Origin of the sequence: Streptomyces sp. NPDC097640 (assembly GCF_040302705.1) — a bacterium.
Taxonomy (GTDB): Bacteria; Actinomycetota; Actinomycetes; order Streptomycetales; family Streptomycetaceae; genus Streptomyces.
This window is the reverse complement of sequence record NZ_JBEOSB010000010.1, coordinates 53,737-109,631: the sequence shown is the minus strand read 5'-3', so window position 1 is coordinate 109,631 and position 55,895 is coordinate 53,737. Positions and strand designations below refer to the sequence as shown.

Below are 55,895 nucleotides of genomic sequence, written 5' to 3'. Positions count from 1 at the left end.
ACATGTCATGACCGGATGGCGACGTTTCTCCCCCCGGCCGTGGCTCACGGCCGCGCTCTGCGCAGCCCTCGGGGCGGGGACGCTGACCGGCTGCGGCGTCCTGTCCGGATCGGACGCCAAGGGCCCCATCACGGTCATGACCTGGGCGCCCGAGAACACCAAGGCGACCAACATGCCCGGGATGCCCGCGATGGCGAAGGCGTACGCCCGCTGGGTCAACGACACCGGCGGCATCCACGGCCGCAAGCTGAAGGTCCTCACCTGCAACGAGCGCAACGACCCCTCCGAGGCCGCGCGCTGCGCCCGGCGCGCCGCCGACGAGAACGTCGTCGCGGTCGTCGGCTCGTACAGCCAGTTCGGCCGCTACTTCATCTCCGCCCTGGAGGGCTCGGGCATCCCCTATATCGGCGGATACGGGCTGACCCAGGAGGAGTTCGACAGCCCGTACTCCTACCCGGTCAACGGCGGCCAGGCCGCGCTGCTGGCCGGCAACGGACGGCAGCTTGCGTCCGTGTGCCGGCGCGTCTCCCTGGTCCGCCCCGACACCATCGCGGGCGACGAGCTGCCCGAACTCCTCGACGCGGGCCTCGCCGCCGGCAAGCGCCGCGCCGCCACCGACATACGCGCCCCCGAGGACGCCGGCGACTACACCCGGCAGGCGCGCGCCGCCCTGAACGGCGTGGGCGCCAATACCTCCCTGGGCAGCGCCACGCAGGGCGCCGAGCTGACCGGCTCCTGTGTGACCGCGGCGCTGGGCGAGCGCACCAGCACGTTCTTCGACTCCTTCCGGCGGCTCCAGGAGGACCACCCGAAGGTACGGATCGCGTCCGTGCTCGGCAGCGTCCGCCAGTCCCTCGTGGACAGCACCGGCGGCCGCAAGAGCCCGCTGGAGGGCGCGTACGCCACGGGCTGGTACCCGGCCGCGGACGACCCGCGCTGGGCGCCCATGAAGAAGGTCATCAAGGAATACGCCTTCGAAGACGCCCGCATCGACGCGGAGGACCCCGGCACCCAGACCACCTGGATCGCCTACACCGCGCTGCGGTCCGTCCTGGACTCGCTGAAGGCCGACGACATCAGCGCCCGCTCCATCCGGCGCACGCTGGACAACGGCCACACGGTCGGCACCGGCGGCCTGACGCCGGAGCTCCGCTGGGGCTACAAGGACATGCTGTCCATCCACGGCTACCCGCGCATCGTGAACGCGGACGTGACCTACCAGGTGGTGCGGGACGGACGGCTGGTCGCGGTCCGCAAGGGGTTCGTGGACGTCGCGCAGACGCTCCGCCGGTACACCCCGCTGAACTGACCCCCTCCGTCCCACGCCCCCGCGCCCTCGGCTCTCCGGCCGGGGCGCGGGACGGGGAAGGTCGGCTAAAGCTCCGTCGGCTGGTGCGACGTCAGCCCGTACTGCGTGGCGATCGGGTTCCACAGCTCGGACGCCTTCTTCTTCGCCTGGGTCGCCTCGCCGCTCGCCCGCTCGGCCCCGGCCACCTTCGGGGTCCTGCGGGCCTTGCCCTTGTGACAGCCCTTCTTGCCGCCGACCTGGTCGGCCCAGGCCGCGTACTGGTTGTCCGCCGTGGCGGAGGACTGCCACGCCTTGGTCAGGGAGGTCGTCAGCTCGGCGTGGTTGGGCAGCTTGTCGACGGAGATCTTGCCCAGCCGGGTCACCAGGCCGGTGCGCTGCCCGGCGGCGGTGCGCAGATTCGTGGCCGCGTCGGACAGGTTCTGGCAGGACTTGATGTCCTCCACGGCCTTGATCACCGCCGCGCGGCTGTTGTTGCTGTCCGCGAGCAGCGCGTCGAGCGCCTTGGCCTGCGTCTCGACGGGGTCCGCCGCCTTGGTCTGCTCGTCGGTCTTGGTGTCCGGCGTCTGGCTCTCGGCGGCCGAGTCCTTCTTGCCGCCCTTGTCGTCATCGCCTCCGGCGCTGAGCGCCGCCCCGGCGGCGAGGCCGGCGAGGGCGCAGCCCGCGACGACGATGCCGATGAGGGCCGCGGGCGTCATCTTCCGGCCGCCGCGCTTGCCCCGGCCGCCGCCGCCGTCGGCGGGGGCGGGTGCGGGGGGCTGCGGGGGGCCCTGGTCGCTGAACTGCGGCAGCTGCTGCGTCGAGTCCGCCGCCTCGGGCACGCCGTCGGCGCGGAACAGGCCGTCGAACTCCGACGGCGGCGGCCGGTCCCCCGGCATGCCGGGACGGATCGCGTACGGCGTGGGGCCGGACTGCGGCGGGCCGCCCGGCTGGGCGTGGTGGCCCTGCGGCTGCGGCGGCCCGGCGGCCGGGATCGGGCCGGGGAGGACCTGCGTCTCCTCGGCGGCGCCGGGGGCGGGCTGGCCCGGGGCGGGCTGGGGCTGCTGGCCCGGGGCGGCCTGCGGGGCGCCGTGGCGGGCGCGGCCCGGGCGGACCGCCCGCAGGAGCGTGGTGGACTCGTTGTCCGATTCGGGGTGCGCGGGCCGGTTCTCCGGCGGCAGCGGCGCACCCGCGGGGGCCTGGCCGGGGGCGGCCTGGGCGGGGGGAGCCGCGGGGGCGGGGGCCGCGCCCTCGGGGGGCAGCGGCATCGCGCCGGGCATCTGCCCGGAAACGGGCGGTATGTACTGCGTCGCGTCGGAGTCGGCCGCGGGCGGCCCGCCGAAGCCGGACTGCGGCGGCAGCATCTGGGTCGCGTCGGCGGCTCCGGCGAAGGGCTGCGCCTGTCTGTCCGGCGGCAGCGCCCCACCCTGCGGCTGCGGGGGCTGCATGGGCTGCTGCGGGTGCTGCGCGGGCTGCTGCGGGTGCTGGCCCTGCGGCCGCCCGGGCGCGTGCCAGCCCTGCTGATGCTGGGCGTACGGCTGCCCCTGGGCGGGCGGCGGCGCGCCCTGCGGAGGTCCGTACGCTCCCGGCGGCGGGCTCAGCGGCGCGTTCTGGAAGCCGTTCTGTGACGCGTCCTGCTGCCAGCCCTGCTGGGCGGGGGCCGCGGCGCCCCCCTGAGGCTGCGGCAGCGGCTGCGACGCCGGCGGGCCGGGCTGCCCGGCGCCCTGCGGCCCCCATGGCTGCCCCCAGGCCTGGCCGCCCGCCGGGGCCGCCTGATGCGGTTCATGGGCCCGCTGATCGCCCTGAGCGGGCAGCACGACCCCCTCGCGCACGGGCTGCGCGGGCTGGGCGGGCGGGACCGCAGGCAGCTGCGGCTCGTTCCCCTGTCCGCTCTGCGTCACCGGGACTCCTTGGTTTGCGAACGTACGGAATCAACGGCTCACGCTACCGGGTCCCCGGACGGCACGGTGCCCGGCGGACCCGCGGGACAACGAGACGCTCATCACCGCCTCAGGCCACCTGCACCTCCATCCGCGCCCCGAATTCCCGCACCACCGGCTCCTCCCGAAACGGCTCCAGCCGCTGCTGGAAGTCGTCCAGATACTCCATCCCCCGGTTGGAGCGCAGCGATCCGAGCAGCTCGACCGCCTGCGTCCCGGTGTGGCAGGCCTGTTCCACCTCGCGCTGCTGCACATGCGCCGTGGCCAGCAGCAACAGCCCGATCGCGCGCCGCCGCACCCGCCCCTCCGGGTGGCTCTCCAGGGCCTCCTCCGCGCGGCGCCTGGCGGGCTCGGCCTGGCCGAGGTCGCGATGGCAGTGGGCCAACTCGTCGGCGAGGTAGGCGTGGTCGAAGTGGCGGATCCACGGCGGCTCGTCGCCGGACTCGCCGCCGCTGCCCGCCGCCCGCTCCATGGCGTCCAGCGCACGGCCCGCGGCGACCTGGCAGGCGCGCGCGTCCCCGAGCAGCGCGTGGCCCCGGGCCTCGGCGGCCAGGAACAGCGATTCGGCGCGCGGCGGCACCTGTCCGCGCGCGCCCTCCTGCGCGGCCTTCGCCAACTGGGCGATCTCCCGCGGGTTTCCGAGCTGGGCGGCGAGGTGGCTCATGCTCGCGGCCAGCACATACCCGCCGTAACCGCGGTCCCCGGCGGCCTGCGCCAGGCGCAGCGCCTGGATGTAGTAACGCTGGGCGAGCCCCGACTGGCCGGTGTCGACCGCCATATAGCCGGCCAGCTCGGTCAGCCTGGCTACCGCGGCGAACAGTTCGCGCCCGACCGACTCGCGGTAGGAGCCCGCCAGCAGCCCGGAGACCACGCTGTTCAGGTAGTGGACGACGACGGGGCGCACATGCCCGCTCCCGTACCGGTGGTCCAGCTCGACGAGCGCGTCGGTGGTCGCCCGCACCGCGGCCACGTCGGACCTGCCGACCTTCGCCCCGGCCGTCCGCGCCACCTGGGAGTCCGTCCCGGTGATCAGCCAGTCGCGGCTGGGCTCGACCAGCGCCGAGGCGGCGACCGTCGAACCGCTCAAAAAGTCGCGGCGCCCGACGTCGCTCCGCCACAGCTCGCAGACCTGCTCTATCGCGCCGAGGACGGTGGGCGAGAACTGGAGCCCCACCCCCGAGGCGAGGTTCTTGCCGTTGGCCATGCCGATCTCGTCGATCGTGACCGTACGGCCGAGCTTGCGGCCGAGCGCCTCGGCGATGATGCCCGGAGCCCGGCCCCTCGGCTGCTGGCCGCGCAACCAGCGGGCGACCGAGGTCTTGTCATAGCGCAGATCGAGACCGTGCTCGGCGCCGCACATGTTGACCCTGCGCGCCAAGCCGGCGTTGGAGCACGCGGCTTCCTGGATGAGCGCTTGCAGCCGTTCGTTCGGCTGCCGCGCCACAAGCGGCCTAGCGGCCATGGATTTACCCCCAGTGACTGCTGTGCGTTTACGGCGGATGCCGTCCCTGTTGATCAGTGCCCCGCAGATATCGCGGATACGCCAGGCATGTGCGGAGAATGCAGGACTTGCCCGAATTGACCGCGATCGTGCGCGTACGGCGCCGACAGGAACCCGGAGGCCGCGCCCTGGAACACGGCACGGCCTACCGGACACTCGTACGCCCGTCACGCATGGTGGCTACCCGCTCACACAGCCGCGTCCCCATGCGCGCCCCCGGCCATGCACCCATGCGCCCCGCATGCCCGAATCGTGCGACCTACGGGCTCCCGCGGGCCCCCGGAGCGGGCCGGGGGGCGTAACCCTTGCCGGTCCCTCGAGTTGTGCTGGTCGTGGACGAGAGCATGCACGCGACAGGCGCACCAGGCGCACCAGACGTGACAGATGTGACAGGAGCACCACAGATCCCCCAGCAGCGCGGGGAACCGCTGCGGGACGCGGCCGTGCGCTACGCCGAGGAGCGGCACTGGGACGTGCTCCCCGGCGCCTGGCTCGAGCCCGTGAACGGAGCTGACCAGTGCTGGGAGCAATGCTGCTGCGGCGCGGCCGACTGCCCCTCCCCCGGCGCCCATCCGACCCGCGCCGACTGGGCGGACCAGGCGACCGGCAGCCCCGTCGTGGCGCGCCGCGCGTGGGCCAGGACGCCGCACGCCTCGATCCTGCTGCCCACCGGCCGCACCTTCGACGCCCTCGACGTGCCGGAGACGGCGGGCTGTCTGGCGCTGGCGCGGATGGAGCGCAGGGACGTCGAACTCGGCCCGGTCACCTCCACCCCGGAGCGCAGAATGCTCTTCTTCGTGCTGCCGGGCGCCGCCGCCAAGATCCCCCACCTGGTACGGAACCAGGGCTGGCCGCCCTCGTCGATCGACCTGGTCGCGCGCGGCGAGGGCGACTACGTGGTCGCGCCGCCCACCCGCGTGGGCCGGCACGGCGCGGTCCAGTGGGCGCGCCGGCCGACCGCCGCCAACCGCTGGCTCCCGGACGCCGAGGAGCTGGTCAGCGCCCTCGCCTACGCCTGCGGCCGCGACGGGCGCTGAGACGCGCCGCCGCGCGCCGGGTACCGGTCCCCCCGCGCACCATGCGCCTATCGTGGGCGGCGGACGGGGGCGTCGACCGGGCCCCCGCGCGTTGATAGAGGGGGACCGCGTGACGAAGGAGCCGGAGGAGCACGGGAAGGCGGCCATACCGGCCGTGCTCGTACGGGGGCTGTGGAAGCGCTACGGGGAGCAGGTCGCGGTCGCCGGGATCGATCTGGAGCTGCCCGCCGGGCGGTTCATCGGACTGGTCGGGCCCAACGGCGCGGGCAAGACGACCACCCTCTCGATGGTGACCGGGCTGCTGCGGCCCGACTCCGGCACGGTCGAGATCGGCGGGCACGACGTATGGCGCGACCCGGTCGCCGTGAAGGCCCGGATCGGGGTGCTGCCCGAGGGGCTGCGGCTGTTCGAGCGGCTGTCCGGCCGCGAACTCCTCGACTACACCGGGCGGCTGCGCGGACTGCCCGCCGACGAGGTCCACAAGCGCGCCACCCAGCTGCTGGACGTGCTCGACCTCGCGGGGGCGCAGCACAAGCTGGTCGTCGACTACTCGACGGGCATGCGCAAGAAGATCGGGCTGGCCGCCGCGCTCCTCCACAACCCGGAGGTCCTCTTCCTCGACGAGCCCTTCGAGGGCGTCGACCCGGTCTCCGCCCAGACCATCCGCGGGGTGCTGGAGCGCTACACCCGCTCCGGCGCCACCGTCGTCTTCTCCAGCCACGTCATGGAGCTGGTGGAGTCGCTGTGCGACTGGGTCGCGGTGCTGGCCGCCGGACGGATCCGGGCCCACGGCCCGCTGGACGAGGTGCGGGGCGCGGCGCCGTCGCTCCAGGACGCCTTCCTGGAGCTGGTCGGCGCCAGCGACCGGGCGACCGGGCACGACCTCGACTGGCTGGGCGGCGGCGCCCGATGACCGCCACCGGCCCGCTGACCGCCCTCTTCGTCCAGCTCAAGCTGTCCCTGCTGCGCAACGGACTGCGGCAGTCCGCGGGGCGCCGCGCCGCGTACATCGCCTCCGTCGTCCTCGTCCTCCTCTTCGCGGCGTTCCATCTGCTCGGCCTGATCCTGCTGCGCGGCAACGACCACGCCGCCGCGCTGGTCACCCTCCTCGCCACGGTCTTCGCCCTCGGCTGGGCCGTGATGCCGCTGTTCTTCCCCGGCGGCGACGAAACGCTGGACCCCACCCGGCTGGTGATGCTGCCGCTGCGGCCCCGCCCGCTGGTGGTCGCCCTCCTGGTGTCCTCGCTGGTCGGCGTCGGCCCGCTGTTCACCCTGACCCTCATGGTCGGCTCGGTGATCGCCGTGGCGCACGGCGCGGCGGCCGCGGCGGCGGGGGTGCTCGCCGTGGTGCTGGCGATGCTGCTGTGCGTGGCCCTGTCGCGCGCCGTCGCGACCGCCAACAACCGGCTGCTCACCAGCCGCCGAGGCCGCGATCTGGCGCTGCTCAGCGGCCTGTTCGTGGCGGTGGGCGCACAGCTGGTCAACATAGGGGTGGGGAAGCTGTCCGGCCAGGACGGGCTCGCCTCCCTGGAACCGCTCGCGGACGTGCTGCGCTGGGTGCCGCCTGCGGCCGCGATCGACGCCGTCCAGGGCGTCGGCGACGGCGCGTACGGGACGGCGGCCGCCCAGCTCGCCCTGTCCGCGGGCCTGCTGGTGCTGCTGCTGTGGTGGTGGCAGCGCGGCCTGACCCACCTGATGACCGCGCCCGACTCCTCGACCATCCAGGCCGCCGAGCCGGGCCGGAAGCGCCCCGACTCTGCCGCCGGGCGCCCCGCGCTCCAGCGCCTGCTGCCCGACGACCGCACCGGCACGGTCGTGCTGCGCACGCTGCGCTACGCGTGGCGCGACCCGAAGACCAAGTCGGCGTGGGTGACCTCGCTGGCCATCGGCCTGCTGCTGCCGGTCGTCACCAGCGTCCAGGGCGCGGGCAGCGTCTACTCCTCCTGCTGGGCCGCGGGGCTGCTCGGCATGCAGATGTACAACCAGTTCGGCCAGGACTCCTCGGCGTTCTGGATGGTCGCCCAGACGATCTCCACGCCGCGCGAGGCCTACCTGGAGCTGCGCGGGCGCGCGCTGGCCCTCTCGCTGATCGGGGTGCCGTACGTCACGCTGGTGGTGCTCGGCGCGGCCGCGCTGATGGACGACTGGGCGGCGGCCCCCGAGGCGCTCGGCCTCGCCCTGGCCCTGTTCGGTTCGCTGGTGGCGACCGGAGCCCTGGCCTCGGCTCTGTACCCGTACTCCATCCCGCAGGACAGCGGCTACAAGAACGTGGCGCCGGGCCAGGTGGGTCTCGCGTGGCGGTCCATCTTCGCCGGGATGTTCACCGGCGTCGCGCTCTGCGCGCCGCTGCTGGCGGTGACGATCTGGATGCACGAGTCGGGGGCGCACGACCGGCTGTGGCTGCTGCTGCCCCTGGGCACGGCGTACGGCGCCGGGGTCGCCCTGGGCGGCCTGCGGCTCGCCGCGCCGCGGACGGCGGCACGGCTGCCGGAGATCCTGGCGGCGGTCAGCAAGGGCTGAGCCGCCACCCCGCTCGGCACAAAGCCGAAGCCCGGCCGACGGAGCGCCGGCCGGGCGAGGGGTGGTTCAGCGGATCACCGGGTCTCGAGCAGCCCTGCCGCGAGGACGCTCTGGTAGTAGAGGCCGGCCGCCCGGCGGCACAGCGCGCGCTCGACGGCGGTGTGGTCGACGGGCCAGTCCCGGCTCTCGCAGATGGTGTTCAGGTCCTCGTGGAAGACGCGGTCGATGCGGTCCTTGTCGGAGTCTCCGTTCACGCTGTTGTGGAAGGACTCCTTGCCCAGCAGGGCCTTGGAGTTGCGGTACCCGAAGTCGTGCCGGTAGCAGGCGAATGTGAAGTTGAAGCCGCCGATGGAGTCGGGGGCGGGCGCGTTGCACCCGTTCGTGGACCAGTCGAACTCGTAGGGGTCGGGCGAGCCCGCCTGGTGTTCGTAGAGGGACGCGTACCAGGCGCGGCGGGCGTCCTCTCCCTCCTGCGTCAGGCTCTTGAGCCGGGCGAGCTTGTCGTCCGGGACCGTGGGGGCGGTCGGTGCGTGGAGGTCGGTCCACTGGTCGTCCGCACCGGTGCCGCTGTACATCTGGACGGATCGGTGGTCGGAGGCGAGGCGGTAGAGGCGGTCGCCGCTGGTGGTGAAGGCGGCGGCGGGCCCGCCGACGCGGTTCCACTCCTCGGGCCGGCCGTTGTACTTGTAGAGGTCACCGGTGTCGGGGTTGGTGGCGTACAGGGTGTTGCTGCTGAAGATCTCGCCGGCGGGGCCGCCGACCTTGTTCCACTGGCCGTCCCCGGCGTTGTACTCGAAGACGCCGGAGCGGTCGGGGTCCAGTTTGTAGACGTTGTTGTCGGTGACGGCGAAGGTGGCGCCCGAGCCGCCGGTGCCGGCCCACTGGCCGTCCTCGTACTTGTTGAGTTCGCCGGTGGCCGGGTCGGTCGCGTACAGGGCGGCGGCGGGGCCGGTGTAGAGGTCCTTGGCGGGGCCGCCGACCTTGGTCCACGTGTCGCCCTGGCCGGTGTACTCCCACACGCCGGTGCCGTCGGGGCCGATGCCGTACAGGTGCTCGCTGGTGGCGGCGAAGTCGGCGCCGGCGCCGCCGATGCGGGACCACTGCTCGGGCTCGCCGTTGTACTTGTTGAGGTCGCCGGTGGCCGGGTCGGTGGCGTAGACGGCGTCGGCGCTCGCGTAGAGGTCCTTCGCGGGGCCGCCCACCTTCTGCCAGTTGACCGTGTCGGAGGACCACTCGTAGACCGCGGAGTGGTCCTCGGCCAGGGCGTAGACGCTGTCCTCGGCCGAGACGATCCGGCCCATCGCGACGGGCTCACCCGGTGCGGGCTGCTGGGTTTCGGCGTATGCGGGAATACCGATCACGAGAGTGGCCGCGCCGAGCAGGAACAGAGACTTCTTGGCGGTGGACAGCTGTCGCGCTGTGGAGTGCGTCAGTCCGCGTATACGCATGGGTAGAGTCCCTTCAGCATTGATGTGATTGCCGGGCACCGGTCCGTTCGCGGGGATCCGGTGCGATGACATCGACGCTGCGGGCCGGGCTGTTTTCCATCAAGATCGTTCATCTTCGGTGCAGGTCGGCGGCGGACATCGGGGGATTGTCCGCGGACAAAGGGGGGTTCATGGGCAGGACTGGCCGGCCATTCGAAGGGCTGAGGGGCGAGTCGGAGCACATCAACGCGTTGGCGGGAATGCTGTGCCGGCTGACGGAAGGCCTGACGCTGCGCGAGCTGGCCGAGCGCTATCCGCAAGGCGGCGGAAAGACGTTGTGGGGGCAGTACCGCTCCGGTGAACGGGCGGTGCCCGCCCACATCCTGCATGAGGTGATCAACCGCCAGGTACCCGACGCCCGCACCCGGCAGCAGCGGCACGAAGAGGCCAAGCGCCTCTACGAACTGGCCGCGCAGAAGCAGCAGCGGAAGCCCCCGGTATCGAAGACACAGCAGGCCGTGGAGGAGGCCGCACAGGCGCAGCGGCAGGCCGAGACGGACCTGGCGGAGGCGGAAGAGCACATCCGGAGCCTGGTCGAAGTCATCCACCGGCTCGAGCGTGGGAAGACGCAGGACCCGACAGGGGCTGCGCATGCCGGGGAGGAACTCCGCCAGGCCAGAGAGAGCCTGACGATCGCCGAAGAGGCCAAGTCCGACGCGTTACAGGCCCGGAGCGCGGCCCTGGAGGACCAGGAGAAGTACCTCCACTCGGAGGCCGGACCGCGCGCTCCCCAACAGGCGTCGTCCGGGGCGGACCGCCCACCGGCCGGCGTCGGCTCCCCGGCGACCAGCGGGACCGGCGACGGCCGGGACCGCCGGGACCGCCGGGACCGGTTCCGGCGCTGGCGCACCCCCGCCCAGTGGGGCGCGCTCGCGGCGCTGCTGGCCGGCATGTGGTTCGTCACCGACAGCCAGAACGCCACGACGTCAGGCGCGGCACCCACCACGTCCGCCACGCCGACGGTCACGAGCCCCCACAGCCCGACGCCAGGGCCCTCGGCCCGGTCCTCCGATCCGTTCGCGGGTCCGTCCGGCGGCACAAGCCGGCCCGCATCCACGGCGACCCCGTCGAAGCCGCAGACACCGTCGGCGCCGTCGGCCACCCCATCGCCCGGCAAGAAGCCGCGCGCCCGCGCGGACGCACCGCCGCTGCCGAAGGGCCTGTTCCGCCTGACCAATGCCGGCAGCCACCTGTGCCTGTCCGTGCCCCCGGAGAACACCACCCCATCGGCAGGCCTCATCCAGACCGGCTGTGGCGCGAGCCCCGAGCAGTTCTGGAAACTCAGCGTGGAGCACTCCGGTTCGGCCGGAACCACGTACTCGATCCGCAATCAGCACAGCGATCTGTGCCTGTCGGTCGATGCGGCAAGCAAGGAGAACGACGCCATCATCACGCACTATCTGTGCGGTGACGACGAGCAGGATCTGTTCCCGGATCAGCTCTGGAGCTTCCGCTACGACACTTCCCGTCACGCATGGAAGCTGATCAGCCGTAACAGCGGCAAGTGCGTCGCCCTGCCCACCGCGAGCGGGGACGAGGAACAAGTGCTGCAAGAAGAGTGCGGCGGCGACAGCTGGACACTCTGGCGCACCTGAGGGACCGGACCGCCGCTAATCGAGGTACTTGCTGTAGACCCAGCCCTTCGTGCCGGCCGGAATTCCCGAGCTGGTCCGCTTGGTGATCTTTCCGTACGACCAGCTCTTCTTGAAGTCGTGGACGCCGCCCGTCCGGCAGAAGTAGCGGAAGGAATCCCCCCGGTAAAGCGTCCCGATCACTCGATAACGCTTTCCGGGCCCTGTCCGGAATGTTGCGCCACTCGTACGGACCTTGAAATTCACATCGGGTGAATCGAACCGGCACGCCGACGCGCCCACCGCGGACGCCGTCGGCGCCACGGCAATCGAGCCCCCCAGCAGCAACGACGCCGTCAACGTGACTACGGAAGCCCGGTATTTGGCCTGCACGCGATCACACCCCCCGTGATCAGGAACGTTTTCGTCATCGCGCAGACGAGAATAGCACCGGACATTTGCCACTACGCGAGGTCAGGACGTCCGGGCGTGGTAGTCCAGCAGACGGGTGAGCAACTGCACGAACTGGTCGCGTTCGGCCGGACTCAGCGGCGCGAGCAGTTCGTCGTGAAGTTCGTCCAGGACCTTGTCGAGGCGGCGCAGCTGACGGCGGCCCTGGGCGGAGATCGTGATGATGTTGCGGCGCTGGTCGTCGGGGTCCGGCGCGCGCTCGACGAGGTGACGCTCGGCCAGTTCGTTCAGCACGCCGACCATGTCACTGCGGTAGATGCCGGTGCGTCTGCTCAGCGTCGCCTGGCTGTCGGGCCCGTGATCCTCCAGCGAGGCGAGCACGGCGTAGTGCCACTTGCGGGCGTCGGCCTGGGCCAGCCCTTCGTTGACCAGCCGGTCCGACCGCGTGGACAGCTGCGACAACAGCCGGCTCGCCCGTCGCCGCAGTCGGTCGGGCGTCTTGAGCGCGCCGTCGTCGGGCATGTCCGTGGCTTCGGCTCTGGTCATGGCGCCAATTCTACCCATTGCGTTAGTCCGACTAGCGATGTACGTTCGCTTGCGCCGACATCGCTAGTGTGACTAACGGTGGTCGGCGAACCCCTGGAAGGAAGATCCGCCATTCCCACCACGACACTCCGGATTCCCACCCCTGACGGCCAGGCCGACGCTTTCGCCGCCTTCCCCGACGGCGGCGATCGGCACCCTGGGGTGCTGCTGTACACGGACGCCTTCGGCCTACGGCCCGAGCTGGAGCGGAAGGCCCGCGAACTGGCCGGGCACGGCTACTACGTGCTCGCCCCCAACTTCTACTACCGGCACGGCCCGGCACCGGTGGTGGAACTTCCCGAGTACATCGGAGAAGAGGTCAGGCCCGCGGTCATCGCCCGGCTGATGCCCCTGCTCAAGGCACACACCACCACCGAACGCGTCCTGCGCGACGCCGACGCCTACCTCAGGTTCCTCACGGCCCAGCCCGAGGTCAGGCCAGGACCGGTGGCCGTGACCGGCTACTGCATCGGCACCCTCCTGGCGCTGCGCACCGCGGCGGCCCATCCCGACCAGGTGGCCGCCGTCGCCGGATTCCACCCCGGCTTCGTGGTCACCGACGCACCCGACAGCCCGCACCGCCTCATCCCCGAGCTCACCGCCGAAGTCCATCTCGGCCTCGCCGAAGGCGACCTGTCGCCCGCGATCATCAGCGAGCTCAACCAGGCCCTGGATGCCGCGGGCCTCGGCCACACCTGCGAGATCTACCCCGGCACCGTCCACGGCTTCACCATGTCCGATACCGACGCCTTCAGCGCCTCCGGACTGAAGCGCCACTGGGACCGCCTGCTCCCCCTCCTCGACCGGGCGACGCGGCCGCGGGAGTGAGCGGCGACCCGACCATGAATCCAATTCAAGTACCGGTACAGTATGGCCGGTATAGTTATTGGTTGCATGAGAAGGACGCCGCGTGATCGAGATCCTGAGCCCCAGCCGACTGATCCGAGCAAAAGACACAGGCGCCGTGGTCGCCGACATCCTCCAGACACTGAAGAGCCGCAGCGCGATCGGCACGAACCTGCTGGACATCGACCAGTGGGCCAAGGCCATGATCGCCGAGGCCGGAGCGCTGTCCTGCTACGTCGACTACGCGCCTTCCTTCGGGCGCGGACCGTTCGGCCACTACATCTGCACGGCCGTCAATGACGCCGTGCTCCACGGACGGCCGTACGACTACACGCTCGCCGACGGCGATCTGCTGACACTCGACCTCGCCGTCTCCAAGAGCGGAGTCGCCGCGGACGCCGCCATCAGCTTCATCGTGGGCGACACCAAGCCCCCGGAGAGCGTCGCGATGATCAGCGCGACCGAACGCGCGCTGGCCGCGGGGATCGCCGCCGCCGGACCCGGGGCCCGCATCGGCGACATCTCCCACACCATCGGCACGGTCCTCAGCGAGGCGGGGTACCCGATCAACACCGAGTTCGGAGGTCATGGCATCGGATCGACGATGCACCAGGACCCGCACGTCCCGAACACCGGACGGCCCGGCCGCGGCTACACACTGCGCCCCGGACTGCTGCTGGCACTGGAGCCGTGGATCATGGCGGACACCGCCCAGCTCGTCACCGATGCCGACGGGTGGACGCTCCGCAGCGCGACAGGCTGCCGGACGGCACACAGCGAGCACACGATCGCCATCACCGACGACGGAGCCGAGATCCTCACCCTGCCGGGTTCCTGACGACGCATCGCCAGGCCCTTCGCCGGCGACAAGCCCTCGGCCCGCAGCCCGCCCGACTACAGCACCAAGATCCAGTTAGAACCTCTCACAGAACCCGTTGACGTCCCGCGCTCCCTCGCGTTATAACTTCTAACGAACGCAAGAGCATCCAGCGAAGCGCGAAACGCAGTGGAGGTCGTCATGAACGCCGGAGGACTCGTCGAGGTCGTTCTGCCGGGCACGGTCGAGCCGGAGGGGCTGGAGATCCGGCACGGAGCCGTCCCCACCCCGGGTCCGGGACAGGTCGTGATCCTGATGGAGGCGACCGGAGTCTCGTTCGCCGAGCAGCAGATGCGCCGCGGCCGGTACTACGACCAGCCGGCGTTCCCCTTCGTCCCCGGCTACGACCTGGTCGGCACGGTGCTGACGACCGGCGAGGGCGTCGAGCCGGGGCTGGCCGGCACCCGGGTGGCCGCGCTGGTCAAGGTCGGCGGCTGGGCCAGCCATGTGGTCGTCGACGCGGCGGACGTGGTGGAGGTCCCCGACGGGATCGGCGCGGCCGAGGCGGAGACCCTGGTCGTCAACGGCATCACCGCCTGGCAGATGCTCCACCGCAAGGCGCGCGTCCGCGCGGGGCAGACCGTCGTGGTGCACGGTGCCAACGGCGGCGTCGGCTCCGTCCTGGTCCAGCTCGCCCACGCCGCCGGCGTGAAGGTGATCGGCACGGCGTCCGCCCGCCACCACGACGCCCTGCGGGAGCAGGGGGTCGCCCCCGTCGACTACCGCGCCGGGGACGTCGCCGCGCGGATCCGCGAACTCGCCCCCGGCGGGGTGGACGCCGTCTTCGACCACGTCGGCGGCCGGGGCATCGTCGACTCCTGGCGCCTCCTCGCCCCCGGCGGCACGCTCGTCTCCTACGGCAGCGCCTCCACCCGGGACGACCAGGGGTCCAAGCAGTGGCCCGTCTTCAAGCTCCTCGGCCGGGTGTGGCTGTGGAACGCCCTGCCCAACCGCCGCCGGGCCTACTTCTTCAACGTCTGGGCCGGGCGGGCCCTGGCCAAGAACGGGTTCCGGGACCGGCTGCGCGCCGATCTCACCCAGGTCTTCGCGGCCTTCCAGCGCGGTGACGTCACCGCGCAGATCGCCGCCCAACTGCCGCTCACCCGCGCCGCGGACGCGATGCGGCTGGCCGAATCCGGCACCGTCGCCGGAAAGGTCGTCCTGACCCCGTAGGCCCGGTCCGACGCCCGCCGCCACCCCCACCCGACAACTGAAGGGAACACCCATGTCCAGCAACGGCCCATCGGCCTCACCCGCCCGGCAGTCCCGGCCCCGGACCGGCGTCCGCGCCGCCGCCCTCACGCTCTCGCTCGCCGTCGCCGGCGTCCTCGGGGCCGCCGTCCCGCCCGCCCAGGCAGCCCCGGCCGCCCAGGGCCATCACGGCGGTGCCTCGCAGTGCCGCGGGCAGGGCGTCGACCCCACGGCCCGCATCCGCTATCAGTCCGACGTCGTGATCGACGCGCCGCTGAGCACCGTCTTCAAGCTCCAGACGGACGTGGAGCGCTGGCCGGCCTGGCAGCCCCCCGTCCTCACCATGAAGCGCCTCGACCCCGGCCCCCTGCGGAAGGGTTCGCAGTTCCGGTGGACCACCCCGGCACCCGCCACCCCGTCAACCCCCGCCACCACCCTGGACATCACCTCCACCGTCCAACAACTCCAGCGCGGCCACTGCATTCTGTGGCGCGGGCCCGCGATCGGTGAGGGGCTGCGCATCGACGAGGGCGTCCACCTGTGGACCTTCACGAAGGTCAAGGGCGGCGTCCGCGTCCACACCGAGGAGACCTGGACCGGCGCCCAGGTCGAATCGGATGTCCCCACCGCGACCGCGGCCCTCGGCGCGGGCCTCGAAGCCTGGCTGCGCGATCTGAAGACCACCGCGGAAGCCCGCGCCCCGCGAGCCTGAAATGACAAGCCGGTCAGCCGAACGAGGCCGTCAATCAGGCTTCCGCGACAGTCCGTCCCGGCATCGGCTCCGCGAGCGCCGCCCGCCACGCCGGCGCGCCGAAGGGACCGCCGAAGTACTGCGTCTCGTGCACTACATGATGGTCGGCGAACTCCATGATGCTCACCGAGTACGAAGGCGCGCCGTCGTAGGTGATGACGCATTCGCTCACCCATACGTGAGCATGGCCGGTGATCCGCTGCACGGTGAAGTGCCGGTCGGCCGGGTGCCCGCCACGTTGCGCCGCAATCGTCTCGCGGCCCCGGAAACGCTCGCCCGACTGTGGGTAGTCCAGGATCGCGTCCGCAGCGTAAACGGCATGTTCGGCTTCGATATCCCCGCGTTCCGACGCCCGCCAATGCTCCTCGATCGCGGCCCTGATCCGGGACTCAGCATCCATGGCACCGCCCTTCCGTGGCAGCGACAAGCCTAGACACCCTTTGACCGCATCCGATCCGATCCGCCCGGAATGTCTCCGGCTTACGCGGGCAGCACCGAGGCAAGGAAGGGCTCCACGGCCCGGCGCCAGCCCTCCGGCTGGTCGTAATGGACCAGATGGCCCGCCTCCGTCACCTCCGCGTACTGACCCCGCGGCAGGACGCGCACCATCTCCTGCGCCTCCGCCCGGCCCAACTCGCCGTCCGGGCCCCGCACCACGAGGGTCGGGCACTCCACGAGCGCCAGCTCCTCCCAATGGGCGTCATGGGCCCAGGTCGCGCGGGCCTTGAGCATCTGGCGGCGGGAGAAGACCGGCCGCCAGCCGTCCGAACGCTCGGTCATGATCTCGGCGAAGAAGTCGCCCCGCGGGGCGCTCGGCCGCTCTAGCCTCGGATCGTCCTCGCCGAACCACTTGCGCACATCGGCGAGGGTCGCGAACGGCAGCGGCCAGGACGCGAACCACTCGGCCCACTCCGCCTGCGAGGCGGCGCCGAGCGCGGAGGCCCGCATGTCGCAGATCACCAGGGCCCGGACCAGATCGGGGCGGCGGGCGGCCAGCTGCCAGGCGGTGAGCGCGCCCATGGAATGGCCGATCAGGGTGACGGGGGCCAGGCCCAGCTGCTCGACCGCGGCCTCGGCGTCGGCCACATAGGTGCCCCGGTCGAACGGGCCGTCGGCGGGCTTCTCACTGCGGCCGTGGCCGCGCTGGTCGAGGGCGACGGCCCGATGGCGGGCGGCCAGCCAGCGCGCGGTGTGCGCCCAGTGCGCCGCGCGGCCCATCAGGCCATGGAGCAGAAGAACGCCCGGCCCGCGCGACGCCCGCGCGCTGCCGCCCGCCTTGGGCGGCTCGGTGAACTCCCAGGCGGCGAGCCGCACGCCGCCGGCTCCCGTCACGTCGATGCGCCGCACCATGTGCTCCGACACCCCCATTCCTCCCTCGACCGGCCCCAGGATATCGAACCTTTATTCGAACACGCCGTCACGAGCCGACAACACCCCTCGTTCGAGTGACCGCGCCAGGGGATTGATCGTCCGCACCGAGGGGAGACAGCTAGCGGGAGGCGGACTACTCGGGGAAGGGAGTCCGCGGGGGCCGACCCTGAGAGCTCGGGGCTCCGGGTCGCCAAGGCCTCCGGCCGCGCGGGCCGCGTCACAGCGGACCGCGGGGCCGGGGGCCCAGAGGGGGGACATGGGGAGGCAGGGCCCCGGCGGCTCAAGGCGCCGGGGCCCTCGCTGTCCCTACTGTCCTCGCCGTCCTCGCTGCCCTTGCCGTCCAAGGAGCCCCCTCCCCCCAACCCGGGAAGGCGGACGAGCAGACCTCGCACGCCCCGCCCCGGATCCCCAGCACACCTCGGCGCACGAGCGCGCCCGTGCATATATGCCTCCGCGACAGAGTCGCACGCGATGGGCCCGGGCGCTCGGTTTCCACCGATTCCGATGTCAGAAAAACCTCAGAAAAAGCCACCGTCGCAGGTCACGACCGTCGAATCGGCCGAACCGGTCGATTCGGTCAGTGCGTCGCCGGAGTTACGCAGGCGAAAGCGGTACCAGCGGTGCTCCAGGGATCGGTGTTGCAGGGATCGGTGTCACAGAGGCGGGCGGTGCTCAGCGCTTGGCGACGAACACATGGGACGCGATCTCCGCGTCCAGCTCGGCGGCCTCACCGCTGCTGCCCACCAGCACACCGCCCGGCGACTCCGTGACGCTCACCACCGAGCCCGGCTGCACACCCGCCCGGCGCAGCGTGTACATCAGCTGGGCGTCGGTCTGGATCGGCTCGCCGATCCGGCGCACCACCACCGTCTTGCCCTCCGTGCCCGGCTCCAGCTCGCGCAGGCTCACCATGCTCTCGTCGAGGAACGGGTCGGCCTCCGCCTTCTCGCCCAGCTCCTCCAGGCCCGGGATCGGGTTCCCGTACGGCGACTCCGTGGGGTGGCGCAGCAACTCCAGCACCCGCCGCTCCACCGCCTCGCTCATCACATGCTCCCAGCGGCACGCCTCGGCGTGCACCTGCTCCCACTCCAGCCCGATCACGTCGACCAGCAGACACTCGGCGAGCCGGTGCTTGCGCATCACGCGGGTCGCCAGCCGGCGACCCTCCTCCGTGAACTCCAGATGACGGTCGCCCGCGACCGTCACCAAGCCGTCCCGCTCCATGCGCGCCACGGTCTGGCTGACCGTCGGGCCGCTTTGGTCGAGCCGCTCCGCGATCCGGGCGCGCATCGGGACCACACCCTCCTCCTCCAGCTCGAGGATGGTGCGGAGATACATCTCCGTAGTGTCGATCAGTCCGGACATGCGTGCCCCTCGAATGTGTCGTGCGGTGGCCCTGACCCCAATTCTGACGCATCCCGCCGACAACGGGGCCTAGTCCGACGCCGCCGTACCCGTCGGTGCGATCGGGTCCTGATCCGGAACAGAGCCGGTGCGGAGCCAGTATTGACAGCTCCCTGACCGACGGCCCAACGTGATCCGCGCCACTCGGCACCCGACACGGCACAGGATCCGACGGAAAGGTTCACCCCAGAATGAGCGAGAGCAAGCAGGCCGGGCAGTACTTCGACGCCGCCATCGGCCTGCTGCGGCGGGTACGCGACGAGGAGGCCGGGAACATCGGCGCGGCGGGCGCCCTGATCGCCGAGACGGTCGTCGCGGGCGGCCGCCTCTTCGCCTTCGGCGCGGGCCACTCCTCGCTGCCCGCCCAGGACGTCGTCTACCGCGCGGGCGGCCTGGCCCTGATGAACCTGCTCCCCGTCCCCGGGATGGTCGGCGTGGACGTGATGCCCGCCACGCTCGGCAGCGCGCTGGAGCGCGTCGACGGGCTCGCCGGCGTCGTCCTGGACAACAGCCCGGTGCGCGCGGGCGACGTGCTCTTCGTCATCTCGCTGTCCGGGCGCAACCCGCTGCCCGTCGAGATGGCCATGCACGCGCGCGCCCTCGGCCTCAAGGTGATCGGCGTGACCTCCGTCGCGTACACCACCGCCACCACCTCGAGGCACAGCTCCGGAAGCTTCCTGAAGGACCACTGCGACGTGGTCCTCGACAGCAAGATCGCGGTCGGCGACGCCGAGCTGAGCGCCGACGGCGTCGGGGCGCCCTTCGGCCCCGCCTCCACCGTCGTCACCTCCGCGCTGATGCAGGCCGTGATGGCCACGGCGGCGGGCGAGCTCGCCGAGCGCGGCATCGACCCGCCGATGCTGCGCTCCGGCAACGTGGACGGGGGCCACGACTGGAACCGGCAGATCATGGCCGACTACGGCGACCGGATCTTCTACCAGCGCTAGGGGTGTCCGACGGATCTTTTCCCCTACCCGCCCCTTCCCTCAACTGGGGCTCCGCCCCAGACCCCGGGATCCAGGGGCGGGGCCCCACGCGGCGGAGCCGCACATAGACAGGGGCTCGCCTAGCCCAGCTGCTGGGCCAGGTCCAACGCGGCGGCGACGCGGGCCGAGACGTCCTCCGCGTATCCGGCGTCCGCCCGGTCGAAGGGGCGGCGGCCGGAGCCGCGCAGAAAGGTGACCACGCCCAGGGTGCGGCCACGGCTGCGCAGCACCGCGCACAGGCCGTGGACCGTGCCGTCGGGCCACTTGCGGGCCGTCGCCCACCCGGTGGCGACCGCCTCCTCCACGCGGTTCGCGCTGACCCGCACCGACCCGCAGCGCTCCGCCGCCAGCAGCGCCGGGTGGCTCTCCGCGTAGGCCACCGGAATGCCCCCCTGGACGATCGCCGGGCACGGGCCCGGGGCGCCGCTGCCCGGCGTCGCCGCCGCCCGCACCAGCCGGACCCGGCCCGGCCCGTCATCCGGTCCGTCGGCCCGCGGCCCGCCCAGGACCAGGTCGATCAGGGCGTGGTCGGCGAAGCCCGCGAGCGCGAAGTCCAGATGGACGGTGGCCGCCTCGGACGGGTCCTCGCACTCGGCCGCCGCCCGCGCCGCCCGCTGGAGCTGGTTGCCGCGGAAGCGCAGCCTTGAGCCGTCCAGCTCGTGCCGCTTGAGCTCGGTCACGTCCTGGAAGATCCACGCCACGCCGAGCGGCACCGGCTCCTCCGCCAGCGGCGAGGCCAGCCGCAGAAAGCCGCTGCGCCAGCAGCGCCGGGCGGGGGCGCCGCCCTCTCCGGCGACGCCCCCGCCCGTCAGACCCCGTACGCCCCCCAAGCCGCGACCGCCCTCGCCGGACTCCCGCAGGCTCACCCACAGCTCCGTGGGCGCCGGTGGCGCGCCCTCCGCCAGGACGTGCTGGAGCGCGCACTCCAGCTCCTCCAGGCCCTGGTCCAGCAGCTCCCCGAGCGGGCGCCCCAGCGCCGCCGTACGACCGGTGCGCAGCGCGCGCGCCGCGTTCCTGTTCACGACCGCGGGGCGCAGATCGGCGTCGACCAGGACCACGTTCCACGACGCGTCGTCCAGCAGCGCCTCGCTGAGCGCTATCGACCGCTCCAGATCGATCTGCGTGTGCACCTCGCTGAACGCGCAGTACACCCCGCCCGGCCGCCCGTCCGCCCGCGGCACCGCCGAGGACTGGGTGCGCACCAGGACCCGGCCGCCGTCCTTGGTCAGCAGCGCGAACTCGTTCACCTGGCGCCCCGGGGCTTCGATCGCCGCCATCAGCCGCGCCTCCACCTCGTGCGCGTCCGCCGCCCGCACCGCCCACCCCGCGAGCCCCTTGCGGCCCACCGCCTCCCGCGCCGACCAGCCCAGGATGCGCTCGGCCTCGCGGTTCCAGTGGGTGACGGTGCCCTGGGCGTCGAAGGCGCACAGGGCGGCGTCCATGCCGTCCAGCAGCGCGGCGAGCAGCCCCGAGTCGTCTCCCGGGTCGGCGCCGCTGCGCGGCGGCCGGACCTCGGCGGCCCGCGGCGGCGTCGGAGCGGACGGCACGGCACGAGCCGGCTGTGCGGGCTCGGAACGTCGCGAAGCGCTCACCGGACACCCCCTGGTGGACCGCGTGCGGTGGTGCACGCCGTGACATTCAACTCGAACGTGACACGCGCCACACCTGATTCCGCGAAATCGTTGCGTCCCGGAAATTCACTTGTGGCGTGGCGAAGCGGTTCCTAGGGTGTGGAGCACACGAGAAGGGAGGTGGTTCGGCAGATGTATCAAATCCGGACGCGTGAGGTGACTGCGGGCTAGCGGTCCGTTGTCGCGCTCAGCGCATTCGCCGGACCGGCGCACGAAGCATGTGCGCAGCCGGCCAATCCCAAGCAGTCACCCGACCCGTGGGTCGCCGGTACGTCCGACCGGCTCCCCTTGCGCCTCGCGGCGCGGGGGAAGACCCACGGGTCGTCTGCGTTCTCCCCTTCTCCTGCTCTGCTCCTGTCTCCTGCTCAAAGGCCCGCCTACGGGCTCAGCCGCTCGACCCGCCAGCCCTCCCCGCCCGGGCCCGGCACATACCGCAGCCGGTCGTGCAGCCGGTTCTCCCGCCCCTGCCAGAACTCCACCGCGTCCGGCACCACCCGGAAGCCGCCCCACTCCGGCGGCACCGGCACCTGCTCCCCCGGCGGATAGCGGTCCGCCAGCTCCCCGTACGCCCGGTCCAGCTCCTCCCGCGAGCCGACCACCGAGGACTGCGCGCTCGCCCACGCCCCCAGCTGCGACCCGTGCGGGCGGGTCCTGAAGTACGCCGCCGTCTCGTCCCGGCCGGTCCGCCGCGCCGTGCCCGTGATCACGACCTGGCGGGCGATCGGATGCCAGGGGAAGAGCAGCGACACATACGGGTTCTCGGTGAGCTCACGGCCCTTGCGCGAGTTGTAGTTGGTGTAGAAGACGAACCCGCGCGCGTCGAAGCTCTTCATCAGCACCGTGCGCGAGCTGGGCCGCCCGGCGGCGTCCGCCGTCGAGACCACCATCGCGTTGGGCTCGAACAGACCGCTCCCCACGGCCTGCTCGAACCACCGCGTGAACTGCTCGTACGGGTCGGCCGCGAGATCGCTCTCGACGATGCCCTCCGCGCGGTAGTGCTCGCGCATGGCGGCCGGGTCGTAGGTGCGCGCGGCCGGCCGCGCCGAGAATTGCGGGTCAACGTGAGGCACGCGCATATCTTGCAACATCAACACCGCGCCTCGGGTACTGCCCCGAACGGGCGATTCCCCTCCCCCTTCCGACCGCGCCGTAACCCTTTCCGCGCGGGCGGGGGCGTGTGCCGCTTCTCACGCTTCCCCGGGGGTACCTCAGACACCAGACTGTGGCTGGTCACGTGCCCGCCGGGCGGTACGCGCCCGGCACGGCCGGATGAGACCCGCCCGCACGGGGCATCACCGGGGTGTCCGGTACGGACCGCGAGCCGCGCGCGGCCGTGGAGCCGTCCCGGCGCCGAGCGCCCCACGACGTCCCGGATCACCCGGTAGCCGGGCGCCCGAGTTCCGCCGTACCGTCCGAGTCCCACCCCCGTCCCCGCCGAGCCCCCGTCGAACCCCCGCCGAATCCCCGCCGAATCCCCGCCGAGTCCCCGCCGAATTTCGCCCCACCCGCCGCTCGTCCACCGTCGACCACATCACGAGGAGCCGCCTGATGTCCGACTTCGTACCCGGACTCGAAGGAGTCGTCGCGTTCGAGACGGAGATCGCCGAACCCGACAAGGCGGGCGGCGCGCTCCGCTACCGAGGCGTCGACATCGAGGACCTCGTGGGCCATGTCTCCTTCGGGAACGTATGGGGCCTGCTGGTCGACGGCGCGTTCAACCCCGGGCTGCCCGCCGCCGAGCCGTTCCCCATCCCCGTCCACTCCGGCGACATCCGCGTCGACGTGCAGTCCGCGCTGGCCATGCTGGCGCCCGTCTGGGGCCTCAAGCCGCTCCTCGACATCGACGGGGCGCAGGCCCGCGAGGACCTCGCCCGCGCCGCCGTGATGGCGCTGTCGTACGTCGCCCAGTCCGCCCGCGGCCAGGGCCTCCCCATGGTCCCGCAGCGGGAGATCGACAAGGCGGAGACCGTCGTGGAGCGCTTCATGCGGCGCTGGCGCGGCGAGCCCGACCCCAAGCACATCGCCGCCGTCGACGCCTACTGGACCTCGGCCGCCGAGCACGGCATGAACGCCTCCACGTTCACCGCCCGCGTCATCGCCTCCACCGGCGCCGACGTCGCCGCCGCGCTCTCCGGGGCGGTCGGCGCCATGTCCGGCCCACTGCACGGCGGCGCGCCCTCCCGGGTGCTCCACATGATCGAGGAGATCGAGCGCACCGGCGACGCCACCGCCTACGTCAAGCAGGCCCTCGACCGCGGCGAGCGGCTCATGGGCTTCGGGCACCGCGTCTACCGTGCCGAGGACCCGCGCGCCCGCGTGCTGCGGCGCACCGCCAAGGAGCTGGGCGCGCCGCGCTTCGAGGTCGCCGAGGCTCTGGAGCGGGCGGCCCTCGACGAGCTGCACAACCGGCGGCCGGACCGGGTGCTGGCCACCAACGTCGAGTTCTGGGCGGCCATCGTCCTGGACTTCGCGGAGGTCCCGGCGCACATGTTCACCTCCATGTTCACCTGCGCCCGCACCGCCGGGTGGAGCGCGCACATCCTGGAGCAGAAGCGCACCGGCCGCCTCGTCCGCCCCTCCGCCCACTACATCGGCCCCGGCCCGCGCAGCCCGCACGACATCGAGGGCTACACAGCCCCCTCCCGCTGACCGCCGCGCAGGACGTCCTCGAGGATCCGCGCCCACTGCGCCACCACCCGGTCGCGGCGGGCGCGGTCGTCGGTGAGCAGGTTGGCGAGGCCGAGGCCGCGGGCCATGTCCAGGAAGCCCTGCACGGACTCCCGCACGCCCGGCACCGTCTCGTCGACGCCCAGCGCCTCCACCGCCATCCTGTGCGTCTCCCGGCCGATCCGCGCCTCCAGAGCCGCCACACGCGCGCCCAGCTGCTCCTCGTACGAGGCCACCACCCACAGCTGGAGCGCGGCCCGGAACAGCGGGCCCGTGTACAGGTCCGCCAGGGCCTCGACCACGGCCGCGATCGACTCGCGCCCGCCCTCGCGCTCACCCTCGCGCCCGTCCTCGCGCGAGAACAGCGTGCGCAGGGCGGCCGAGCGCTCCTCGGCGACATGCTGCACCGCGGCCGTGAACAGGTCCTCGCGGGTCGGGAAGTGATGCTGGGCCGCGCCCCGCGACACCCCCGCCCGCTCGGCCACCACCGCCACCGTGGACCTGGCCCAGCCGTGCTCGGCCAGACAGGCCACGGCCGCCTCCAGCAGCCGCTGCCGCGTCGCGCGGCTGCGGTCCTGCTTGGGGTCGCGCAGCGCGGCGCGCGGGGCGCTCACCGCGCCTCCCCGCCGCCGGGCACCACGCCCGCGTCCTCCCGCGTCAGCTCCGACACCCACACCGGATCCCGCCGCTCCAGAAACGCCGCCATGCCCTCGCGGGCCTCGGCCGACGCGAACAGCGCCGCGGACCGCTCCGCCAGCCGCTCCGACTCCCGCTCGAAGACCCCCAGCACCTCCGCCGTGACCAGCCGCTTGGACTCGGCGAGCCCCTGCGGTGACCCGCGCCGCAGCCCGTCGAGCACCGGCGCCAGCAGCTCGTCCACGTCCGCTCCCGGGTCTCCCAGCGTCACCAGGCCGATCCGCGCCGCCTCCGCCGCGTCGAACCGCTCCCCCGTCAGGAAGTAGCGGGCCGCCGCGCGCGGGTCCAGCCGGGGCAGCAGCGGTATGGAGATCATCGCGGCCGCGAGCCCCAGCCGGGCCTCGGTGAACGCGAAGCTCGCGCCCCCGCCCGCCGCCGCGATGTCGCACGCGCCCAGCAGCCCCAGACCGCCCGCCCTGACATGCCCGGTCACCCGCGCCACCACCGGCTTCGGCAGCTCCACCATCGACCGCAGCAGCGCGACCAGATCCAGCGCCGCCGACGCCGAGGGCGGCTCGCTCAGATCCGCGCCCGCGCAGAACGTGTTGCCGGTGTGCGTCAGCAGCACCGCCCGCGTGCCCGCGTCCCGCCCGGCCGCCGCCAGCGCCTCGCCCAGCTCGGCGACCAGCCGGGCGGAGAGCGCGTTGCGGTTGCGCGGCGAATCGAGGGTCAGCGTGGTGACACCGCGCGCGTACGCGCGCCGTACGAGAGCGTCCGTCATGAGGCCGTCGTACTCCCTTCCCTGGCGCGCAGCTCACGCCTGAGGATCTTGCCGGTGGCCGAGCGCGGCACGGCGCCCGTGAACTCCACGCGCCGCACCTTCTTGTACGGGGCCACCCGCCCGGCAACGTACGCGATCACCTCGTCCGCCGACAGCGCGACCCCGGGCCGCGCCACCACATACGCCGTGGGGATCTCGTTGCCGTCCGCGTCGCGGACCCCGACCACCGCCGCGTCCACGATCCCCTCGTGCGTCAGCAGCACGGCCTCCAGCTCGGCGGGGGCCACCTGATAGCCCTTGTACTTGATCAACTCCTTGACGCGGTCCACCACGAACAGCCAGCCGTCCGCGTCCACATGCCCCACATCGCCGGTGCGCAGCCAGCCCTCCGCGTCGACCATCGCCTCCGACTCCGCCGCCCGGCCCAGATACCCCTTCATCACCTGCGGCCCCCGGATCAGGATCTCGCCGTCCTCCCCGACCCCCAAATCCCACCACGCCCCCGCCGTCTCCACGATGCGCATCTCGGTGCCCGGCATCAGCCTGCCGACCGTCCCCGGCGGCACGTCCCGCGCAGCGCGCGGCACCACATGGCAGCCCGGCGACAGCTCCGTCATCCCGAACGCCTGAAGCAGCGGCGGAATCCCCAGCCGCCGCGCACACGCCTCCGCCAGACCCGCGTCCAACGGCGCCGCCGCGCTCATCACATACCGCAGCGACGACAGGTCGTGCCCGCTGACCGCCGGATGCTTGGCGAGCGCCAGTACGATCGGCGGCGCCACATACAGGCCGGTCACCCGGTGCTCCTCGATCGCTGCGAGAAACCGCTCCAGATCGAAGCGCGGCAGCACGATCACCGTCGCGCCGTCCCGCAGCGGCGCGTTCACCAGCGCCGTCAGCCCATAGATATGGAAGAACGGCAGCACCGCCAGAATCCGGTCCTCCGGCCCCGTCGGCACCAGCGGGCGCAGCTGCGCCAGATTCGTGGCCAGATTGCGGTGCGTCAGCATCACCCCCTTCGGGGTGCCCGTCGTCCCCGACGAGTACGGCAGCACCGCGATGTCCTCGCCCGGGTCGATCTCCACCACCGGCTCCGGCGCCGTGCACTCCAGCATCTCCGGAACCGACCGGTGACCGTCGACGGCGTCGCACACGAACACCTCGCGCACCCCGCCCGCCCGCTCCCCGGCCCGCCGCGCCACGCCCAGCAGCGCCGACGTGGTGACGATCCACTCCGCCTTCGCGTCCCGCAGCTGCTCCGCGAACTCGTCCGCCGTCGCCAGCGGGTGCACCGTCGTCACCGCCGCGCCCGCGCGCGTCGCGCCGTACAACACCACCGGATACAGCACCGAGTTCGGGCTGTGCAGCGCCACCACGTCGCCCTTGCGCACCCCCGTCTCCGCCAGCGCCGCCGCGAACCGCCGCGTGGCGCGGTCCAGCTCCGCGTAGCTCAGCGCCGTGCCGTCCACCCCGTCCACCAGCGCGGGCCGGTCGCCGAACTCGGCGCTCGCCCGCGCCAGCACGGCCTCGTGGATGGGCAGGTCCAAGAGCGGGACATCCGGGTACTCACTGCGCCACGCCATCGCGGATCCCTCCGTAGGTCCTGGTCGGTCCGTCAGTACGACTTGGGCAGCCCCAGCGTCTGGTGCGAGACGAAGTTGAGGATCATCTCCCGGCTGACCGGCGCGATCCGCGCCACCCGCGCGGCCGTGATCAGCTTCGCCAGCCCGTACTCCGTCGTCAGGCCGTTGCCGCCCAGCGTGTGCACCGCCTGGTCGACCGCCTTCACCGCCGCCTCCGCCGCCGCGTACTTCGCCATGTTCGCCGCCTCCCCCGCGCCCGCGTCGTCCCCCGCGTCGTAGAGGTGGGCCGCCTTGGCCATCATCAACCGCGCCAGCTCCAGTTCGATATGGGCCTGCGCGAGCGGATGCGCCACTGCCTGGTGCGCGCCGATCGGCTCCTTCCACACCTGGCGGACGCGCGCGTACTCCACGGCCTTCGCCAACGCGTGCCGACCCATCCCCAGCGCGAACGCCGCCGTCATGATCCGCTCCGGGTTCAGCCCCGCGAACAGCTGGAGCAGCCCCGCGTCCTCGTCCCCCACCAGCGCCTCCGCCGGCAGCTCCACCTCGTCCAGCACCACCTCGAACTGCTTCTCCGCCGCCGCGACCTCCATCGGGATGTGGTGGTACGAGAAGCCGGGCGCCCCGCGCTCCACGATGAACAGGCACGGCTTGAGCTTCCCCGTGCGCGCGTCCTCCGTGCGGCCCACGATCAGCGTCGCGTCCGAGATATCCACGCCCGAGATGAACACCTTCCGGCCGGTCAGCAGCCAACCGCCGCCGGGGGCGCGGCGGGCGGTGGTCGTGATGCGGTGCGAGTTGGATCCGGCGTCCGGCTCCGTGATGCCGAACGCCATCCGCTTGCTGCCGTCCGCGATCCCCGGCAGCCAGGCGCGCTTCTGCTCCTCCGTGCCGAAGCGCGCGATCACCGTGCCGCAGATCGCGGGCGAGACCACGAGCATCAGCAGCGGGCAGCCGGCCGCGCCCAGCTCCTCCAGCACGATGGACAGCTCGGCGATGCCGCCGCCTCCGCCGCCGTACTCCTCGGGCAGGTTCACGCCGAGATAGCCGAGCTTGCCGGCCTCGGCCCAGAGGGCGTCGGGGTCCGTCTTCTCGCTGCTGCGGCGCTTGGCGAAGTTCGCGATGGCGGAGCGGAGGGCGGTGCGTTCGGGGCCGTCTATCAGGGGGCTGTTGTCGGGTTTCATGTGCGGCTCCTCCCGGGTGCGGGCTACTGGTCGCGGTGCTCTGTACGGGGCGGGGCCGGGGCCTCCGGGGCTGTCACCCTGGACCGCATATTTACGGCGCCGCGGCAGCCGATATGCGGCTCCGCCGCGTGGCCGGAAGCGCGGGGTGGGCCGGAACTTGGCGCCACAAATATGCGTAAGCGTCCAGGGCACCACCCCTGCACCCCCGTCCCCTCACGTCTCGTCCCCCTCCGCCACCACCGCCAATACCGCCCCGACCTCGACCTGCCGGCCCGGGGTGGCGTGCAGCGCGGAGAGCACACCGGCGGCGGGCGCCGTGACCCGGTGTTCCATCTTCATGGCCTCCAGCCACAGAATCGGCTCCCCCGCCTCGACCCGGTCGCCGACCGCCACCTCGGCGAGGCGGACGACCGTGCCCGGCATGGGGGCCAGCAGCGAGCCCGGTTCGGTACGGGCCGTGGGGTCGGGGAAGCGGGGCAGGGCGGTGAAGGCGTGGGAGCCGAGGGGTGAGTCGACGTAGACGTCCTCGCCATACGTGTCCACGTTGAATGTTCGGCGTACGCCATCGATCTCCAACACGACCTGATGTGTGTCGACTTCGAGGAGTCGGGTGTTCGGGTGGTCGTCCGCGATCAGGCCGTCGCGGGTCAGGCGGTAGCGGACCTCGCGCTCGGTGCCGTCAGGCTCGGACCGGTAGCTCTTGATCTGCGGCTGCGACGGTACGTTGCGCCACCCGCCGAGCCGCCCGGCCACGGTCGCCGGCCGCCGCGCCGCGTCGGCCAGGGCGGCGGCGAGTGCGGCGAGGGGGGCGGTGTCGTCGTCGGTGGCGGTGAGTTCCCCGAGGTGCCGTTCGAGGAAGCCCGTGTCCATGCGGGCGTCCCCGAACGCGGGATGGCGCAGCGCCCGTACGAGCAACTCCCGGTTGGTGACGGGCCCGTGCAGCCGGGCCCGTTCCAGGGCGTGAGCGAGGCGGCGCAGGGCCTCGGCTCGGGTGGGCGCCCAGGCGATGACCTTGGCGAGCATCGGGTCGTAGTGGATGGTGATCTCGCCGCCGTCGGACAGTCCCGAGTCGACCCGCAGCCAGTCCTGGCCGGGGCCGACGTCCACCGGCGGGGAGCCGCCGACGAGACGGGAGGGGGCGGGGGTGCAGGGGTGGTGCCCTGGACGCTTACGCATATTTGTGGCGCCAAGTTCCGGGTTCCCCGCGGTTCCGGGCACCGGCGCCGTAAATATGCGGTCCAGGGTGACAGCCCCGGAGGCCCCGTCCCCGAACCCGCCACGAACACCCTGCGCACCCCCCACCGGGCCGGCCGCGAACGACAGCCGGTGCATCACCCCCGTCCCCGGGCGCCACCCCCGCGCCGGGTCCTCCGCGTACAGCCGGGCCTCCACCGCGTGGCCGTGGGGCGGGGGTGGCTCCGCGAGCAGGGGTTCGCCCTCCGCGACCCGTAGTTGCAGCGCCACCAGGTCCACCCCGTACACGTACTCCGTCACCGGGTGCTCCACCTGGAGCCGCGTGTTCATCTCCAGGAAGTACGGCCGCCCGTCCCGCCCCACCAGGAACTCCACCGTCCCCGCCCCCCGGTACCCGATCGCCCGCGCCGCGCCGACCGACGCCTCGTCGAGGGCGTGGCGCAGTTCGTCGGTGAGCCCGGGGGCCGGGGCCTCCTCGATGACCTTCTGGTGGCGGCGCTGGAGGGAGCAGTCGCGGGTGCCGAGCGCCCACACCGTGCCGTGCGCGTCGGCGAGGATCTGCACCTCGACATGGCGGGCGCCCTCGACGTACGGCTCCAGGAAGACCTCCGCGTCGCCGAAGGCGGACAGCGCCTCCGCGCGGGCGGAGGTCAGCTCGGCCGGGAGGGCCGCGAGGTCGTGGACCACGCGCATGCCGCGCCCGCCGCCGCCGGCCGCCGCCTTGACGAGGAGGGGGAGGTCGTCGGGCGTGGCGCGGTCGGGGTCGACGGGGGCGAGGAGGGGGACACCGGCGGCGCGCATGAGGTCTTTGGCACGGGTCTTGGAGGCCATGGCCTCGATCGCCTCGGCCGGGGGCCCGATCCACAGCAGGCCCGCGTCGGTGACGGCGCGGGCGAAGTCGGCGTTCTCGGAGAGGAATCCGTAGCCGGGGTGGACGGCGTCGGCCCCGGCCGCGAGGGCGGCTTTGACGATGAGGTCGGCGCGCAGATACGTGTCGGCGGGGGCGGCGCCGGGGAGCCGTACGGCCGCGTCGGCCTCGCGGGTGTGGGGCGCGGCGGCGTCGGGGTCGGAGTGGACGGCGACGGTGGCGATGCCGAGTTCGCGGCAGGTGCGGAAGATCCGGCGGGCGATTTCCGCGCGGTTGGCGACGAGGAGGGATCGGATCACGGGTTTCCTCACATCCGGAAGACGCCGAAGCCGCCGCGCGCGCCCTCGACGGGGGCGGTGTGGATCGCGGAGAGGCACAGGCCGAGGACGGTGCGGGTGTCGCGGGGGTCGATGACGCCGTCGTCGTACAGCCGCCCGGAGAGGAACAGGGGGAGCGACTCGGACTCGATCTGCTGTTCCACCATGGCGCGGAGCGCGGCGTCGGCGTCCTCGTCGTACGGCTGCCCCTTGGCGGCGGCGGACTGGCGGGCGACGATCGACAGGACGCCGGCGAGCTGCTGGGGTCCCATGACGGCGGACTTGGCGCTGGGCCAGGCGAAGAGGAAGCGGGGGTCGTAGGCGCGGCCGCACATGCCGTAGTGGCCGGCGCCGTAGGAGGCGCCGATGAGGACGGAGAGGTGGGGGACGCGGGAGTTGGAGACGGCGTTGATCATCATCGCGCCGTGTTTGATGATCCCGCCCTGCTCGTACTCGCGGCCGACCATGTAGCCGGTGGTGTTGTGGAGGAAGAGGAGCGGGATGTCGCGCTGGTTGGCGAGCTGGATGAACTGCGCGGCCTTCTGGGACTCGGCGGAGAACAGGACGCCCTGGGCGTTGGCGAGGATGCCGATCGGATAGCCGTGGAGGGTGGCCCAGCCGGTGGCGAGGCTGGGGCCGTAGCGGGGCTTGAACTCGTCGAAGTCGGAGGCGTCGACGGTGCGGGCGATGACCTCGCGGGGGTCGAAGGGGATTTTGAGGTCGCCGGGGACGATGCCAAGGAGTTCGTCGGGGTGGTGTTTCGGGGGTTCGGCGGGGCCCGGGTCGGGGTGCGCCTTGCGCCAGTTGAGGCGGGCGACGACGCGGCGGGCCTGGCGGATGGCGTCGGGCTCGTCGAGGGCGAGGTAGTCGGCGAGGCCGGAGGTGCGGGCGTGCATCTCGGCGCCGCCGAGGGATTCGTCGTCGCTCTCCTCGCCGGTGGCCATCTTGACCAGGGGCGGGCCGCCGAGAAAGACCTTGGACCGCTCCTTGACCATGATCACGTGGTCGGACATCCCGGGGATGTACGCGCCTCCGGCGGTGGAGTTGCCGAAGACGACGGCGATGGTGGGGATGCCATCGGCGGACAGGCGGGTGAGGTCGCGGAACATCGCGCCGCCGGGGATGAAGATCTCTTTCTGGCTGGGGAGGTCGGCGCCGCCGGACTCGACGAGGCTGATGACGGGGAGGCGGTTGGCGCGGGCGATCTCGTGGGCGCGCAGGGACTTCTTGAGGGTCCAGGGGTTGCTGGCCCCGCCGCGCACGGTCGGGTCGTTGGCGCTGATCAGGCACTCGACGCCCTCGATGATGCCGATGCCGGTGACGACGGAGGCGCCGACGGGATAGTCGCTCCCCCAGGCGGCGAGCGGCGAGAGTTCGAGGAACGGGGTGTCGGGGTCGAGGAGCAGCTCGATGCGCTCGCGGGCGAGGAGCTTGCCGCGCTTGCGGTGGCGGGCGACGTACTTCTCGCCGCCTCCGGCGAGGGCTTTCGCGTGCTCGGCTTCGAGTTCGGCGAGCTTGGTGAGCATGGCCTCGCGGTGGGCCGCGTAGTCGGCGCCGTGCGGATCGAGGGCGGAGGCGAGGACGGTCACAGCAGTTCCTCCGGTATGTCGAGGTGACGCGAGCGCAGCCACTCGCCGACGGCCTTGGCCTGCGGATCGAACCGGGCCTGGGCGGCGACGCCCTCGCCGAGGAGGCCGTCCACGACGAAGTTGAGGGCGCGCAGGGCGGGGAGCGTGTGGCGGGTGACGGGCAGGCCGTCGGTCTCGGGGAGCAGCGCGCGGAAGCGGTCGGGGGTGAGGGTGTGGGCCAGCCAGCGCCAGGCGTCGTCGGTGCGGGCCCAGACGCCGACGTTGGCCGCTCCGCCCTTGTCGCCGCTGCGGGCCCCGGCGACCAGGCCGAGCGGGGCGCGCCGGGTGGGGCCCGGCGGGAGCGGGGGCGGCAGGGGCGGTTCGGGGACGGGGGCGAGGGGGGTGGTGGTGGCGGGTGCGGGGATGGGCGTGCTGGTGCCGTCGGGGAGTACGGCGGTGTGCGGGACGTCGGTGGTGGGGGTGTGCGCCGCTTCGAAGACGCCGTACGGGGAGCCCTTGCCGGGCGGGGCGGTGACATGGAAGCCGGGGTATCCGGCGAGCGCCAGCTCGACGGCGGCGCCGCTGACCGCTCGGCCGATCTTCTCCGGGTCCGGGTCGCGGACGGTGAGGCGGAGCAGGGCGCTGGCGGCCTCTTCGGTGTCGGCGTCGGCGTGGTCGGTACGGGCGAGGGTCCAGCGCACCTCCGCGGGGCGGCGCCTGGCCAGGGCCGCCTCCATCTGGTCGCGTACGAGGGCGGCTTTGGGCTGGATATCGAGGCCGGTGAGCACGAACACGACCTCGTTGCGCCAGCCGCCGAGGCGGGTGAGGCCGACCTTGAGCGTCGGCGGGGGCGGCTCGCCCTTCACGCCGTGGACCCGCACCCGGTCCGGGCCGTCCTGGGTGAGCCGTACGGTGTCGAGGCGGGCGGTGACGTCGGGACCGGGGTAGCGGGCACCGGCCGTCTCGTAGAGGAGCTGGGCGGTGACGGTGCCGACGGTCACCGCGCCGCCGGTGCCCGGGTGTTTGGTGATCACGCAGGAGCCGTCGGGGTGGATCTCGGCGAGCGGGAAGCCGGGGCGGCGTATGTCGTGCTCGGTGAAGAAGGCGTAGTTGCCCCCGGTGGCCTGGGCGCCGCACTCCAGGATGTGCCCGGCGACCACGGCCCCGGCGAGCGCGTCCCAGTCGTCCGCGCGCCAGCCGAAGTGCGCGGCGGCGGGCCCGGTGACGAGGGCGGCGTCGGTGACCCGCCCGGTGACGACGATGTCGGCGCCGGAGCGGAGGGCGGCGGTGATTCCGGCGCCGCCGAGGTAGGCGTTGGCGGTGAGGGTGTGGGCCGGCCAGTCGTGGGTGGTGCGGAGGTCGTCACCGGTGATGTGGGCGACGCGGGCGGCGAGGCCTTGTCGGGCGGCGGAGGCGCGTATCGCGTCGGCGAGCCCGGCCGCGTTGAGCCCGCCCGCGTTGCTGACGATCCGTACGCCGCGCTCCTTGACGAGCGCGAGGGTGTCGTCGAGTTGGCGGAGGAAGGTGGTGGCGTAGCCGCGCGCCGGGTCCTTCTGGCGCTCCCGGCCAAGGATGAGCATGGTCAGCTCGGCGAGGTAGTCGCCGGTCAGCACGTCGAGGGGGCCGCCGGTGAGCATCTCGCGCATGGCGTCGAAGCGGTCGCCGTAGAAGCCGGAGCAGTTGCCGATGCGGAGGGGCGCGGGCGTCGGAGTTGGGGTCGGGGTCGGGGTCATGCGGGGCCCTCGGCCGTACGGCCTGGGTGGCGGTCCTCGGCGGAGGGCGCCTGGCCGCGGGCCTCGACGGACGGCGCCCGGCCCGGAGCCCGGCCCTCACCGTGGCCGCCCCGCCCCGGAGCCCGGCCCTTGCCGGGCGGGCCCGCGAAGGCCTGGGCGATGTCCAGCCACCGGTCCGCGTCCGCCCCCTCCGCCCGTACCGCCACATCCGCACGACGCGCGCGCTGGGTGACCAGCAGGCAGAAGTCCAGCGCGGGCCCGGTCACCCGCTGGGGCGCGTTCTCGGGCCCGTACGTCCACAGCTCACCGTCCGGGGCGCGCAGTTCGACCCGGAACTCCTCGGCGGGCGGCTCAAGACCCCGCACCGCGTACGCGAAGCCCCGCGCCCGCACGCCGATCCGGGCCACATGCCGCAGCCGGGCGGTGGGCGCGCGGCGCACGCCCAGCGCGTCGGCGACGTCCTGCCCGTGGGCCCAGGTCTCCATCAGCCGGGCGGTGGCCATGGACGCGACGCTCATCGACGGCCCGTACCACGGCACCCGCGCCCCGGCGGGCTGCCCGGCCAGTACCCGCCGCAGCCGCTCCCGCCCCTCCCGCCAGCGCCGCAGCAACTCCGCGGGCGGCAGCGCCGCGCCGAGCTCGGCGGCCTCGTCCACGAACGTGTCCGGCTCGGCGGCGGCCTTCCGCACCTCGGCCGCGAACCCCGCCGGGTCCGTGGCCGCCTGCGCCGCCCGCTCGTCGGTCCAGGCGAGATGGGCGATCTGATGCGCGACCGTCCAGCCCGCGGCGGGCGTCGGCGCGGCCCACGTCTCCTCCGCGAGCCCGGCCACCAGGCCGTCCAACTCCTCGCCCTCGGCCAGCAGATCGCCGAGCACGACCTCCGTATCGGACACGCTGCGCTCCCGTCGTGTGGGGTCCCTGTCGTGCGTCCCGGGAAGGGAGCGTGGCAGCACGCCAAGAAACAATCAAGCGCGCTTGCATGATTTGGTCGCCTGGCAGCCTCGGCGCCAGACGATCGGACGTCATTGCACAACGTAATTGACACTTGTACGCTGAGTTTCCACTCCGTGGTCGATGGGAGATCGCGATGAACCGCCCCTGGGATGCGGATCCTTCCGCACCGCTCGTCCGCCGCTTAGGGAAGTCACCGAGCGAGCTCGGGAACACCAACGACGAGGACGGCTGTCCTGATATCTGGCAGCTGGCCAATGGAGATATCGCCGTGATCGGACGGGATCTCACCGACGCGTACAGGTCTCGGCTCCCCGAAGGCGCCCGGATCGCTGCGGACGAGAGGCTGGTCATCATCCCCGGCAATACCTTGAGCGCGGCAAAATCGGATATCCCGGATGCTTAGCCTCGAGAACCCTGGACTCGACGCCTCACAAGGCGAACGGCTCTCGCACGACACCTACCGGCTCGATTTCCGGCAACGTCGATGGGCCACCGAAGGTCAGAGCGCCTGGAAACTGGAGCGGCAGCAGCATTTCCAGGAGCCAGGCAACAAGAGCTGGAGGGCATTCTCCCGAGGGGACTGGGAGGGAGCCTTGCGTCTCATCGAGCAAAGTCGCGAGGACCTCATGATGCTCGCACGTCAGGCGAAAGAACATCGCTCCGAGATGTTCCGAGTACGTGTGGTCGAAGAACCCCTTACGCCTTATCTCCAATGGGAGCTAAATTCACTGCGACTGCGGGCTGAATGCGGCGGCCATATCAGAGTGGTCGGGCCTGAACACATCAGCGACCTGGAGGAAGACGGGCCACTTCCGGAACTTGTCGCACTCGGCGGGCAGACCCTCTACAAGGTCGTTTACGACGGTCGGGGAATTCTCGACGGCGCGGTGAGGTTTGCGTACCCCGAGATCACCACACGCTGGGAACAGTTCATTCAAAGCCTCTACGAGGAAGGGGAGGAACTGAGCACATATTTCGAGCGCGAGGTAGCACCCCTGCCGCCACCGAGGCCGGAGTAGAAGATCGACGAGGACCAGGGAGAGGGAGCCCACCCGGAGAATCCTGGGCAGTTCCAGGGGACGCAGTCGCAACTGTCGGGGAGTGCCAGTGATGTCGTGCAGGCACGGGATGTCAGCGGCGGTGTGCACTTCCACGGAAACGGGCCCGTCGCCACTCCGGCCACCAGCCCAAAGCCACGACAACTGCCCGGTGACGTAAGGACCTTCGTCAACAGGGCCGATGAGCTGAGTCGGCTCGACGCGCTCCTGAGCGGCGATATCGGCGATTCACTCGCCGTATCGATCTGCGTGATCGCCGGTACCGCCGGGGCGGGCAAGACCTCCTTGGCATTGCGCTGGGCGCATCAGTCTCACGCGCATTTCCCGGATGGCCAGTTGTATGTGAACCTACGCGGCTACGATCCGGGCGCGCCGGTCACCGCACAGGAGGCGCTTTACCGGTTTCTCCTGGCACTGGGCGTTCCCGCCACCGCGATTCCCGCCGATACGGAGGCCTCAGCGGCCCTCTACCGCTCGCTGTTGGCCGGAAAGCGGATGCTGGTCGTCCTGGACAACGCGGCCACCGTGGGCCAGGTCCGGCCGCTGCTGCCGGGCACCGCCGGATGCCTGGTGATCATCACCAGCCGTAGTCGCCTCTCGGGGCTGGCCGTCCGCGACGGTGCGCACCGGCTGACTGTGGGAACGCTTGCCGAACCGGAGGCCGTCGCGCTGCTGCGTGCCGTCACCGCCGGCTATCGGCCCCAGGATGACGCGGACAGGCTCGTCGAACTGGCGCGGCTGTGCGCACGGCTCCCCCTGGCCCTGCGCATCGCGGCCGAACGCGCCGCCAGCCGCCCGCACATGAACCTGGACGACCTGATAAGAGATCTTCGCGACGAGTCCGCTCTCTGGGATGCTCTGACTGTTGGTGACGACGAGGAAGCCGACGCGGTACGAACAGTGTTCACCTGGTCCTATCGGGCGCTGCCCGCAGAAGCCGCACGTCTCTTCAGGCTGCTCGGCCTCCACCCGGGGCCCGAGTTCGGCTCGCCGGCCGCCGCCGCCCTGGCGGGCGTCAGCGTCAGCCGGGCACAGCATCTACTGGATGTTCTGGTGGGGGCACATCTGCTGACGCCGACCGCGCCCGATCGTTTCGAGTTCCATGACCTGCTGCGGGCCTACGCGATCGACCAGGCCCAGCACGAGGAGCCTGAGGAGGAACGAGAGGCGGCCCTGCGCCGCGTACTGACCTGGTATCTCCATGCGGCGGGCGCCGCTCGGACCCGTATCAAGCCGGGCCAGGCCCACATCCCGCTCTCCCCGCCGGGAGACGGCGTCATGCCACCGGTCTTCGCGGACTTTGACGAGGCCATGCGCTGGTACGAGTGGGAGCACGCCAACCTCCTGGCTGCCGCGCGCACGGCTGCTGAGGCCGGATTCGATCGCGTGGCATGGCAATTGCCCGCTGTCCTCCACAATGTGCACGCGCGCCTCAGCCCATTCGAGGAATGGTTCGCCATGGTCAACATCGGGCTGCGCGCCGCCCGCAGATCGGGCGACCGCGCCGGAGAGGCGGAGCTTCTGGGGAGCCTGGGCACCGCCTACACCCAGTCACATCAGCTGGCAGAGGCAACCGAGTGCCACGAGGGCGCCCTGGCCGTACGCCGCGAACGAGGAGACCGAGAAGGCGAGGCCCGGTCCCTGAACGCGATCGGCTTGATCAAACTCCGGGCTCGGCGGCTGGACGACGCCGAGACGAGGTTCACCGAGTCCTTGGCCCTCTTCCGCGAGTTGGGCGCGTCGGGTCCATGGGAGCCCACCCTGCTCTCGAACCTCGCCACGGTGAGCTACGAGGCGGGGCGGCTCGAAGATGCCCTGAACCTCATCCACCAGTCCTTGGCGGCACACCGAGATCGCGGTGATGAGAGAGGCGAAGGGAACGCCCTGCGGATTCTGAGCGCTGTTCAGCGTGAACGCGCAGAGTTGGACGATGCCCTGGAGTCCGCTCGGGCCGCTCTGGACATCGCCCTGCGCTACCGCAACCACTCGTGGGAAGGTTTCTGGCTGCTGGAGCTCGGTCGAGCCCAGCAGGCCGACGGTCAGCCGGAGGAGGCGCTGGTCTCTTTCCAACGGTCGGCGGTCCTGCATCGTCGGCTCGGCGACCGGTCGCGTGAGGCGCGGGCGTGGCATGGCGTCGGCGAGACGTACTGCCGACTGGGCCGCTTCGAGGAAGCCGCCTCCTTTCACCGCCGCGCGGCGGCCACCCAGCGCGAGCTGCATGACGACTGGCAGTTGGCCGCCGCACTGAACGGGCTCGCCAGTGCCCTGCGCGGAGCCGGAGCCGAGGAAGACGCGCGGCGGGAGTGGCGCGAGGCGGCGCGGCTCCTCACCGCTTACGAAGATCCACGTGCAGAGGGCCTGCGCGCGCGGATCGCAGAAGCGCTGCGCGCGGTCGGCCGTGGTGAGTGAGACACAGGTCCGCAAGGCATGAGGAAGACACCGTGAAACTGGGGCCAGTCGGTGGCGTCCCGCCTCTCCGCCAGGGCAGAGAGCTACCCGCGCTGGTTCGACAGGACCACGCGGCAGGACGCAGCGGACTGATCCGTCAGACCCTGGCCCGTTCCAGCGCGTCGGCCGCCGTCATTAGCTCGTGATGGGCGCTGGCCGACGGCCGCACAGAGGACTCCACCAACGGATCCGCACGGCGTCACGCCTTTGGGGTGAACGGCTTCCCTGTACCGGCGGCAATTCCCCTAGACTGTGCGGTATCCCCGTCGCAATCGAGAGTTCACTCAAAAATGTGGCGCGAGGATCAAACGTACCCCGCGAATGGATTGACCTCACATGGCTCAGGTCGCTCGCCAAGGCAGCAGGATCGCGCGCATCAAGAATCCCACGGCTCCGAAACTGCCGCCCTCTCTCCGCCCAGCAGAGGAGAGAGACGCCCTGGAAGACGATGCAATCATCAAAGGGGTCGGATACGAAAGCACGCATTTCGTGGGCCTGGAGGTAGAAGCCGTCGAACTCGAGTCGTGCATGTTCGAGAACTCACGCTTCACCGGAACTGAACTACGCAGAAGCCAGTTCAGCGACTCGGCCTTCAACACCTGTGACTTCTCCCAGGTGACCGCACACGACGTGTCCCTGATTCGCTGCACGATCAACGGCAGCCGCATCACGGGATCGTCATGGAAGTCGGGAACATTCCGCGATGTGCGCATCGAAGGGTGTATCAGTGCTCCTGCGATGTACCGCTACATGAAGCTCTACAGCGTTGCATTCACCGACTGTAAGATGATCGGGTCCGACTTTCAGTCGACATCAATGCACAATGTACGTTTCGAAAACTGCGACTTGACCGGAGCGCAATTTTCTAACGGCCACATGGGAACCGTCCGATTCGAGAACTGTACGCTCATCGATGTAGGCGGAGCGGCGAGCCTCAAGGGAGCGACCGTGCAAGGCCCAGGATCGATGGAGCTGGCCTTGAGCCTGGCACGAGAGGCGGGAATCCTTTTCGAGGACTACTAAGCCGTGTCAGGCGGCCAGGCTCGGCCTGTAGCCCGCGTATTCCGTGCCGGAGATCGCACGGGCCACGCGAGCGAAGTCGACCTGCTCGGCGAATTCGCACAGTTCGCCGAGCAGCATCTGACCGTACTGGGTGAAGATCCGGCGCTGCTTCTTCAGATCCTCGCAGGCGTCCCGCAGTGACTCGGTGTAGAGGTCCACCAGCGTCGTCACACCACTGCGGTCCTGCATGAACATCAGCGGGACCGTCACGATCGCAGCGTGGAATGCCTTGTCCAGCGGTCGGCGCTGGCCGATCTTGACAGCGGACAGGGCGCGGCGTTCCTCGGCTTCGAGTGCGTTGGACGGAAGGGTGAAGGTCCCGTACACCTTGTCCGCCACGAAGAGGTTGAGGTGCATGCCTTCGTGGACCAGGCACATCGCGTAGTCGAGGACGTCCCACTCGGCGCCGGGGCTCATCACCACGACGCCGGGGATGTGGGAGGCGGAGCCGCCACCGTCCGCGCCGCTGTTGAGGACCACGAGCTCTGTGACCAATAAGTCGACCATGAGGCGGAGGTCGGGGCTGATCTCCTGGATGAGGTCCAGGGCCTCGGCGACCCTGTTGTCCCACCCCTGCCTGGTCGGCCCGTCCGAGGGCCCGGCGCCTTTGAAGATGTTTGTGAAGATGCCGTTTTCGATACAGTGCTTCGCCCACGTGCCGTCCTCGTAGGAGACGGAGATCCCCTGGCCCTCGACCGGCAGGGGGCGGAGGCCCGGCGTCGAGATGGCTGCCCTGTAGGCCGCGTGAAGACCGTTGGCGTCCGGGTATTCGTCGGTTACGGCGTGGATCAGCCGGGCCGCGTTCTCGTAGGCGTGGCCGATGTTCATGAAGTGCACGAGGGATCCCTCCTTCGATGATGACCGGGGGTGTGTGCCCGGGGCGGAAGACCACTCCGGGCACACGGGAGACTCAGCGCATCAGCGCTTCAGAGGGTGGTCAGGAGGTCCAGCCGCCCATCATGCAGTTGTTGTCATCCTCCTGGGACCGCCGGACGGACACCTTCACGCCGGCCGCCACGGCCTTCGGGTCCTCGGCGACGGCCGCCACGAGGCCGGCCAGCACGGTACGCGGCATGGCCGCTGTTTTGACCAGATCGATCTGACTCGGGCTCATGGTGCTTCTCCTTCTCGAAGTGGAGTGGTGTGCTGCACTTGCTCACCCGATCCGTCCCCCCAGGGTGGAGCCGAGTGGCCGGCCGGGAGCCTGACGGGCTCGTCTACTCGCCGGAGACAAGCGGGAGGATCGGGCGGAATATGAGGTGCTGTCGCCGCATGAGCCACGTCGTGTTATCGGCGAAGATCAGGACCTTCCCTCGCGGTCCGACAGCCCGCATGTCGACGACCTTGCGAAAGGCGCCGTCAAAATAGACGTGATCATTGACGCGCACCCCGTTCGGAAGCTCCCTGATGGCGTAGAGCCCACTGGGGCGGGAGGGTGGGTGCTCGTGCTCACGCATGGCCGCTTCCCAGGACGGCCCGCTCCCGACCACGTCGGTCCACTGCGCGGAATCTGCACGTCACGACCTTCCCGGTACCGGTGATGGCCGTCTCCCAGTGCTCGGTCAGTTCTCCAACAAGGAGCAGCCCCCTGCCGATCTCTGCGGAGGTGGAGCGCGGACGAACCGTTGGCGGCGTCATCACGGTGTCGCTGACCCTCACGATCAGCTGGCCTGCCTCGTGTTCGATCTCCAGATCGCAGACGCCTCCGGCGTGCTTGTGCACATTCGCCAGCAGCTCCGTCACCACCAGGACCGCGTCATCCGCGATCTCCTCAAGGCCCCAGGTGCGAAGTTGCCGTATGACCGCGCGACGGATGCTGCCCAGCTCAGACGGCTGGACCGTCAGGCTCATGCTCAACCTGCTCTGCGTATCAACACCCGCGACGGGCACCATGGCTCCTCCGCTCACCGACTGCTCGCGCTCCGGCGGCGTCGGGGCTTGGTGGACATGGGCTGGACGGTCGTTCTTGGTACTCGCCAAGCCCTTGTGCCCGACGATCGTGGCAATATTCTCCGGTGCAGATCCACCGTCAGATTGGCCTCATTCTTGTGCTGCCGAACGGCGGGTTTGGGCAGACTTCCGTCAGAGTCAGGTCAGAGTCGTTGAATTACCGCTGAGATCGTCAAGTTTCGGCGCTGCTGCCGTACCGTCGTGACAACGCGCTGGACATACGGCAAAGGGGTAACGATGGCCACGCTTCTTCGGGTTCTCATCGATCAGAAAGGCTGGAAGGACCACCCGACCTTCGCCCATCAGTACGGCTTGGCCGCTCAAAGCCTGGCTCAGGAAACTCGTGAATGTTCCCTGGCAACGCTGACGCTGTCTGAGAGCACGTTCGAACGCTGGTACCTCGGCAAGGTGAAGCCGCAGAACGACGCACGACGGGTGCTCGCGCACCTGTTTGGGCGGCCGATCACTGAGCTTCTTGCCGAGGCTCCGACATCAGACGGACGTGCGGCATCCTTAGACGGCGAGCCTGGTGCCAGCGCGTCGATCACCGAACTCCGCACCGACCCTGGCGCGGAACTGCACTGGATGGGAAGGCAAGTAGCTATGGCCGCAAGGCGTGCGATCCGATTCGCCATGGGAGCGGAGCGGAACGAGGTAGGGCAGGAGACCCTGAGCTACCTCCAGGACGAGGTTCGCCGAATTGCCGAGATATACATCCGTGTCCCTCTCGGAACCATCCTGCAGGACCTCTCCGACATCCAGGACGAGACGTTCCGCCTACTGGAGAGCGGCCACACCAAGCCGTCACAGACCCGAGACCTGTACCTCCTCGCCGCGATCCAGTCCGGGATGCTCGCCAAGGCCAGCCACGACCTCGGCGACCCGCAGTCGGCCATGATGCAGGCCCGCACCGCCGCTGAATGCGCCGACCAGGCAGAACACCAGGCCATGAGCGCTTGGGTGCGGGGGCTCCAGTCCTTGATCTCGTACTGGGCCGATCGCCCCGAAGACGCCCTTCACTACGCGCGCAAGGGGGCGTCGACCGGAGAAGGTCTACGCGGCAGCGTGACTGTGTGGCTCGCGGGGTTGGAGGCACGGGCAGCGGCGCTGGTGGGCGATGCGGAAACCGTACGAGTCGCTAATCGCCATGCCGAGGAGTTGCGTGAGCGCACCTCGCCAGACGACTTGGACGTTCTCGGAGGGAACTTCTTCTTCCCACAGATCAGGCAGGCGTACTACAGCGTCGAGGCGTGCGTACTACTCGGCAGCAGTATTTCCCCGACCGACAGCCCGAGCCTCGTGCGACGCGCGGAAGAAGCAGCACAAGGCTTCAACAACACCAGCGATCCGCACTGGGCGTTCGGCGATCAGGCCGGCGTTCAGACGGATCTGGCCCTCGCCCGTCTCTGCGCAGGAGACCTGAGCGGCGCCGCCGAAGCGATCCGGCCAGTCCTTGACCTACCTCCCAACCAGCGCAATGCCGGCATTGTCGGCTCGGCCCAGCGAGTACGGTCCTCCCTCGCGCAGGGGGCCATGCGGGAAGCTCCGACGGCACGGGACCTGCGTGAGGAGATCGCGGTGTTCAGCAGTCGTCCCACACTCGCTCTGCCAAGCTAGACGCCAGCGGTAAAGTCCCCGACATGCACCCGGTCAGGCGCAACGACGCACGGCTCAGCCTCCGTGAATTGACCCTTGACGACGTAGATCCAGTGCTGGCCGTCTACGGCAGTTCGGAAGCCACTGAGCACCTCAGCTTCACCCCACGTTCGCGGGAGGAAGTCGGCGGCATCGTCGCCCGATCCCTCGCCTCGGCAACCGCGAAACCCCGCGAGGAATACGCACTCGCCGTCGTTGAGCGCGACGGCGGCGAGCTCGTTGGATTCGCCCGACTGGCACTCGACCCACATCAGCAGCGCGCGGCGACCATGGGCTTCGCGCTGCGCCCCGATGCATGGGGAGTGGGGTACGGCCGGGAAACCGTGCAATTGGTGCTGTCTCTCGCTTTCGACGACCTGGATCTTCATCGAGTATGGGCGGCTCGTGCACCGCTGAACACGGCATCCGAGAAGACGTTGCTGGCCGCGGGGATGACCGAAGAAGGCCGCATCCGCGGGCACGTGTACGTTCGCGGTGCGTGGCGCGACTCCATCGTCTACGGAATCCTTCGTGAAGAATGGACCCACGGCCAGGACTCATAGTTCCTACAGGGCGGCCAGGATGATTCAGGCATCGCCGACCAGAATTTCGGCGGTGATGTCGGTGCCGCGTACGGACGAGAGCCGCCGCTCAGCTCGCCCGTCAGGCCCGGGCGTTCGCGCAGCCGCCGCCCGTCTTGCTCAGTCGGAACCGCTCCTGGTCAGGCACGGCTCACCTGCATGGGTGGCGGTCACCACCCTGCCTCCCGTGCTGCGGGCACGCCCCGCCAGCAGGGCGATCAGCAGGGGCGGCAGGAGCAGCAGCCCGAAGGCGGCCCCGTAACCGGCCGTCGCGGACGCGCCGATCGCCACGCTGATGTTGAGCACGGCGAAGGCCAGGGCCATCACCGTGACCTGGCCGAGGTTCTGGCTGGTCTGCATCGCGCTGCTGGTGTGGCCCAGCCGGCCGGACGGGCTGTGCGAGAGCGACAGCACGGTCAGGGACGGGGCCAGCAGCCCCATGCCGGCGGCCGCGACCAGCATGGAGGACGCGGCGACGAGAACCGGCCCCCTGGTGAACGTCCCCACAGCCGCGAGCCCGACCGCCACCGCCATCACCAACGCCCCGGCGGCGACCAGCAGATGCCGGGGCCGGTGCTCCAGCAGCCGCCCCTGGACCCACGAGGCGCCCGCCCACACCACGGCGGCGCCGGTGAATGCCAGGCCGATCACCACCGCGGGCGCGTCCCGCTCGTTGATCAGCATCAGGGGCACCAGCGCCTCGATCGTGAAGTACGTGCCCGAGGACAGGCCGCGCAGCAGCACCGTCGCCGGCAGGCCGCGGGCGGCGCTCCAGGTGCCGGCGGGCAGCAGCCGCGGCGCGAACACCGCGAGCAGGCCCAGCCCCCCGGCCACGAACAGCAGATGGCGCACGTCCCAGCCCGACACCCCGTACTGCCCCAGCGCCGCGCCCAGGCTCACCGCCGCCGCGATCAGCAGCGGCGGGCGCGAGGCGTGGCCGTCGGATGGCGCCGCCCCCGGCAGGGGACGGCCGCGCAACACGGCCACCAGCGCCAGCGCCGGCAGCAGGGTCAGCGCGGCCAGGCCGAAGAACACCACCCGCCAGGACCACCACTCCGACACCAGCCCGGCCAGCGGCGGCCCCGCCAGCGACGGGATGATCCAGCACGAGCTCATCAGGGCCAGCGCGCGCGGCCGCAGCCGTTCCGGGTACGCCTGGCCGATGGCGGCGTCGACCGACACCGCGACCATTCCGGCCGCCAGCCCGTCCAGGAAGCGCCCGGCCGCGAGTTGCCATACGGAGGTGCTGGCCCCCGAGACCACCAAGGTGACCACCGTGAGCACCACCCCCGCCGCCAGCGGCCTGCGCGCCCCCGAACGGTCCGCCCAGTGGCCGCCCAGCACCCCGCCCAGCAGACTCGCCGTCACAAAGCACCCGGCGACCACGGGGAACAGCGACACCCCGTCCAGGTCCCGGGCCGCGGTCGGCAGGGTCGGCACCACGGCGAGCGCCGCGAACCCGGTCAGGAACATCACCGCCGCGAAGCTCGCGGTGGCGGCCGCGTACGTCCGGGAGAACAGCCCCTGCGCCTTCGAAGCCTTCGAACCTTCGGTCACGAGCGCGCAAGGTAATGGGGACGCACCAAGCGGTGCCACTGGTTTTCGCGGGCACCCATCTTCTCTTGATCTGGTCAAGAGTTGAGCATATAAAGAGTGCGTGCGTGAAGAGACGCCTGAGGACAGGTTCTTCCAAGAGCTCGGCGGTGCCTGCGCGGAGCTGCGGCAGGCATTCGCCCGGCATGTGGGGATGGGCGCCCAGCGGGTGCAGATGCTGATCCGGCTGCGGCGCGAGGGCGAGACCAGCCACAGCGAGCTGCGGCAGGCGCTGGGTGTCGATGGCGCGAGCGTGACCCGGCTCGTCAAGGAGTTGGAGGCCGAGGGGCTGGCCGGCCGCCGCCTCGATCCGGCGGACAACCGCTACACCCTGGCCGCGCTGACGCCCGCCGGCGAGCGGATGGCCGCGGACCTGGAGCGATCGCACCAGGCGTACCAGGAGCGGCTGCTCGGCGGAGTCACCGCGCAGGAGCGGGAGATCGTGCTGGGTGCCCTACGGCGCATCCGCGCGAACGTGAGCGAACCGGAGAAGCCATGACCGATGATGTGCGGGCCGTGGCCCGGCGCATGTACGAGGCGTTCAACGCCCATGACCACGCCGCCGCGCGGGAGATCTTCACGGCGGACTTCCACAGCCACCCGCTGGGCACCACCGGGCAGGAGAGCGTCACGCGGGCGTGGCAGCGATTCCACGAGGCGTTCCCCGAAGCCGAGGTCGTCGTCGAGGACATGGTCGTCGAGGGGGACAAGGCCGCCGTCCGCACCAGCGTGCGCGGCGTGCCCGGACAACAGCCGCCGACCATGCTGGAGATCTTCCGCGTGCGCGACGGGCGCATCGCGGAATTGTGGGGCCTCTCGTCCCTGCAACGCTCCTGAGGCCGGCGGGCTGGCAGACTCGCCTCTACGGCCTTACCGGCCGATCCGGCGTGGAGGGAGATCAGTGGCCGAGGACCAGGACGGCGTGGTCATGTACTGGCGCCCCGGGTGCATGTACTGCATGAAGCTGCGCCTGCGGCTGCGCTTCACGCGGCTGCGGTACACCAAGGTGAACATCTGGCGGGACCCGGACGCGGCGGCGTTCGTCCGCTCGGTGGCGGACGGGAACGAGACCGTGCCGACCGTGACGGTGGCGGGGCGGGCGATGGTGAACCCGTCGAAGAAGCAGCTGCTGGAAGCGGTCGCAACGTACGCACCGCATCTGCTCTCCAAGACCGGCTGACGCCCCGGGCGCCGCCCCGCCCGCGTGGTGCGTCAGCCCAGCAGCTCCCGCCCCAGCGCCTCGATCGCCGCGGCCGTCGGCGCGTCCGGGTCGCCGACGGTCATGCGGGAGGCGCCGGCGGGGAGGCCGCGGGTGCGCTGGGCGTGCTTGATACGGCCGATGCTGGGGCCGAGGAGGTCGACCGTGCGGTCGACGCGGTCCTGGAGGGCGGGCAGGTCGTCGGCGCCGGAGGCCAGGGTGGCGGCCAGGGCGAGGAAGGGCTCGGGGAAGGCGGCCGAGCAGCCGGAGACGACACCGGCACCGCCGGCGGCGAGGACGTCGGCAAGGCGGCGGTCGTTGCCGGAGTAGACCTCGAAGTCCTCGGGGAGTTCGGCGCGGTAGGCCGCGACCTCGGTGGAGGGCGCGCCGCTCAGCTTGACGCCGGTCAGGCCGCAGGAGGCGGCCAGCTTGCCGAAGAGGACCGGGTCGACCGTCAGGCCGCTGCGCTCGGGGAAGAGATACGCGTACAGCCGGGCGGTGGGGGCGACCTCCCGGATGCGGCCGAAGTACGCGAGGAGTTCGTCGGCGCTCGCCGGGAGGTAGTACGGGGTCAGCGCGGCCAGCCGGCGGGCGCCGGCCGCCACGGCCGCGCGGGCCAGCCGGGCGGCGCCGTGGGCGTCGGGGGCGCCGATGTGGGCGATGACGCCGTCGGCGCCTGCTTCCGCGAGGGCGGTCTCGGTCAGCAGCATGCGCTCGCCCTCGCTGAGGGCGGGGAACTCACCGGTCGTGCCCGCGACGAGCAGTTGTCCGGTGGTGCGGGCGGCGAACGCGTACTGGGCGCGGGCGGCGGGCAGGTCGAGGTCGCCATCCGCGGTGAACGGGGTGGTCAGGGCGGTGACGACGGTGCGCTGAGCGGTCATGGTCCGGTTCCTTTCCTCGGCGGTGCGGGAGCGGGCGGTACGGGCGGGGCGCGGCGCGGAACGTCACGGCCGCCCCGGGTCGCGCTCACGGGTAACCGTTATCGGTTAACCGTTGACATGATCTTAAGGGGTGGCGAAAACTCTTGGCGTCCCCACACCCTGGATGACCTCTGGAGCCGCCCGCCATGCCCGACGAACACCTCGTGACCCTGTATCACCTCAACGACCTGGGCCCCGATGAGCTGCGGCGGCTGCTGCCCGGCCACCCGGACCTGCGCATCACCGAGATCGGCCCGGACGAGGACCCGCACGACCACCGGGCGGCGCTCGCCGATGCGACGGTCGTCCTCGCGCCGCTGGGGAAGGAGCGCCGCATCACCGCGGAGTTGCTGGCGGAGATGCGGCGGTGCCGCCTCGTGCAGTCCGTGGCCGTCGGCTTCGACGGGGTGGACCACCGCGCCGCCGCCGAGCTGGGCATCCCGGTCGCCAACCTCCCCGGGTTCAACGCCGACGCCGTCGCCGACTGGGCGGTCGGCGCGCTGCTGTATCTGGTGCGGCACTACGCGGCCGGGCACGCCCGGATCGCTGGCGGCGGCTGGGGCCCCGAGGGGCTGCGCGGGCGCGATCTGGCCGCGCTGACCGTGGGCATCGCCGGGTTCGGCACCATCGGCCGGGCCGTCGCGCGGCGCCTCGACGCGTTCGGCAGCCGTGTGCTGGCGCATGACCCCGTGCCGTCCGAGCCGGAGCGCGAGTACGTGCCCCTGGACGAACTCGCCGCCCGCTCCGATGTGCTGACCCTGCACATGCCGCTGAACGACGCCACCCGCGGCCTCGTCGGCGACGCCCTGCTGGCCCGTATGGACCGGGGCTCGTACGTGATCAACGCCGGGCGCGGCGGGGTCCTCGACGAGGACGCGCTGGTACGGGCGCTGGACAGCGGGCAGTTGGCGGGGGCCGCGCTCGACGTGTTCGCCGAGGAGCCGCTGCCCGCCGGCTCCCCGCTGCGCGGCCGGTCCGACGTGCTGCTCAACCCGCACTCCGCGGGCGTCACCCATGAGGCGTACCACGCGATCAGGGCGCGGCTGGTCGAGAGCCTGGACCGGGTGCTGTCGGGCCAGGCCCCGCGCAACGTCGTCAACGGCGTCATCGTCAACCACGCCCAGCCCGCGCCGGCCAGGTAACCACGCGGCGCGTACGTCAGGGCAGCCGCTCGGCCAGGACCTCCGCGAGGTGGCGGGCCCGGTCCCCCGCCAGCTGGTCGAGCTGCGTACGGCAGGAGAAGCCGTCCGCGAGGACCTCGGCGGCGGGGTCGGCGTCGCGTACGGACGGCAGCAGCTGCTCCTCCGCGCAGGCGACGGAGACCTCGTAATGCCCCCGCTCGAAGCCGAAGTTGCCCGCCAGCCCGCAGCACCCGCCGCTCAGCTCGCCCGTCAGGCCGGCGCGGGCGCGCAGCCGGCGCTCCGCCGCGTCGCCGAGGACCGCGTGCTGGTGGCAGTGGGTCTGCCCGACGGCCGGGCGGTCGATCTTCGGGGGCCGCCAGTCGGGGGCGTGGTCCTCCAGCGCCTGGGCGAAGGTGGTGACGGAGTCGGCGAGGCGGGCGGCGCGGGGGTCGGCGGTGCCGAGGAGTTCGGGCAGATCGGTGCGGAGCGCTGCGGTGCAGCTGGGTTCGAGGCCGACCACGGGCAGCCCGGCGTCCAGGGCCGGGGCCATGACGTCCAGGGTGCGCCGCATGACGGACCGGGCCCGGTCGAGCTGCCCCGTCGACACCCAGGTCAGCCCGCAGCACACCGGCCCCGGCGGTACGACCACCCGCAGGCCGGCCGCCTCCAGCACCCGCACCGCCGCCTGTCCGACGGACGGGGAGAGATAGTTGGTGAAGGTGTCGGGCCACAGCACGACGGTCCGCCCCCGTACGGCATCGCCGCCCCGCGCCCGCCTGCGCCACCAGCGGGTGAAGGGCTCCGGGGCCAGCTCGGGGATGTCGCGCTCGGGCGCGATGCCGCCGACTCGCTTCGCGAGCGCGGCCAGCGGCGCCACGCCCGCCAGCGCGTTGGCGACCGGCGCCGCCCGGAGAGTGGCGACGGCGCGGAGCCACAGCGGCAGCCGGCCCATCGAGTAGTGCGCGGCGGGGCGCAGCCGGCCCTCGTAGTGGTGGTGCAGGAACTCCGCCTTGTACGTGGCCATGTCCACCCCGACCGGGCAGTCACTGCGGCACCCCTTGCACGACAGGCACAGGTCGAGCGCCCCGCGTACCTCCTCCGAGCGCCAGCCGTCGCGCACGACCTCGCCCGCGAGCATCTCGTGCAGCAGGCGGGCGCGGCCGCGCGTGGAGTGCTGTTCGTCGCCGGTGGCGCGGTACGAGGGGCACATCACGGCCGCGCCGGAGACGGACTCGTTGCGGCACTTGGCGACGCCCACGCAGCGCCGCACCGCCGCCGCGAAGTCGCCGTTGTCGTGCGGATAGCCGAACTCCACGTCCACCGGGCGGCTGGGCAGCACGGCGAAGCGCAGGTTCTCCTCCATGCGCTGCGGGCGGGCGAGGGCGCCGGGGTTGAGGCCGCCCGCCGGGTCCCACAGGTCCTTGACGCGGGAGAAGAGCCCGACCATCTCGTCGCCGTACATCCTGGGCAGCAGTTCGGCGCGCGCCAGGCCGTCCCCGTGTTCGCCGGAGAGCGAGCCGCCGTGGGCGGCGACGAGGTCGGCGAGGTCGGTGGAGAAGCCGCGGAAGACCCGGATCCCGGCCTCGGTCAGCAGGTCGAAGTCGATGCGTACGTGGATGCAGCCGTCGCCGAAGTGCCCGTACGGCGTGCCGCGCAGCCCGTGCTGGGCCATCAGCGCGCGGAAGTCGCGCAGATACGCGCCGAGTCGGGCGGGCGGCACGGCGCAGTCCTCCCAGCCGGGCCAGGCCTCGCTGCCGTCCGGCATGCGCGTCGCCGTGCCGGAGGCGTCCTCGCGGATCCGCCACAGGGCGCGCTGGCCGGCCGGGTCGGCGACGACGGTGTGGTCGGTGGTGGCGTCGGCGGCCGCGCGGGCCAGGGCCTCGGCGCGGGCCAGGGCCTCCGCCCGGGTCTCGCCGCCGACCTCGGCGAACAGCCAGGCGTCGCCCGCCGGCAGCCCGGTCGCCCCGGCGACCAGGTCGGCGGCCATGCCCTCGACGGTGAGCGGGCCGTGGGGCAGCAGGGTGTGGGCGGCCTCGGCGGCGGCGCTCTCGTCGGGGTAGCCGAGGACGGCGAGGGCGCGGGCGGCGGGCGCGTCCACGAGGCGTACGGTCGCCTCGGTCAGCACGCCCAGGGTGCCCTCGCTGCCGGTGAGCGCGCGGGCCACGTCGGCGCCCTTCTCGGGCAGCAGCGCGTCCAGGGCGTAGCCGGAGATGCGGCGGGGCAGTTCGGGGAAGCCGGTGCGCAGCAGGGCGAGGTTGGCGTCGACCAGGGCGCGCAGGCCGTCCCGGAGCCGTGGGGGCAGCCCGTCCAGGCCGCGCCCGGCGCGCAGCCGTTCGCCGCCGTACGTCACGACGTCCAGCTCCCGGACGTTGTCGGCGGTGGTGCCCCAGGCGACCGAGTGGGAGCCGCAGGAGTTGTTGCCGATCATGCCGCCGAGGGTGCAGCGGCTGTGGGTGGACGGGTCGGGGCCGAAGGTCAGCCCGTGGGCGCCGGCCGCCGCCCGCAGGTCGTCCAGGATCACGCCGGGCTGGACGACGGCGGTGCGCGCGTCCGGGTCGAGGGAGACGATGGACCGCATGTGGCGGGTGAAGTCGAGGACGACGCCGACCCCGGTGGCCTGTCCGGCGATCGACGTGCCGGCCCCGCGCGCCACCACGGGCACCGCGCGCTCGCGGCACACGGCGAGCGCGGCGGCGACGTCGTCGGCGTCGCGCGGCGCGACGACCCCGGTGGGCACCCGGCGGTAGTTCGACGCGTCCATCGTCATCAACGCGCGGCTCGTCGTGTCGAAGGAGACCTCGCCGCGGACGGCCCGGCGCAGGGCCCGCTCCAGTTCGCCTGCCTCGTAAGCTCCGTCTACCTCGTGATCAACCATGTTCCCCATGGTCCCCGGCGAGGGCCCGGATGAGAATGTCCAGTTCCGTTTCAAAGACCTGGTCGTGTGTCACGGCGCGCAGATGGGGTGCCAGCGCGGCGAGCCGGGGGGCGTCGGCGCGCCGCTCGGCGGCCGCGTCGAGGAGCGCGGCGTTGCGCCGGGGCGTGGTCGGGTCGCCCTGGGCGGCCTCCCGGTGGGCGCGGCCGAGGACGAGGTCGATGAAGACGAGGTAGTAGCGGGCGGTGGTCGGCTCGTCGTGGCCCGCCTCGGAGATGATCTCGACGATCGTCTCGGCGAGGCGCAGCCCGCCGGGGCCGTGGTTGCCGCGGGTCACGATGAGTTCGGCGAGCCCGGGGTAGGCGGTGAGCCGCCGGCGCATGCCGTGCGCGAGGTGGCGCAGCCGTTGCTGCCAGGGGCCGTTCAGCGCCTCGTCGGGGATCACCTCGGACTCGGCCACGGCGTCGGCGACCAGGCCGAGCAGCGCGTCCTTGTCGGGGATGTGCCGGTACAGCGCCATCCGCGACGCGCCCACCTCGGCCGCCAGCCGCCGGATGGTCAGCGCGGCCATGCCCTCCCTGCGGGCCAGGGCGACCGCCGTCTCGACGATGTGCGCCCGGTCCAGACTGCCCCAGGCGCGCCGCTCCCCCGCGCCGGATCCCGCGCCTGAACCGTCCTCCGAGCCTTGGGTGTTCACGTGCCGAACCGTACCCGGCCAACAACTTGCGGACAGCGTCCGCAAGTTCCTAAGGTATGCCTCACCTAACTACCTCTGGAGGTGGGGCGATGCTGGTGCTCGGGTTACTACGTGGCCGCCGCGGCACGGCCGGGGAAGGCTCCGACGGGGGCACACGACGGAACCTCGTCGTCCCCGCCGTCCTGACGGCCGCGCTCGCGGCGAGCACGGCGCAGACGATCGTGATCTCGGCCCTCCCGGCGTTCGGCCGCTCGCTGCACGTCTCCGGCTCCGCCACCACCTGGCTGCTGACCTCCTTCATGCTGGCCAGTGCCGTCACCACGCCGATCGCGGGCCGGCTCGGCGATCTGTTCGGCTACCGCCGGGTGCTGCTGGCGTGCCTCGGCTGCTTCGCCGCCGGCACGCTGCTGTGCGCGCTCGGCGCCGAGGCGGGCTCGCTGCCGCTGCTGCTGGCCGGGCGCGCGCTCTCGGGCGTCTCGGGCGGGGTGTTCCCGCTGGCGTTCGGCCTGGTCCGGACGGCCGTGGAGCCGCATCGCGCCCGGGGCGTGATCGCCGTGCTGTCGGCGATGTTCGGGGTCGGCGGCTCGGTAGGGATGGTGCTGTCGGGCCCGATGTCCGGCGCGTTCGGCACGGCCTGGCTGTTCTGGCCGCTGCTCGTACCGGTCGGCGCCGCCCTGGCGCTGGCCCGGCGACTGCCGCCCGGCGCGGCGCCCCCCGGCGGGCGGGTCGACCTGGCCGGCGCGGCGCTGCTGGGGAGCGGGCTGGTGTGTCTGCTGCTGGGCATCGGCCAGGGCGCGGCATGGGGCTGGGGCTCGCCCCGGGTGATCGGCCTGCTGCTGGGCGCGGCAGCCGCGCTCGCCGCCTTCGGCACCGTCGAATCGCGGGTGGACGCGCCGCTGGTCGATCCGCGCGTGCTGCGCCGCAGGCCGGTGGCGGCCACGAATCTGGTGACGTTCATCGTGGGCGCGGCCATGTTCGGCGTGATCACGCTCGTCCCCCGGTTCGTCCAGACGCCGCCCTCGGCCGGGTACGGCTTCGCGGCCTCGCCGGGCGAGGCCGGTCTGGTGCTGGTCCCGGTCGCGGTCGTGATGCTGGCGGTGAGCCCGCTCACCACCCGGCTGCGGGACCGGTTCGGGACCCGGGCGCCGCTGCGCCTGGGCGTGGCGTGCGGCGGGCTCGCGTTCGCGCTGCTGGCCGTGGCCCACGCCCGGATGTGGGAGTTCCACGCCGCGGGGGTGCTCATCGGCGCCGGGTACGGGCTGTCGTTCGCGGCGCTCGGGACGCTGGTCGTCGACACGGCGGGGCCCGCTGACATCGGCGTGGCCGGCGGCGTCAACACGATCGCGCGCACCGTCGGGGGTGCCGTGGGCGCCCAGACAGCGGTCGCGGTCCTCGACGCCGCGGGCCCCGCCGACGTCCCCGGTTTCCCCGCCGAATCCGGCTACACCAGCGCTTTCGCCGTCTTCGCGCTGGTGGCCTGCGGCGCGCTCGCCGCCTCGTGGACCATCCCGGAAAAGAGACGCCGTGTCTCATCCGGTGGACACCGGGGCAGGCCGCGCATACCGACGGATTAGGCTTCCCCCGTGGCTGAGATCCAGATTCCCGCTGACATCAAGCCCGCCGACGGTCGCTTCGGCTCGGGCCCCTCCAAGGTGCGCACCGAGGCGCTCAGCGCCCTGGCCGCCACCGGCAGCTCTCTGCTGGGCACCTCGCACCGCCAGGCCCCGGTCAAGAACCTGGTCGGCAAGGTGCGCGAGGGCGTGCGCGAGCTGTTCCGGCTCCCCGAGGGCTACGAGGTGATCCTGGGCAACGGCGGCTCCACCGCCTTCTGGGACGTCGCGACGCACGGCCTGATCGAGGCCAAGTCGCAGCACCTGTCGTTCGGCGAGTTCTCCTCCAAGTTCGCCAAGGCCGCGAAGCTCGCGCCGTGGCTGGAGGAGCCGACCGTGATCTCCTCCGACCCGGGTACGCACCCGCTGCCGCAGGCGGAGGGGGGCGTGGACGTCTACGCCCTCACCCACAACGAGACCTCGACCGGTGTCGCCATGCCCCTGGAGCGGGTGGCGGGCGCCGACGAGGGCGCGCTGGTGCTGGTGGACGCGACCTCGGGCGCGGGCGGCCTGCCCGTCGACATCGCCCAGACGGACGTCTACTACTTCGCGCCGCAGAAGTCCTTCGCCGCGGACGGCGGCCTGTGGGTCGCGGCCTTCTCCCCCGCCGCGCTGGAGCGCGCCGCGCGGGTGCACGCCTCGGGCCGGCACATCCCGGAGTTCTTCTCGCTGCCGACGGCGATCGACAACTCCCTGAAGAACCAGACGTACAACACCCCGGCGCTCGCGACGCTCTTCCTGCTCAACGACCAGCTGGAGTGGATCAACGGGCAGGGCGGCCTGGACTGGGCCGTGCAGCGCACCGCGGCCTCCTCGGGCGCGCTGTACGGCTGGGCGGAGGAGTCGAAGTTCGCCACGCCGTTCGTCACCGACCCGGCCAAGCGGTCGCAGGTCGTCGGGACGATCGACTTCAACGAGGACATCGACGCCGCCGCCGTCGCCAAGGCGCTGCGGGCCAACGGCATCGTGGACACCGAGCCGTACCGCAAGCTGGGCCGCAACCAGCTGCGGGTCGCCATGTTCCCGGCCGTCGAGCCGTCCGACGTGCAGGCGCTGACCGCCTGCGTGGACTACGTCATCGAGCACCTCTGACATCCGGACAACCCCGGAAGGGGCCCGCGGCCGAGCCGGCCGCGGGCCCCTTCCACGTACAGGCCCGCTGTACGGGCCGGTCAGCTGCTCAGCCGCTGGAAGCGCCGTACGGCCAGCGGCAGGAACACCGCCGTGAGGGCGACCGGCCAGACCACCGCCATCAGCATCGCGTGCTCCTCCACCCAGCCGCCCCCGCCCGGGACCGGGTTGCCGAACAGATCGCGGATCGCGTTGGCCGTCGACGAGACGGGGTTCCACAGCGCGATCGCCGCCAGCCAGTCCGGCATCATCGCGGGCGGGGTGAAGACGCTGGAGATCATCCCGAGGGGGAAGGCGACCGCGAAGAGATTCCCCGCGGCCTCCTGAGTGGGCACCAGCAGCCCCAGATACACCCCGATCCAGATCAGCGCGGACCGCAGCAGGATCAGCAGCGCGAAGGCGCTCAGCGTCTCCAGCGGATTGCCGTCGGGCCGCCAGCCGACGGCCAGGGCGATCGTCGCGAGCACCGCCAGATCCACGGCGGCGCCGATGACATCGGCGATGCCCCGGCCGCTGACCACCGCGGAGGGCGCCATCGGCATGGAGCGATAGCGGTCCATGACCCCCCTCTCCTTGGTGGCCGCGACCACCGTGGCGGTGCCCATGAAGCCGTTGGCCATGGTCATCGCGAACATGCCGGGCAGCGCGTAGTCCTCGTAGTCGGCCCCGCCGCCCACCTCCATCGCGCTGCCGAAGACATAGACGAAGAGCAGCACGAACATCACGGGCGTGCCGAGCTGCCAGGCGATGGCGGAGGGATAGCGGAGACGGCTGATGAAGTCGGTCCGCACGATGGTCAGACAGTCCGCGACCGCCCAGTAGACCCGCCGCTCCGGCCCGTCCACGACGGCCCGCACCTCTGCCGCGGTGCTCATGCGCCCTCCTCCCGCTCAGCCCCGGCGCGCCCCAACGCGCACGCTTCCCTCATCACTGCTCGCTCCTCCGTCACTGCGCGGCTCCTCAGTCCAGCCCGCGCGGCGCGCCGGGACACGCGCCCCTCCCCCCGCTCAGCCCCGGCGCGCTCCAACACGCAGGCTTCCCTCGTCACTGCTCGCTCCTCCGTCACTGCGCGGCTCCTCAGTCCAGCCCGCGCGGCGCGCCGGGACACGCGCCCCTCCCCCCGCTCAGCCCCGGCGCGCT

At 72.0% G+C, this 55,895-nt stretch carries 50 protein-coding genes; 23 read left to right on the top strand and 27 right to left on the bottom strand.

Going from position 1 to position 55,895, the window contains the following annotated elements; all coding sequences use genetic code 11:
- Positions 1-7 precede the first annotated feature (7 nt).
- Complete coding sequence (locus ABTY62_RS17755) at positions 8-1,309, top strand: ABC transporter substrate-binding protein (protein WP_352130345.1); 1,302 nt, start codon at positions 8-10, stop codon at positions 1,307-1,309.
- A gap of 65 nt (positions 1,310-1,374) precedes the next feature.
- Here the strand turns inward: ABTY62_RS17755 and ABTY62_RS17750 are convergent, their stop codons facing one another.
- Positions 1,375-3,186 carry a chromosomal replication initiator protein DnaA gene (locus ABTY62_RS17750; RefSeq protein WP_352130344.1) on the bottom strand — a complete coding sequence of 604 codons (1,812 nt, stop codon included), beginning with the start codon at positions 3,184-3,186 and terminating at the stop codon, positions 1,375-1,377.
- Between the two features lie 109 nt (positions 3,187-3,295).
- Positions 3,296-4,687 carry an NsdA family TPR-like regulatory protein gene (locus ABTY62_RS17745; RefSeq protein ID WP_352130343.1) on the bottom strand — a complete coding sequence of 464 codons (1,392 nt, stop codon included), beginning with the start codon at positions 4,685-4,687 and terminating at the stop codon, positions 3,296-3,298.
- Between the two features lie 383 nt (positions 4,688-5,070).
- Between ABTY62_RS17745 and ABTY62_RS17740 the strand changes: the two genes are divergently transcribed.
- From ABTY62_RS17740 to ABTY62_RS17730, 3 genes are all read left to right on the top strand, one after another.
- Positions 5,071-5,763, top strand: a complete 693-nt coding sequence (locus ABTY62_RS17740) for a bifunctional DNA primase/polymerase (protein ID WP_352130342.1) — start codon at positions 5,071-5,073, stop codon at positions 5,761-5,763.
- A gap of 109 nt (positions 5,764-5,872) precedes the next feature.
- Positions 5,873-6,676 carry an ABC transporter ATP-binding protein gene (locus tag ABTY62_RS17735; protein ID WP_352130341.1) on the top strand — a complete coding sequence of 268 codons (804 nt, stop codon included), beginning with the start codon at positions 5,873-5,875 and terminating at the stop codon, positions 6,674-6,676.
- Entirely contained in the window at positions 6,673-8,283 is a 1,611-nt protein-coding gene (locus tag ABTY62_RS17730; RefSeq protein WP_352130340.1) for a transporter, read from the top strand. The genes ABTY62_RS17735 and ABTY62_RS17730 overlap by 4 nt, the downstream gene beginning before the upstream one ends.
- Before the next feature lie 74 nt (positions 8,284-8,357).
- On the opposite strand, the gene ABTY62_RS17725 is transcribed toward ABTY62_RS17730, so the two are convergent.
- Positions 8,358-9,731 (bottom strand): phospholipase A2, encoded by a 1,374-nt coding sequence (locus ABTY62_RS17725; RefSeq protein ID WP_352130339.1) that lies wholly within the window; start codon positions 9,729-9,731, stop codon positions 8,358-8,360.
- Positions 9,732-9,796: 65 nt separating this feature from the next.
- On the opposite strand from ABTY62_RS17725, the gene ABTY62_RS17720 reads away from it, so the two are divergent.
- Entirely contained in the window at positions 9,797-11,365 is a 1,569-nt protein-coding gene (locus tag ABTY62_RS17720) for an RICIN domain-containing protein (protein ID WP_352130338.1), read from the top strand.
- Positions 11,366-11,380: 15 nt separating this feature from the next.
- Here the strand turns inward: ABTY62_RS17720 and ABTY62_RS17715 are convergent, their stop codons facing one another.
- Both ABTY62_RS17715 and ABTY62_RS17710 read right to left on the bottom strand, forming a co-directional pair.
- Positions 11,381-11,608: an SH3 domain-containing protein gene (locus ABTY62_RS17715; protein WP_352130525.1), complete on the bottom strand. Its 228-nt coding sequence runs from the start codon at positions 11,606-11,608 to the stop codon at positions 11,381-11,383.
- A 207-nt stretch (positions 11,609-11,815) separates the two neighbouring features.
- Entirely contained in the window at positions 11,816-12,298 is a 483-nt protein-coding gene (locus ABTY62_RS17710; RefSeq protein ID WP_352130337.1) for a MarR family winged helix-turn-helix transcriptional regulator, read from the bottom strand.
- A 111-nt stretch (positions 12,299-12,409) separates the two neighbouring features.
- Between ABTY62_RS17710 and ABTY62_RS17705 the strand changes: the two genes are divergently transcribed.
- The 4 genes from ABTY62_RS17705 to ABTY62_RS17690 all read left to right on the top strand — a co-directional run bounded on the left by ABTY62_RS17705 (position 12,410) and on the right by ABTY62_RS17690 (position 15,963).
- Positions 12,410-13,165, top strand: a complete 756-nt coding sequence (locus ABTY62_RS17705) for a dienelactone hydrolase family protein (protein WP_352130524.1) — start codon at positions 12,410-12,412, stop codon at positions 13,163-13,165.
- Between the two features lie 82 nt (positions 13,166-13,247).
- Complete coding sequence (map, locus tag ABTY62_RS17700; RefSeq protein ID WP_352130336.1) at positions 13,248-14,021, top strand: type I methionyl aminopeptidase; 774 nt, start codon at positions 13,248-13,250, stop codon at positions 14,019-14,021.
- 180 nt (positions 14,022-14,201) lie between these two features.
- Positions 14,202-15,233: a medium chain dehydrogenase/reductase family protein gene (locus tag ABTY62_RS17695; protein ID WP_352130335.1), complete on the top strand. Its 1,032-nt coding sequence runs from the start codon at positions 14,202-14,204 to the stop codon at positions 15,231-15,233.
- Positions 15,234-15,285: 52 nt separating this feature from the next.
- Positions 15,286-15,963 (top strand): SRPBCC family protein, encoded by a 678-nt coding sequence (locus tag ABTY62_RS17690; protein WP_352130334.1) that lies wholly within the window; start codon positions 15,286-15,288, stop codon positions 15,961-15,963.
- 34 nt (positions 15,964-15,997) lie between these two features.
- Here the strand turns inward: ABTY62_RS17690 and ABTY62_RS17685 are convergent, their stop codons facing one another.
- The 3 genes from ABTY62_RS17685 to ABTY62_RS17675 form a co-directional block, all read right to left on the bottom strand.
- On the bottom strand, positions 15,998-16,402 hold the full coding sequence (locus tag ABTY62_RS17685) for a nuclear transport factor 2 family protein (protein WP_352130333.1): 405 nt from the start codon (positions 16,400-16,402) through the stop codon (positions 15,998-16,000).
- Between the two features lie 80 nt (positions 16,403-16,482).
- Positions 16,483-17,352, bottom strand: coding sequence for an alpha/beta fold hydrolase (locus ABTY62_RS17680; RefSeq protein WP_311724637.1), 870 nt, complete (start codon positions 17,350-17,352; stop codon positions 16,483-16,485).
- Between the two features lie 693 nt (positions 17,353-18,045).
- Positions 18,046-18,738 carry an iron-dependent transcriptional repressor DtxR gene (locus tag ABTY62_RS17675; protein ID WP_311724404.1) on the bottom strand — a complete coding sequence of 231 codons (693 nt, stop codon included), beginning with the start codon at positions 18,736-18,738 and terminating at the stop codon, positions 18,046-18,048.
- A gap of 230 nt (positions 18,739-18,968) precedes the next feature.
- Here ABTY62_RS17675 and ABTY62_RS17670 point away from each other — a divergent pair, with 230 nt between their 5' ends.
- Positions 18,969-19,724: an SIS domain-containing protein gene (locus ABTY62_RS17670; protein WP_352130332.1), complete on the top strand. Its 756-nt coding sequence runs from the start codon at positions 18,969-18,971 to the stop codon at positions 19,722-19,724.
- Between the two features lie 119 nt (positions 19,725-19,843).
- Here ABTY62_RS17670 and ABTY62_RS17665 read toward each other — a convergent pair whose 3' ends face one another.
- Both ABTY62_RS17665 and pdxH read right to left on the bottom strand, forming a co-directional pair.
- Complete coding sequence (locus ABTY62_RS17665; protein ID WP_352130331.1) at positions 19,844-21,310, bottom strand: PAS domain-containing protein; 1,467 nt, start codon at positions 21,308-21,310, stop codon at positions 19,844-19,846.
- A 461-nt stretch (positions 21,311-21,771) separates the two neighbouring features.
- Positions 21,772-22,470: a pyridoxamine 5'-phosphate oxidase gene (gene pdxH, locus ABTY62_RS17660; RefSeq protein ID WP_352130330.1), complete on the bottom strand. Its 699-nt coding sequence runs from the start codon at positions 22,468-22,470 to the stop codon at positions 21,772-21,774.
- Between the two features lie 472 nt (positions 22,471-22,942).
- On the opposite strand from pdxH, the gene ABTY62_RS17655 reads away from it, so the two are divergent.
- Positions 22,943-24,043, top strand: coding sequence for a citrate synthase 2 (locus tag ABTY62_RS17655; RefSeq protein ID WP_352130329.1), 1,101 nt, complete (start codon positions 22,943-22,945; stop codon positions 24,041-24,043).
- Here ABTY62_RS17655 and ABTY62_RS17650 read toward each other — a convergent pair.
- The 8 genes from ABTY62_RS17650 to ABTY62_RS17615 all read right to left on the bottom strand — a co-directional run bounded on the left by ABTY62_RS17650 (position 24,022) and on the right by ABTY62_RS17615 (position 34,818).
- Positions 24,022-24,675, bottom strand: a complete 654-nt coding sequence (locus ABTY62_RS17650) for a TetR/AcrR family transcriptional regulator (protein WP_352130328.1) — start codon at positions 24,673-24,675, stop codon at positions 24,022-24,024. The genes ABTY62_RS17655 and ABTY62_RS17650 overlap by 22 nt on opposite strands.
- The gene (locus ABTY62_RS17645) at positions 24,672-25,478 is read right to left on the bottom strand and encodes an enoyl-CoA hydratase family protein (protein ID WP_352130327.1); all 807 of its coding nucleotides are present in this window, start codon (positions 25,476-25,478) and stop codon (positions 24,672-24,674) included. The genes ABTY62_RS17650 and ABTY62_RS17645 overlap by 4 nt, the downstream gene beginning before the upstream one ends.
- On the bottom strand, positions 25,475-27,061 hold the full coding sequence (locus ABTY62_RS17640; RefSeq protein ID WP_352130326.1) for a 4-coumarate--CoA ligase family protein: 1,587 nt from the start codon (positions 27,059-27,061) through the stop codon (positions 25,475-25,477). The genes ABTY62_RS17645 and ABTY62_RS17640 overlap by 4 nt, the downstream gene beginning before the upstream one ends.
- 32 nt (positions 27,062-27,093) lie before the next feature.
- The gene (locus ABTY62_RS17635; RefSeq protein ID WP_352130325.1) at positions 27,094-28,245 is read right to left on the bottom strand and encodes an acyl-CoA dehydrogenase family protein; all 1,152 of its coding nucleotides are present in this window, start codon (positions 28,243-28,245) and stop codon (positions 27,094-27,096) included.
- Positions 28,246-28,458: 213 nt separating this feature from the next.
- Positions 28,459-30,606, bottom strand: a complete 2,148-nt coding sequence (locus tag ABTY62_RS17630) for an acetyl/propionyl/methylcrotonyl-CoA carboxylase subunit alpha (protein WP_352130324.1) — start codon at positions 30,604-30,606, stop codon at positions 28,459-28,461.
- Between the two features lie 8 nt (positions 30,607-30,614).
- Positions 30,615-32,213 (bottom strand): acyl-CoA carboxylase subunit beta, encoded by a 1,599-nt coding sequence (locus ABTY62_RS17625; RefSeq protein ID WP_352130323.1) that lies wholly within the window; start codon positions 32,211-32,213, stop codon positions 30,615-30,617.
- Positions 32,210-33,925 (bottom strand): acyclic terpene utilization AtuA family protein, encoded by a 1,716-nt coding sequence (locus ABTY62_RS17620; protein ID WP_352130322.1) that lies wholly within the window; start codon positions 33,923-33,925, stop codon positions 32,210-32,212. Before ABTY62_RS17620 ends, ABTY62_RS17625 begins: the two co-directional genes overlap by 4 nt.
- Positions 33,922-34,818: a TIGR03084 family metal-binding protein gene (locus ABTY62_RS17615; RefSeq protein ID WP_352130321.1), complete on the bottom strand. Its 897-nt coding sequence runs from the start codon at positions 34,816-34,818 to the stop codon at positions 33,922-33,924. The genes ABTY62_RS17620 and ABTY62_RS17615 overlap by 4 nt, the downstream gene beginning before the upstream one ends.
- 194 nt (positions 34,819-35,012) lie before the next feature.
- On the opposite strand from ABTY62_RS17615, the gene ABTY62_RS17610 reads away from it, so the two are divergent.
- The 4 genes from ABTY62_RS17610 to ABTY62_RS17595 all read left to right on the top strand — a co-directional run bounded on the left by ABTY62_RS17610 (position 35,013) and on the right by ABTY62_RS17595 (position 39,408).
- Positions 35,013-35,282, top strand: coding sequence for a hypothetical protein (locus ABTY62_RS17610; protein ID WP_352130320.1), 270 nt, complete (start codon positions 35,013-35,015; stop codon positions 35,280-35,282).
- Positions 35,275-35,898, top strand: coding sequence for a DUF6879 family protein (locus ABTY62_RS17605; protein WP_352130319.1), 624 nt, complete (start codon positions 35,275-35,277; stop codon positions 35,896-35,898). Before ABTY62_RS17610 ends, ABTY62_RS17605 begins: the two co-directional genes overlap by 8 nt.
- A gap of 534 nt (positions 35,899-36,432) precedes the next feature.
- Positions 36,433-38,346: a tetratricopeptide repeat protein gene (locus tag ABTY62_RS17600; RefSeq protein WP_502997474.1), complete on the top strand. Its 1,914-nt coding sequence runs from the start codon at positions 36,433-36,435 to the stop codon at positions 38,344-38,346.
- 375 nt (positions 38,347-38,721) lie between these two features.
- Positions 38,722-39,408: a pentapeptide repeat-containing protein gene (locus ABTY62_RS17595; protein WP_352130317.1), complete on the top strand. Its 687-nt coding sequence runs from the start codon at positions 38,722-38,724 to the stop codon at positions 39,406-39,408.
- A gap of 6 nt (positions 39,409-39,414) precedes the next feature.
- On the opposite strand, the gene ABTY62_RS17590 is transcribed toward ABTY62_RS17595, so the two are convergent.
- The 4 genes from ABTY62_RS17590 to ABTY62_RS17575 form a co-directional block, all read right to left on the bottom strand.
- The gene (locus tag ABTY62_RS17590) at positions 39,415-40,275 is read right to left on the bottom strand and encodes an aKG-HExxH-type peptide beta-hydroxylase (protein WP_352130523.1); all 861 of its coding nucleotides are present in this window, start codon (positions 40,273-40,275) and stop codon (positions 39,415-39,417) included.
- A gap of 109 nt (positions 40,276-40,384) precedes the next feature.
- Entirely contained in the window at positions 40,385-40,561 is a 177-nt protein-coding gene (locus ABTY62_RS17585; RefSeq protein ID WP_352130316.1) for a hypothetical protein, read from the bottom strand.
- 103 nt (positions 40,562-40,664) lie between these two features.
- The gene (locus tag ABTY62_RS17580; protein ID WP_352130315.1) at positions 40,665-40,904 is read right to left on the bottom strand and encodes a hypothetical protein; all 240 of its coding nucleotides are present in this window, start codon (positions 40,902-40,904) and stop codon (positions 40,665-40,667) included.
- A complete protein-coding gene (locus ABTY62_RS17575) occupies positions 40,897-41,298 on the bottom strand; it encodes an ATP-binding protein (RefSeq protein WP_352130314.1) in 402 nt (133 codons plus the stop codon). Before ABTY62_RS17575 ends, ABTY62_RS17580 begins: the two co-directional genes overlap by 8 nt.
- Positions 41,299-41,634: 336 nt before the next feature.
- Between ABTY62_RS17575 and ABTY62_RS17570 the strand changes: the two genes are divergently transcribed.
- Positions 41,635-43,014 carry an NsdA family TPR-like regulatory protein gene (locus ABTY62_RS17570; RefSeq protein WP_352130313.1) on the top strand — a complete coding sequence of 460 codons (1,380 nt, stop codon included), beginning with the start codon at positions 41,635-41,637 and terminating at the stop codon, positions 43,012-43,014.
- A gap of 23 nt (positions 43,015-43,037) precedes the next feature.
- The gene (locus tag ABTY62_RS17565) at positions 43,038-43,595 is read left to right on the top strand and encodes a GNAT family N-acetyltransferase (protein ID WP_352130312.1); all 558 of its coding nucleotides are present in this window, start codon (positions 43,038-43,040) and stop codon (positions 43,593-43,595) included.
- 138 nt (positions 43,596-43,733) lie between these two features.
- Here the strand turns inward: ABTY62_RS17565 and ABTY62_RS17560 are convergent, their stop codons facing one another.
- Positions 43,734-45,170, bottom strand: coding sequence for an MFS transporter (locus ABTY62_RS17560; protein WP_352130311.1), 1,437 nt, complete (start codon positions 45,168-45,170; stop codon positions 43,734-43,736).
- A gap of 100 nt (positions 45,171-45,270) precedes the next feature.
- Here ABTY62_RS17560 and ABTY62_RS17555 point away from each other — a divergent pair, with 100 nt between their 5' ends.
- The 3 genes from ABTY62_RS17555 (at position 45,271) to ABTY62_RS17545 (ending at position 46,386) form a co-directional block, all read left to right on the top strand.
- Positions 45,271-45,705: a MarR family winged helix-turn-helix transcriptional regulator gene (locus ABTY62_RS17555; protein ID WP_352130310.1), complete on the top strand. Its 435-nt coding sequence runs from the start codon at positions 45,271-45,273 to the stop codon at positions 45,703-45,705.
- Positions 45,702-46,043: a nuclear transport factor 2 family protein gene (locus ABTY62_RS17550; RefSeq protein ID WP_352130309.1), complete on the top strand. Its 342-nt coding sequence runs from the start codon at positions 45,702-45,704 to the stop codon at positions 46,041-46,043. The genes ABTY62_RS17555 and ABTY62_RS17550 overlap by 4 nt, the downstream gene beginning before the upstream one ends.
- Before the next feature lie 64 nt (positions 46,044-46,107).
- Entirely contained in the window at positions 46,108-46,386 is a 279-nt protein-coding gene (locus tag ABTY62_RS17545) for a glutaredoxin domain-containing protein (RefSeq protein WP_352130308.1), read from the top strand.
- Between the two features lie 32 nt (positions 46,387-46,418).
- Here ABTY62_RS17545 and ABTY62_RS17540 read toward each other — a convergent pair whose 3' ends face one another.
- Positions 46,419-47,285, bottom strand: a complete 867-nt coding sequence (locus ABTY62_RS17540; RefSeq protein ID WP_352130307.1) for a dihydrodipicolinate synthase family protein — start codon at positions 47,283-47,285, stop codon at positions 46,419-46,421.
- A 185-nt stretch (positions 47,286-47,470) separates the two neighbouring features.
- Between ABTY62_RS17540 and ABTY62_RS17535 the strand changes: the two genes are divergently transcribed.
- Entirely contained in the window at positions 47,471-48,466 is a 996-nt protein-coding gene (locus tag ABTY62_RS17535; protein WP_352130306.1) for a 2-hydroxyacid dehydrogenase, read from the top strand.
- Between the two features lie 16 nt (positions 48,467-48,482).
- On the opposite strand, the gene ABTY62_RS17530 is transcribed toward ABTY62_RS17535, so the two are convergent.
- Both ABTY62_RS17530 and ABTY62_RS17525 read right to left on the bottom strand, forming a co-directional pair.
- The gene (locus tag ABTY62_RS17530; protein WP_352130305.1) at positions 48,483-51,320 is read right to left on the bottom strand and encodes an FAD-binding and (Fe-S)-binding domain-containing protein; all 2,838 of its coding nucleotides are present in this window, start codon (positions 51,318-51,320) and stop codon (positions 48,483-48,485) included.
- Positions 51,313-52,014, bottom strand: coding sequence for a TetR/AcrR family transcriptional regulator (locus ABTY62_RS17525; RefSeq protein WP_352130304.1), 702 nt, complete (start codon positions 52,012-52,014; stop codon positions 51,313-51,315). The genes ABTY62_RS17530 and ABTY62_RS17525 overlap by 8 nt, the downstream gene beginning before the upstream one ends.
- Before the next feature lie 89 nt (positions 52,015-52,103).
- Between ABTY62_RS17525 and ABTY62_RS17520 the strand changes: the two genes are divergently transcribed.
- Entirely contained in the window at positions 52,104-53,588 is a 1,485-nt protein-coding gene (locus ABTY62_RS17520; protein ID WP_352130303.1) for an MFS transporter, read from the top strand.
- 9 nt (positions 53,589-53,597) lie between these two features.
- Positions 53,598-54,716, top strand: a complete 1,119-nt coding sequence (gene serC / locus ABTY62_RS17515) for a phosphoserine transaminase (protein WP_352130302.1) — start codon at positions 53,598-53,600, stop codon at positions 54,714-54,716.
- 80 nt (positions 54,717-54,796) lie between these two features.
- Here serC and ABTY62_RS17510 read toward each other — a convergent pair whose 3' ends face one another.
- Positions 54,797-55,630, bottom strand: coding sequence for an ABC transporter permease (locus ABTY62_RS17510; protein ID WP_352130301.1), 834 nt, complete (start codon positions 55,628-55,630; stop codon positions 54,797-54,799).
- Positions 55,631-55,895: the final 265 nt, after the last annotated feature.

Excerpts from the sequence above, each read along its gene's own strand:
- ABTY62_RS17755 (WP_352130345.1), top strand. The coding sequence starts at position 8 with ATGACCGGATGGCGACGTTTCTCCCCCCGGCCGTGGCTCACGGCCGCG.
- ABTY62_RS17745 (WP_352130343.1), bottom strand. The coding sequence starts at position 4,687 with ATGGCCGCTAGGCCGCTTGTGGCGCGGCAGCCGAACGAACGGCTGCAA.
- ABTY62_RS17740 (WP_352130342.1), top strand. The coding sequence starts at position 5,071 with ATGCACGCGACAGGCGCACCAGGCGCACCAGACGTGACAGATGTGACA.
- ABTY62_RS17730 (WP_352130340.1), top strand. The coding sequence starts at position 6,673 with ATGACCGCCACCGGCCCGCTGACCGCCCTCTTCGTCCAGCTCAAGCTG.
- ABTY62_RS17725 (WP_352130339.1), bottom strand. The coding sequence starts at position 9,731 with ATGCGTATACGCGGACTGACGCACTCCACAGCGCGACAGCTGTCCACC.
- ABTY62_RS17720 (WP_352130338.1), top strand. The coding sequence starts at position 9,797 with ATGACATCGACGCTGCGGGCCGGGCTGTTTTCCATCAAGATCGTTCAT.
- ABTY62_RS17710 (WP_352130337.1), bottom strand. The coding sequence starts at position 12,298 with ATGACCAGAGCCGAAGCCACGGACATGCCCGACGACGGCGCGCTCAAG.
- ABTY62_RS17695 (WP_352130335.1), top strand. The coding sequence starts at position 14,202 with ATGAACGCCGGAGGACTCGTCGAGGTCGTTCTGCCGGGCACGGTCGAG.
- ABTY62_RS17690 (WP_352130334.1), top strand. The coding sequence starts at position 15,286 with ATGTCCAGCAACGGCCCATCGGCCTCACCCGCCCGGCAGTCCCGGCCC.
- ABTY62_RS17685 (WP_352130333.1), bottom strand. The coding sequence starts at position 16,402 with ATGGATGCTGAGTCCCGGATCAGGGCCGCGATCGAGGAGCATTGGCGG.
- ABTY62_RS17680 (WP_311724637.1), bottom strand. The coding sequence starts at position 17,352 with ATGGTGCGGCGCATCGACGTGACGGGAGCCGGCGGCGTGCGGCTCGCC.
- ABTY62_RS17675 (WP_311724404.1), bottom strand. The coding sequence starts at position 18,738 with ATGTCCGGACTGATCGACACTACGGAGATGTATCTCCGCACCATCCTC.
- ABTY62_RS17670 (WP_352130332.1), top strand. The coding sequence starts at position 18,969 with ATGAGCGAGAGCAAGCAGGCCGGGCAGTACTTCGACGCCGCCATCGGC.
- pdxH (WP_352130330.1), bottom strand. The coding sequence starts at position 22,470 with ATGCGCGTGCCTCACGTTGACCCGCAATTCTCGGCGCGGCCGGCCGCG.
- ABTY62_RS17655 (WP_352130329.1), top strand. The coding sequence starts at position 22,943 with ATGTCCGACTTCGTACCCGGACTCGAAGGAGTCGTCGCGTTCGAGACG.
- ABTY62_RS17645 (WP_352130327.1), bottom strand. The coding sequence starts at position 25,478 with ATGACGGACGCTCTCGTACGGCGCGCGTACGCGCGCGGTGTCACCACG.
- ABTY62_RS17640 (WP_352130326.1), bottom strand. The coding sequence starts at position 27,061 with ATGGCGTGGCGCAGTGAGTACCCGGATGTCCCGCTCTTGGACCTGCCC.
- ABTY62_RS17635 (WP_352130325.1), bottom strand. The coding sequence starts at position 28,245 with ATGAAACCCGACAACAGCCCCCTGATAGACGGCCCCGAACGCACCGCC.
- ABTY62_RS17620 (WP_352130322.1), bottom strand. The coding sequence starts at position 33,925 with ATGACCCCGACCCCGACCCCAACTCCGACGCCCGCGCCCCTCCGCATC.
- ABTY62_RS17610 (WP_352130320.1), top strand. The coding sequence starts at position 35,013 with ATGAACCGCCCCTGGGATGCGGATCCTTCCGCACCGCTCGTCCGCCGC.
- ABTY62_RS17605 (WP_352130319.1), top strand. The coding sequence starts at position 35,275 with ATGCTTAGCCTCGAGAACCCTGGACTCGACGCCTCACAAGGCGAACGG.
- ABTY62_RS17600 (WP_502997474.1), top strand. The coding sequence starts at position 36,433 with ATGCTGGTCGTCCTGGACAACGCGGCCACCGTGGGCCAGGTCCGGCCG.
- ABTY62_RS17595 (WP_352130317.1), top strand. The coding sequence starts at position 38,722 with ATGGCTCAGGTCGCTCGCCAAGGCAGCAGGATCGCGCGCATCAAGAAT.
- ABTY62_RS17590 (WP_352130523.1), bottom strand. The coding sequence starts at position 40,275 with ATGAACATCGGCCACGCCTACGAGAACGCGGCCCGGCTGATCCACGCC.
- ABTY62_RS17585 (WP_352130316.1), bottom strand. The coding sequence starts at position 40,561 with ATGAGCCCGAGTCAGATCGATCTGGTCAAAACAGCGGCCATGCCGCGT.
- ABTY62_RS17580 (WP_352130315.1), bottom strand. The coding sequence starts at position 40,904 with ATGCGTGAGCACGAGCACCCACCCTCCCGCCCCAGTGGGCTCTACGCC.
- ABTY62_RS17575 (WP_352130314.1), bottom strand. The coding sequence starts at position 41,298 with ATGAGCCTGACGGTCCAGCCGTCTGAGCTGGGCAGCATCCGTCGCGCG.
- ABTY62_RS17570 (WP_352130313.1), top strand. The coding sequence starts at position 41,635 with ATGGCCACGCTTCTTCGGGTTCTCATCGATCAGAAAGGCTGGAAGGAC.
- ABTY62_RS17565 (WP_352130312.1), top strand. The coding sequence starts at position 43,038 with ATGCACCCGGTCAGGCGCAACGACGCACGGCTCAGCCTCCGTGAATTG.
- ABTY62_RS17550 (WP_352130309.1), top strand. The coding sequence starts at position 45,702 with ATGACCGATGATGTGCGGGCCGTGGCCCGGCGCATGTACGAGGCGTTC.
- ABTY62_RS17540 (WP_352130307.1), bottom strand. The coding sequence starts at position 47,285 with ATGACCGCTCAGCGCACCGTCGTCACCGCCCTGACCACCCCGTTCACC.
- ABTY62_RS17535 (WP_352130306.1), top strand. The coding sequence starts at position 47,471 with ATGCCCGACGAACACCTCGTGACCCTGTATCACCTCAACGACCTGGGC.
- ABTY62_RS17530 (WP_352130305.1), bottom strand. The coding sequence starts at position 51,320 with ATGGTTGATCACGAGGTAGACGGAGCTTACGAGGCAGGCGAACTGGAG.
- ABTY62_RS17520 (WP_352130303.1), top strand. The coding sequence starts at position 52,104 with ATGCTGGTGCTCGGGTTACTACGTGGCCGCCGCGGCACGGCCGGGGAA.
- ABTY62_RS17510 (WP_352130301.1), bottom strand. The coding sequence starts at position 55,630 with ATGAGCACCGCGGCAGAGGTGCGGGCCGTCGTGGACGGGCCGGAGCGG.